The organism is Micromonospora sp. DT233, from assembly GCF_049841815.1.
Classification (GTDB): domain Bacteria; phylum Actinomycetota; class Actinomycetes; order Mycobacteriales; family Micromonosporaceae; genus Micromonospora.
This window is the reverse complement of record NZ_JBNCLB010000004.1, coordinates 228,780-284,335: the sequence shown is the minus strand read 5'-3', so window position 1 is coordinate 284,335 and position 55,556 is coordinate 228,780. Positions and strand designations below refer to the sequence as shown.

Genomic DNA, 55,556 nt, shown 5'->3' with positions numbered 1-55,556 from the left:
CCGGGCCAGGTCGGCGCAGGCGAGCCGGACGCCGAGGTGGTCGTGGTGGGCTCGGGCACCGGCAACCTTACCGAGAGTGGCGATCAGTTCCTCCAGCCGTGGCTCGTCGGCGGGCTGGCAGAGCACCGGCAGGTCGATCCGGTCGCGCCAGCGCTCGTCGGCCCAGAGCAGCCGGGCCGGCGCGGTGACCGGCAGCCCGAAGGCCCACTCGGCGGGCTGCGCCAGCCGGGCCACCCAGGAGCGGACCTCCCGCACCGCCACCGACACGTGGGTCAGCCGGCCGCCGGATTCGGCCAGGTAGGCGCGGCGGGCGGCGTACGGGGGGTTCATCCAGCGGTCGGTCGCGCAGGGTGCCTCGTCGTCGGTGACGAGCACGTCGAGGTCCACGTCGCTGTGCGCGGTGGCGGCCCGCCGGGCGTGGCTGCCCCGCAGCAGGATGCCGACGACGGGGCGCTCGGCCGCCTGCCGCAGCCGGGCGGTCCAGTGGTCGAGGAAGGCAGTTTCGGGTGACGCAGCGTGACCCACCGCGCCATCGTGCCGTACGCCCGATCGGGGCGCAATGCCCGTTGCCGGACCGGCTGTCCGGTCCGAAGGCTGACGCCCGGTCCGAAGCCTAGTGTCCGGTCTGGAGGCCGCAGCCCGGCCTGTCGTTTCTCGAATGGGGCGATCGGGTGGTTGCGCCCGGCGAGACAATTCACCTAGCGTTGAATTCATTAGTCGTTGACTTCGGAGGTGGGCGATGGCGCAGGAGGCGATCGAGGTCCGTGACCTGGTCGTGGAGCGTGGCCGACGGCGGGTGCTGCACGGGGTGAGCTGCACGGTGCGGCGCGGCGCGGTGACCGGGCTGCTCGGGCCCAGCGGAAGCGGCAAGACCACGCTGATGCGGGCCGTGGTGGGGGTGCAGCGGGTCCGCTCCGGCTCGGTGACCGTGCTCGGCCGCCCCGCCGGCTCGGCGGCGCTGCGCAGCCGGGTCGGCTATCTGACCCAGGCGCCCAGCGTCTACGCCGACCTCACCGTCCGGGAGAACGCCCGGTACTTCGCCGTCCTGCAGGGCCGGGGCCACGCCGACGCCGACCGCGCGGTGGCCGACGTCGGGCTCGCGGAGGCGGCCGGGCAGCTCGTCGGCAACCTCTCCGGCGGCCAGCGCAGCCGGGCGTCGCTGGCCTGCGCCCTGGTCGGCGAGCCGGAGCTGATCGTCCTCGACGAGCCGACCGTCGGGCAGGACCCGGTGCTGCGCGCCGACCTGTGGGCCCGGTTCCACGCCCTCGCCTCGGCCGGGGTGACCCTGCTGGTCTCCAGCCACGTGATGGACGAGGCCGCCCGCTGCGACCGGCTGCTGCTGATCCGCGAGGGGCGGCTGGTCGCCGACGACACCCCCGACGCGGTCCGCGCCGCCGCCGGGGTCGACGACCTCGACGAGGCGTTCCTGCGCCTGATCCGGGCCGAGGGCACCGCCGCCGGGCCGGGCCGCCCCGCCGACGCCGACGGAGGTGCGGCGTGAACCCGCGCATCCTGGCCGCCACCACCGGGCGCATCCTGCGCCAACTGCGGCACGACCGGCGCACCGTCGCCCTGCTGGTGGCGGTGCCGACGCTGCTGCTCACCCTCGTCTACTTCATGTACGCCGACCAGCCCGCCCCGCCCGGCGCACCGACCATGTTCGACCGGGTGGCGCTGGTGCTGCTCGGCGTCTTCCCCTTCGTCATCATGTTCCTGGTGACCAGCATCGCGATGCTGCGCGAGCGCACCTCCGGCACCCTGGAACGGCTGCTCACCACCCCGCTGCGCCGGCTGGACCTGCTCTTCGGCTACGGCATCGCGTTCGGCGTCGCCGCCGCCGGGCAGGCCACCCTCGCCGCCGCCGTGGCGTACCGGGTCTTCGGGCTGGACACCGCCGGCAGCGCCGCCCTGGTCATCGTCATCGCGGTGGTCGACGCGGTGCTCGGGGTGGCCCTCGGCCTGCTCTGCAGCGCGTTCGCCCGCACCGAGTTCCAGGCCGTACAGTTCATGCCGGTCGTGGTGATCCCCCAGCTCCTGCTCTGCGGGCTCTTCGTCGCCCGCGCCGAGATGGCCGGCTGGCTCCAGGCGTTCAGCGACGTCCTCCCCCTGTCGTACGCGGTGGAGGCCTTGCAGGAGGTCGGCGCGCACGCCGAGCCGACCGCCACGATGTGGCGGGACCTCGGGGTGGTGGCCGGCGCGGCGGTGCTGGCGCTGGTGCTCGCCGCGGCCACCCTGCGCCGGCGCAGCGGCTGAGCCGAGCGGGGACGGCCGAGCCCGGCGGGCCTCCGAGCCAGCCGGGACGGCCGAGCCTGCTGGAACGGCCGAGCCCGGCGGAACGGCCGGGCCCGGCGGAACGGCCGAGCCCGGTGGGACGGCCGAGCCGGGCGGGGTGGGACGGCGCGACGACGGCAGGAGCGGGGGGCGACGATGGCGCGGCGGACCGGCCGGCGACCCGGTAACCCGGACACCCGGGAGGCGATCCTCGACGCGGCCCGGTCCGGGTTCGCGGAGCGGGGCTTCGACGCGACCTCGATCCGGTCGATCGCCGCGGCCGCCGGGGTGGACCCGGCGCTGGTGCACCACTACTTCGTCAGCAAGGACCAGCTCTTCCTGGCCGCGATGGGCGCCCCGCTCGACCCCGGCGAGCTGCTCCCGGCGATGCTCGGCGAGGACCCCGACGCCGTCGGCGAGCGGCTGGTCCGCACGTTCCTGGGCATCTGGGACTCCCCGACGACGGGCATCGCCGCCGTGGCCCTGGTGCGCTCCGCGGTGAGCAACGAGTGGACCGCCCGGATGCTGCGCGACTTCCTGGTCACCCAGGTGCTGCGGCGGGTCATGGACCACCTCGACGTCGACCCGGCCGAGCGGGCGCTGCGCGGGTCCCTGGTGGCCGCCCAGCTGGTCGGGCTGGCCATGATGCGGCACGTGATCCGGCTGGAGCCGGCCGCCTCCGCACCGGCGGAGACCCTGGTCGCCGCGATCGGCCCGACGATCCAGCGGTACCTGCGCGACGACCTGCCGTAGCGCGCGGGCGGGCCCGGACAGGCCGGGGTCAGGCCGCGCGCCGGGTCAGGCCGGCCCGGCGCGGTGGCGGGACTCGGGGTGGCGGGACTCGGGGTGGCGGCAGAGCACCGGGTGCAGCAGCCGGGCCAGCTCACCGGGGCCGGCCAGCGGGGCCGGGAAGGCGAGCCGGGCCCGCCGCCGGGTGCCGGGCCCGCCGAAGGAGACCACCAGCCCGTACCGGTCGACGCGTACCACCCGGGGCGGGTCGGTGCGGGCGCACTCTGCGAGGCCGAGCTGTCGCCGGACGTACGCCGTCATCTCCCGGCCGTGGTGCCCGGCGAACTCGGTCAGCAGCTCCCCCTCCACCGGGTGCAGCGGATCCGGCTCGGCCTCGGCGTACGCCAGCGGGTCGATCCGGAGCATCCCCTCGGGGCGTTCCAGCCGGGCCTCGGCCACCTCGAAGCGGTGCAGCCGGAACCGGGTGCCGACGTCGAGCAGGTCGCCCGTGGGCTCCACCTCGGCGAAGTCCAGCGCGGCGCGGCGGGCGGCGTCGCCGTGCAGCGCCACCGCCCAGCCGGAGACCCAGGCCCGGCCCAGCGACGGCGCGCCGGCCGCCGGGGGCAGGTCCAGCACGTCGAGCGCCACGGCCACGTCGGTGCCCGGGTCGCGGGGCAGCACCGCGGCGAGGTCGCTGTGCACCGGCACGAGCAGCAGCACCCGGCCCTCGGCGTCGGTGACGTGCCGGACGTGGAACGGGCCGGATCGATGGGCGAGATACGCCAGGCCCGGCAGCCGGCCGGCGACCAGGGTCCGGACGGTCTCGGCGGGACTGGGGCACCGGGCCGGGCTGGGGCGCATGACCCACCTCCGAAGGTTAGGCTTACCTAAGAAGCACCCTAGATCACCGTCCGCCCCGCCGTCCAGCAGACCCGCCACCGCCCGGCCGGCGGCCTCTCCGCCCCGGGCCGGCGCCCCGGGCCCGCTCAGGGCCGGCGCCCCGGGCCCGCTCAGCGGGTCTTCCGGCCAGGGTCAGCGGGTCTGCTCCCGCCAGGAGGCGTAGAGCAGCCCGTAGACCGAGTCGGGGTCGCGGACCAACTCGTCGTGCGGACCGCGCTGCACGACCCGACCCCGGTCCACCACGATCACCTCGTCGGCGGACTGGGCGGTGGAGAGCCGGTGGGCGATCGCCAGCGTGGTCCGGCCCCGGGTCACCGCGTCCAGGGTGCGTTGCAGGCGCACCTCGGTGGCCGGATCGACCGCGCTGGTCGCCTCGTCCAGCACCAGCAGGTCCGGGTCCGCGACGTACGCCCGCGCCAGCGCCACGAGCTGCCGCTCCCCCACGCTCAGCGCCTCGCCGCGCTCGCCGACCGCCGTGTGCAGCCCGGCCGGCAGCCCGTCGAGCCAGTCCGCCAGCCCCAGCTCGGTGAAGGCGGCCGTCAGCTCGGCGTCGGTCAGCTCCGGCCGGGCGAAGCGGACGTTCTCCGCCACCGTGGCGTCGAAGAGGAAGCCGTCCTGCGGGACCATCACCACCCGCGAGCGCAGCGAGGCGAACCGGACCGCACGCAACGACACCCCGGAGAGCAGCACCTCCCCGTCGGTCGGGTCCATCAGCCGGGTGAGCAGCTTGGCGAAGGTGGTCTTGCCGCTGCCGGTCTCCCCCACCACCGCCACCCGGCTCTTCGCCGCGATCTCCAGGCTCACGTCGTGCAGCACCGGCGGCCCACCCGGGTACGCGAAGCCGACCCCCGCGAAGCGGATGTCCAGCGGACCCGCCGGCAGGTCCCGCCCCTGCTCGCCCGGGTCGGCCACATCCGGGGCGACGTCGAGCACGTCGAGCACCCGACGCCAGCCGGCGATCGCGTTCTGCGCCTCGTTGAGCACCTCGGTGGCGATCTGCACCGGCTGGATGAAGAGCGTCACCAGGAACAGGAACGCCGTGAGCTGACCGATCGACAGGGTGCCGTCCACCCCCAGGGTGATGCCGAGGACGACCACCGCGGCCAGCGCCAGCCCCGCCCCCAACTCCCCCACCGAGCTGCCCAGCACGCTGATCCGGATCGCCCGCTGCTGGGCCTGCCGCTGCCCCTCGATCGCCGTGTCCAGCCGGCGGGCGGTGCGCCCCGAGATGCCGTACGCCCGGATCACCGACGCCCCCACGACGCTCTCCGCGATCGTGCCCAGCAGGGTGCCCATCCGCTGCCGGACCAGCCCGTACGCGCCGGCCAGGCGGCGCTGCAGCAGCCGGATCGCCAGCACCGCCGGGGCGAACGCGACGATCACCACCAGGGTCAACTGCCAGGAGTACGCCAACATCACCGCCGTGGTCACCACGAGCTGACCGAGGTTGACGATCAGGATGACCCCGCCCCACTGCAGGAACTGGGTGATCTGGTCGACGTCGCTGGTCACCCGGGAGACCAGGGAGCCGCGCCGCTCGGACTGCTGGTGCAGCATCGACAGGTCGTGCACGTGCCGGAAGGCCCGGGTCCGCACGTTGGCCAGGGCGGTCTCGCTGACCGTGAACAGTCGCCGCATCATCAGGTAACCGCAGGTCGTGGTCACCACCAGCACCGCGACCGTGGTGGCGACGACCACCCAGACCACGTCCAGGTCCAGGCCGCCGACGATGCCCCGGTCGATGCCCTGCTGCACCGCCACCGGCACGGCCACCCGGCCGACCATGTAGACCAGCGCCAGGACGATCGTGCCCAGCAGGCCCGTGCGCAGCTCCGGGGAGAGGGCCAGGCCCCGCCGCAGGGTCTGCCAGGTGCTCTCGGTCGGCTCCGCCGCCCGCCGCTCGTCCTCCACCGTGGTGGCGCTCACCGGGCCTGCCTTCCGTTCACGACTGCGGGGCTCGCAAGCTCACTCCTCGCGCTCACCGGGCCTGCCTTCCGTTCACGACTGCGGGGCTCGCAAGCTCACTCCTCGCGCTCACCGGTCCACCTCGATCTCCAGGCCGGAGGCCAACGGCGTGACCTCGTCGGGGGTGCGCTGCCGCTTCGGGTCGGTCTCGGCGTGTTCGTAGGCGGTGACCAGGTCGGCGTAGCCGCCGACGGTGGCCAGCAGCTCGGTGTGGGTGCCCCGGGCGACGACCCGCCCCTGCTCCAGGTAGATCACCTCGTCGGCCAGCGCGATGGTCGCCCGCCGGTAGGCCACCACCAGGATCGAGGCGGCCGGCCCGCCGGCGGCCGGCGTGCGCAGCGCGGCGAGGATCGCCGCCTCCACCCGGGGGTCCACCGCGCTGGTGGCGTCGTCGAGGACCAGCAGCCGGGGCCGCCCGGCCAGCGCCCGGGCCAGGGTGAGCCGCTGGCGCTGCCCGCCGGAGAGCGAGGTGCCCCGCTCGCCGACCATGGTGTCCAGGCCGTCGGGGAGCGCGGCGACGAAGCCGTCCGCCTCGGCCAGCCGCAGCGCCGCCCAGACGTCCTCGTCGCCGATGCCGGGCCGGTCGAGGGTGACGTTGGCCCGGACCGTGTCGTCGAAGACGAACGGCACCTGGGCCACCAGCGCGGCGGTGCCGGCCAGCGACTCGGCGGTCAGTTGGCGCACGTCCACCCCGTCGAGCTCGACGGCACCGGAGAGCGGGTCGACCAGTCGCACCGCCAGCGCGGCGATCGTGGACTTTCCGGAGCCGGTCGGCCCGACCAGGGCGACGGTCCGGCCGGCCGGCACGGTGAAGGAGACCTCGCCGAGCACCTGCACGCCGGGCAGGTGCGCCTCGGCCGGCTCGTACGCGAAGCTGACCCCGGCGAAGGCCAGGGTGGCCGGGGTGGGATCGGCCGGGTCGAGCGTGTGGTCCCCGTACGGCATCTCGCCGGTGGCGTCGAGCACCCGGCGCACCCGGTCCCAGCCGGCGACGCTGCGCGGCAGCTCGGCGAGGACCCAGCCGATGGCCCGCACCGGGAACGCCAGGACGGTGAAGAGGAAGGCCACGCTGACCAGCTCGGTGACGGTGATCGCGCCCGCCCGCAACCGGAACGCGCCGACCACCAGCACGGCGAGGGTGCCGAGGCTGGGCAGGGTCTCCAGCAGCGGGTCGAAGACACCGCGCAGCCGGCCCACGGAGATCAGCGCGTCGCGCAGCTCGCCGGCCCGCCCGGAGAAGCGCGCCGTCTCCTGTGCCTCGCGGCCCATGGTCTTGACCACCAGCGCGCCGTCGAAGCTCTCGTGGGCGATCCCGCTGACCTCGGCGCGCAGCCGCTGGGCGCGGGCCTGGCGGGGAGCCATCCGGCGGGAGTAGACGACGTTGAGGGAGAACAGCGCCGGGAAGACGGTCAGCCCGACCAGGGCCAGCGCCCAGTCGGTGGCGAAGAGCGAGGCGATCGCGCCGACCAGCATCACGAGCGTGCCGACCGCGAACGGCAGCGGGGCGATCGGGTACCAGGCCGCCTCGACGTCGGAGTTGGCGTTGGAGAGCAGGGTGCCGGTGGCGTTGCGCTGGTGCCAGGCCAACGGCAGCTCAAGGTAGCGGCGGGTGACCCGGCGGCGGTACGCGGCCTGGAGCCGGTACTGCATGAAACCGGCGCCCAGGCGGCGGCCGAAGATGCCGACCACCCGCAGCACGCTGATGCCGAGGAGCACCCCGGCGGCGAGGGCCAACGCGCCCACCCCGACCGAGCCCTGCTCGATCGCCGGCACCACCACGTCGCCGACCACGGCACCCACGACGTAGGCGCTGGCGATCACCAGCAGGCCGAACAGCACGCTGCCCGCCACCGCGACGGTGAAGATCCGCGGCTGCTCCCGAATGGCCCTGCCGAGCACGGACAGCCCTCTGCGGAGCACGTCCCGACTTGTCCTGCTGGTCACGCTCTCCCCCGCCGTAAGCCCCGATTATCCCCTCATCCTTACCCCCTCGGGTCCCCTGCCGGGGCCACCGACCGGGTATGTCGGCGGTCACGTCCCGCCGCCCTCGCCCGCGCCCTCGGCCGAGGGCGGCGCGGCGGCCTACCATCGAATGATGCCGCGCTACGCCCGGTCGGAGCGCCAGTCGCTCGCCGACCTCATGCTGGAGCTGGGTCCGGACGCCCCCACCGTCAACGAGGGCTGGTCCGTCCGGGACCTCGCCGCCCACCTCGTCGTGCGGGAGCGGCGGCCGGACGCCGCCGGCGGGATCCTGCTGCCGCCGCTGCGCGGGTACGCCGAGCGGGTCCGCCGACGCGTCGCCGCGCAACCCTTCGCGGAGCTGGTCGGGCAGGTGCGCCGCCCGCCGGTGTGGAGCCCGGTGAGCAACCCGCTGGCCGACGAGCTGACCAACACCATGGAGTTCTACATCCACCACGAGGACGTGCGCCGGGCGCAGGCCGGTTGGCAGCCCCGCGACCTGCCGGCCGGGCTGAACACCCTGCTGTGGCGGCGGGCCTCGGTGCTGGGTCGGCTGGCGTTGCGCCGGTTCCCGGCCGATCTGCTGGTGCAGGCCCCCGGCTACGGCGAGCTGTCGGCGGGGCGGGGCGGGGAACGGATCAGGGTGGTCGCCGCGCCGGGCGAGCTGGTGCTCTTCCTGACCGGCCGGCAGCGGGTGGCACGGGTCCAGGTGGACGGGCCGGCGGCGGTGGCGCAGCGGCTGCGCGCCGCCCGCCTGGGCATCTGACCAGGGCTTGCACGACCGGCCACAGTGGAGCGTCGAGGTGCTGCCGGCCGACTCATGACAGTCGATCGCCGGTGGCGTACTGTCGTGCGTCGTCGTTAAGTCACCGGGCGACCACACCCCGGGGAGGGCGACATGCGCGGCTTCGCGGTCACGGCGCTGGAAGAACCACCGTTCCCGCAGTGCCGGCACGTCGACACCGACGCCGCCGCCGAGCAGAGCCTGCGCTGGGCGCGGGAGTTGGGCCTGATCACCGACGAGCGGCGGCTGCGGCAGGCCGCCGCCGCCGAGCTGGCCGGGCGGGCCTGCCCGGACGTGGCCGCCGACCGGCTGCGGCTGCTCTCCGACCTGCTCACCTGGCTCTTCGTGGTCGATGACGCGTGCGACGAGGACGGCCTCGGCGACGGGCCCGCCCGGCTCGCCCCGGCCGTGGTCGACCTGCTCGACGTGCTGGACCGGCACGGGGCGCCGGGCGGCGGGGGCGACAGCCCGCTCTGCGCCGCCCTGGACGACCTCTGCCGGCGCACCCGCGCCCAGGGCTCGCCGGAGCTGCTGCTGCGCTTCGTGGGCCAGGTGCGCGACTACCTGCTGGCCCTGCTCTGGGAGGCGGCGAACCGGGAACACCACCGGGTCCCCGGCGTCGCGGAGTACATCCAGCTGCGCCGGCACACCGGGGCGGTGCACCCCGCCTTCACCCTGACCGACCTGGCCTACGACGCCCCGGCGAGCGCGTCGCGCCGGGTCGAGCCGGCACTGATCGGCGTCGAGACCCTGGCCGTGGACCTGGTCTGCTGGTGCAACGACCTCTTCTCGTACGACAAGGAGAACCGGTCGGGGCCGGACGCGCACAACCTGGTCAGCGCCATCGCGGCCGAGGCCGGTCACGACGAGCCGACCGCGCTGCGGGCCGCCGCCGATCGGTTCAACCGGACCCTGAGCGTGTACGCCGAGCAGGAGGCGGCCCTGCTCGCCGGGGACGACCCGACGGTGCTGCCCTTCCTGGCCGCGCGGCGCAACTGGGTGCGGGCCACCTACGACTGGTCGCTGCGCGCCGCCCGCTTCTGCTGAGCGCCAGCGGGGCCGCCGCTGAGCACGGGGCGCGCCGCTGCTGAGCGCTCCCGCCCACCGGGGCTAGCCGATGCCCCGGTCAAGGCAATACCCTTCGGTAACCGCAGACCGACGTGACCACTGTCACGCCTCCACCCTTTGAAGGCGGCTACAGCGATGGCTCTCGATGTACCGTACCGTTCCCTGCCCGACATGTTCCTCAAGCGCGTGGCGGCGTCCCCCGACCGTCAGGCCTTCGCCCACCCCGCCCCCGACGACTCCGGTCCGGTCTGGCTGACGTGGGAGCAGGTCGGGCACCGGGCCAAGGCGGTCGCGGCCGGGCTGCACGAGCTCGGCGTCGGCCAGGAGGACCCGGTGGCGATCCTGGCGAACACCAGGATCGAGTGGGTCATCGTCGACTTCGGCATCATGTGCGCCGGCGGCGCCACCACCACCGTCTATCCGACCACCGAGCCGGAGGACGCGACGTACATCATCGCCGACTCCGGCTCGGTGGTGCTCTTCGCGGAGAACCCGACCCAGGCCGCGAAGGTCGCCGGCGCGTCTCTGCCGGCGCTGACCCACGTGGTGCTCCTCGACGGCCAGGCCGACCCCGACGCGGCCGTGCCCCAGCTCACCCTCGCCGAGTTGGAGCAGCGGGGCGCGCGCCTGCTGGCCACCGAGCCGGGGCTCGTCGAGCGGCTGGTGGAGGGCATCGGCCCCGAGCACCTGGCCACCCTGATCTACACCTCGGGCACCACCGGCCGACCCAAGGGCGTCGAGCTGCTGCACGGCGGCTGGTGCTGGGAGGGCGTGGCGCAGGCCGAGGCGGGGTTGCTGCGCGACGACGACCTGCAATACCTGTGGCTGCCGCTGTCGCACTCGTTCGGCAAGACCCTGCTCTGCGGCGCCACCCACGTCGGCCTGCCGACCTACGTCGACGGGCGGGTGGACCGGCTGGTCGACCTGCTCGGCGTCATCCGGCCGACGCTGATGTGCGGGGCGCCCCGGGTCTTCGAGAAGGTCTACAACAAGACCGTCACCACCGCCCGGGGCGGCGGCGGCGCGAAGGCGAAGATCTTCGGCTGGGGGGTCCGGGTCGGGCAGGAGAAGACCGCTCTGGAGCAGGCCGGCCGGCCGGTCCCGGCGGCGCTGCGGCTGAAGTACGCGGTGGCCGAGAAGCTGGTCTTCAGCAAGCTCCAGGCCCGCCTCGGCGGGCGGATCCGGGTGCTGGTCTCCGGCGCGGCCCCGCTGAGCAAGGAGATCGCCACCTTCTTCGCCGCCGCCAACCTGCCCATCTCCGAGGGGTACGGCCTCACCGAGACCAGCGCCGGCAACTTCGTCAACCCGCCGGACGGGCTGCGCATCGGCACCGTGGGCCGCCCGTTGGGCGACCTGGAGTGCCGCATCGACACCGACGGGGAGATCCTGCTGCGCGGCCGGCCGGTGATGCGCGGCTACCACAACCTGCCCGAGGAGACCGCCGCCGCGTTCACCGACGACGGGTTCTTCCGCACCGGTGACATCGGCACCCTCGACGACGACGGCTACCTGCGCATCACCGACCGCAAGAAGGACCTGGTCAAGACCTCCGGCGGCAAGTACGTCGCGCCGTCGCACATCGAGGGCATGTTCAAGGCGCTCTGCCCGTACACCTCGCAGGCGATCGTGGTCGGCCAGGCCCGCAACTACTGCACGATGCTGGTCAGCCTCGACCCCGACGCCCTGGCGGGCTGGGCGGCCGGCGGCCCGCTGGAGGGCCGCCCGTACGCCGAGATCGTCGCCTCCGACGAGGTCCGGGCCATGGTCGAGGGGTACGTCGCCGAGCTCAACGCGAAGCTCAACCGCTGGGAGACGATCAAGAAGGTCGCCGTGCTGCCCCGGGACCTGACCATCGAGGACGGCGAGATGACGCCGTCGCTGAAGATCAAACGCCGCAGCGTGGAGAGCAACTTCGCGGCCGAGATCGAGAAGATGTACGCGGGCACCCTCGCCGAGCTGTAGACCGGGCGAGCCACCGGCGGCCGTGTCCCACCGTCCCGGGACACGGCCGTCGCCGTTCGCGATCCGCGAGCGGGCGGGGTGGGGCTGCGGCGATGCGGGCGTGGTGGGGCTGCGGCGATGACCGCCGGGCGGGCCTCAGGCGATGACCGCCGGCTCCCGCCACTGCGCCCGGCCGGCCCGGTTCAGGTCGTACCGCACGGCGGCGAGCCGCGCCACGGCCTCGATCAGGTCCGCGACGGGGAGGGTGAACGGCAGCCGCAGGAACCGCTCCAGCGTCCCGTCCAGGCCGAACCGGGGGCCCGGGGCCAGCCGCACGCCGACCTCCTCGGCGGCGCGGGCCAGCGCGCTGGAGATCGGCCCGTCCAGCTCCGCCCAGAGCGTCACCCCGCCGCGCGGCAGGGTGAAGCGCCACTCCGGCAGCCGCTGGGCGAGCGCGTCGGCCAGGGCGTCGCGGCGGGCGGCGAGCTGCGCCCGCCGGGCGGTCACGATGGCCGGGGCCTCGGCCAGCAGGTGGACGGCGACCAGCTGGTCCAGCACCGGGCTGGCCATGTCCACCCCGACGCGGGCGGCGGCCAGCCGCTGCACCTGCGGGGCCGAGGCGCGGACCCAGCCGATGCGCAGCCCGCCCCAGTACGCCTTGCTCATCCCGCCGATGGAGATGACCCGGGAGTGCCGGTCGAAGGTGGCCACCGGCGGTGGCAGCGCGGTACCGTCCAGCGGCAGATCCACGAACGACTCGTCGACGACCAGGTCGGTGCCGGCGGCGTGGGCCGCGCCGACCACCCGCTCGCGCAGCTCGGCGGGCATCAGGTGCCCGGTCGGGTTCTGGAAGTCCGGGATCAGGTACGCCAGCTTCGGCCGCCCCTGCCGCAGGCTGCCCAGCAGCAGGTCGGCGTCCCACCCGGCGCCGTCGAGGGCCAGCCCGTGGGTGGCGATCCGGGCCCGCCGGGCGGCCAGCGCGGCCAGCGCGTTCGGGTACGTCGGCGACTCGACCAGCACGCCGCCGCCGGGGGCCAGCGCCAGCCGCAGCACCAGGTCCAGCGCGTGCTGGGTGCCGCTGGTGACCATGATCTGCTCCGGTGAGGTGGGCAGGCCCCGCCGGGTGTACCCGTCGGCGACGGCCTCGCGCAGCTCGATGATCCCGGTCGGGTGGTAGCCGGCCCCGCCCAGGTAGCGCGGCAGGTCCTCGGCGGCGGCGCGGGCGGCGGGCAGCAACTCCGTCGGCGCGGCCAGCGCCGCCACCCCGAGGTCGATCATGTCCCGGTCGTCCTGCGGGGTCCAGAGCCCGGTGCTGGCCACCCGGTGGGTGCCGGGGAGCATGGTCCAACTTCCCGCCCCCCGGCGGCTGGCCAGGTGGCCGCTCTCGCGCAACTCCCGGTAGGCGGCGGAGACGGTGGTCCGGCTGATCCGCAGCGCGTCCGCGAGCTCCCGTTCGGCGGGCAGGCGTACCCCCAGCGGGAGGCGGCTGTCGGCCAGCAGGCCCCGGACGGCGGCGGCCAGCGCCGCGTAGTCGGGGTTGCGGCGGCGGCCCGGCAGGGCGTGCCACTGGCCGAGCAACCGGGCCAATTGCGGACCGCGAACCTGGCTGGTCATGCCACCTCCCGAGATTGGCTACTGCGCACCGCCCGATTGGACCCTAGGGTGGCACGCATGGCAGTGCTGGGCAATCTCCGACACCGTCCGGTCCGACGACTCACCCAGCTCTACGCCGGGCTGGTCCTCTACGGCGTCAGCATGAGTTTCATGATCCGTTCCGGGCTCGGCCTCGACCCGTGGGACGTGTTCCACCAGGGCGTGGCCCGGCGCACCGGCCTGTCGTTCGGCACGGTCACCATCGGCGTCGGCGTGCTGGTGCTGCTGCTGTGGTTGCCGCTGCGGCAACGACCGGGGCTGGGCACGGTGAGCAACGTGCTGGTGATCGGCCCGGTGGTCGACGTCACCAACGCCCTGCTGCCCGACAGCCTCGCGCTGCCCGTGCGGGTGGCGCTGCTGGCCGCCGGCATCGTCGGCAACGGCGCCGCCACCGCCCTCTACCTCGGCGCGCGGCTCGGCCCCGGCCCCCGCGACGGCCTGATGACCGGGTACGTGGCCCGCCGCCCCGGGCGGTCGGTCCGGCTGGTGCGCACCGTCATCGAGGTCGTCGTGCTGGCCGCCGGCTGGCTGCTCGGCGGCACCGTCGGCGTCGGCACGGTGCTCTACGCCCTGACCATCGGGCCGCTGACCCAGCTCTTCATGTCCGTCTGCACCGTCGACCCGCCGGCCGCTGCGGCAGGCCAACCGGCCGCGCCGACCGCCGGGACACCCACGCCGGCTTTCGACCCCGCCACGCCGGCCGCACCCGTTTCCGAGCCCGCCACGCCGACCACCCGGCCGGCCGATTCGGCGGCGGGTGTGGCCCGGCCGTCCACCTATCGGACTTCATCGGCGACTGTGGACGGTCGACAGGCGGGTTGAGCTGCGGCGACGTCAACGAGGCAAAACTGGGTGTTTCCTCCGGGGTCGGCGCGCGGCATCATTCGTGCATGGGGGAGAACGCGTGGCACTGGTCGGACGCCTGGATCTTCGTCGCCTTGGTGATCGCCAACGGCGCGGGGCGGCACCGCCGGGCGGCGTCGACCCGGCGGCCGGAGGGCGTCCGGCTCGCTGACATGCTCTCCACGGCCGACCACCTCAACCACGCCATACCCGAGCGACCGGCGGTCGAGACCGCGGTCCGGCGGCTCGTCGGCACCGGCCTGATCAGCGTCTCCGACGGTTGGTTCCGGCTCACTCCCGACGGCGAACGGCTGTGGCGCACCCGCCCAAGCGCGGGCCTGGCCACCGCCGTGGACACGGTGCAGGGCGTGCTCGGCCGCCGATACACCCCGGGCGACGCAGACTGGACGCTGACTGAGGAGGAGCACGCCGCCGCCGTGCAGGAATACCTGGTCGGCTCGATCCCGGCACCGCGCCGCTCCCCGCAGAGCCGCCCCGGTCGCGGCTGACCCACCCGGGCCCACCCGGGCCCACCCGGGCCCGCCCGGGCCCACCCGGACCGCCCCGGCGACGACCAACGCCCGGCCGACGCGGGTTCGACCCCGCCCCGGTGCCCCTCCCGCGCGCCCCTCTCCCCCGCCCGTCGTTCTCCCCCGCGCTCCCCTCCTCCAGGCCCCTCCGGCCCCAAGATCCGAGCATCTTCCGGGAAGATGCTGCCTCAAATCGGATTGACCCAACATTTTCCCGGAAGATGCTCGGATCTTGAGGCTTGGAGGGAACGGCGGGGCTTGAAGGGAGCGGCGGGGCCTCGATGGAACGGCAGGGCCGGAGGGAATGGCGGGCAGCCGGCGTTGTGACCGGCCGGCAGAGTGACCGGCCGGGCAGCAGGGCGGCCGGGCAGCAGGGCGGCAGGGCTGTAGGGCGGCCGGGCAGCAGGGCGGCAGGGCTGTAGGGCTGTAGGGCGGCCGGGCAGCCGGGCAGCCGGGCAGCAGGGCAGCAGGGCAGCGCGGGGGGGGTCAGCGGACCGGGTGACCCGCTCCGCGCAGGGCGTCCTTGACCTCGCCGACGCTGAGCTCACCGAAGTGGAAGACGCTGGCCGCGAGCACCGCGTCCGCCCCGGCGGCGATCGCCGGCGGGAAGTGGGCGACCCCGCCCGCGCCGCCGCTGGCCACCACCGGCACGTCGACGACCCGGCGGACCGCGCCGATCAGCTCCAGGTCGAACCCGGCCTTCGTGCCGTCGGCGTCCATCGAGTTGAGCAGGATCTCCCCCGCGCCCAGCTCCGCGCCGCGCCGCGCCCACTGCACGGCGTCGGTGCCGGTGCCCCGGCGACCGCCGTGGGTGGTCACCTCGAAGCCGCTGGCGGTGGTGCCGGCCGGCGCGCGCCGCACGTCGAGGGAGAGCACCAGCACCTGCCGGCCGAACCGGTCGGCGATCTCCGCGATCAGCTCGGGCCGGGCGATCGCCGCCGTGTTCACCCCGACCTTGTCCGCGCCGGCGCGCAGCAGGGTGTCGACGTCGGCGACCTGCCGGACGCCGCCGCCCACGGTCAGCGGGATGAAGACCGACTCGGCGGTGCGGCGCACCACGTCGAGCATGGTGCCCCGGTCGCTGGAGGAGGCGGTCACGTCGAGGAAGGTCAGCTCGTCGGCGCCCGCTCGGTCGTACGCCGCCGCCAGCTCCACCGGGTCCCCGGCGTCGCGCAGGTCGACGAAGTTGACCCCCTTGACGACCCGCCCGGCGTCCACGTCCAGACACGGGATGACCCGTACCGCCACCGTCATGCCAGGAAGCCTATCCCGTTGCCTCTCAGTGCGCTCTGGCGAGCGCGCGGTTGGCAGTCTCGCCTTGGGGTGAGACGGTCCCGGTCTGACCCGCTGGCGCGGTGCCGGGTTGACGCTTCAGTGCCACCAGCCCCGCGAGCGGGGTCTTGCGGTCGGCTCCACGTCCCGCCGCCGGGCCACTCCCGGCGGTTGTTGCCTCGACCGCGAGTGCGGCCAGGTTGCGGGCGGCGTGGAGGTCTTCGACCACGACCGTTCCGTATTCGCGGGCCAGCCCGGTGCAGCAGTCAACCGCTGACCGGCGGCGTGCGGCCGGGCGACGCGGGCGTGGGCGAGCCCCCGGCGGACGTGACTTCTCCACCGGGGGCGTCGGCGCGGGTCCCTACAGTCGGACGAGCATCTTGCCGAGGTTGTCGCCGCGCAGCAGGCCGAGGAAGGCCTCCGGGGCCTGCTCGATGCCGTCGACGATCGTCTCGTCGTACGACAGCTTGTCGTCGCGCAGCCAGCCGGCGGCCTCCTGGACGAACTGCTCACGCAGGTGGCTGTGGTCGTTGACCAGGAAGCCTCGCAGGGTGAGCCGCTTGCCGATCACCAGCGCCAGGTTGCGCGGACCGGCCGGCGGCTCGGTGTCGTTGTACTGGGCGATCATCCCGCAGACGGCGACCCGGCCGTGCAGGCGCAACGCGGAGATCGCCGCCTCCAGGTGGTCGCCGCCGACGTTGTCGAAGTAGACGTCGATGCCGTCGGGCGCGGCGGCCTTCAGCGACTCGTGCACCGGGCCGTCGTGGTAGTCGAACGCGGCGTCGAAGCCGAGCGCCCGCAGCCGCTCGACCTTCGCCGCCGAGCCGGCGCTGCCGACCACGTGGGCGGCGCCCCTGAGCTTGGCGATCTGGCCGACCAGGCTCCCCACCGCCCCGGCGGCGGCGGAGACGAAGACCCGCTCGCCGGGGCGCAGCGCGGCCACGTCGAGCAGCCCCGCGTACGCGGTCAGGCCGGGCATCCCGAGCACGCCGAGGTAGGCGCTCGCCGGGGCCAGGGACGGATCGACCTTCTCGGCCCGGCGGGCGTCGACCAGGGCGTACTCCCGCCAGCCCAGGCCGTGCACGACGGTGTCGCCGGGGGTGAATCCGGCGGCCTCGCCGGCCACCACCTCGCCGACGGCGGCACCGTCGAGCGGGGCGTCCAGGGCGAACGGCGGTATGTACGACTTGGCGTCGTTCATCCGACCCCGCATGTACGGGTCGACGGACATGAACTGGTTGCGGACCAACAGCTGCCCGGGGCCGGGGGTGGGCACCTCGGTGGTGACCAGGCGGAAGGTGTCGGCGGTGGGCCAGCCCTGCGGGCGCGCGGCCAGGTGGATCTCGCGGTTGACGGTCACGGTGTCACCTTTCGATCGCGGGGTCTTCCGACTGCTGCGGCGCGCGGGGTCAGGCGGCCAGGGCCTCGCGGACGGCCACGGCGACCTCGATGTTGCCCCGGGTGGCGTTGGAGTAGGGGCAGACCTGGTGGGCCTTGGCGACGATCTGCTCGGCGGCCTCGCGGGGCGCGGCCGGCAGGTCCACCGTGAGGGCGACGGTGAGGCCGAAGCCACCGGCGTCGTTCGGGCCGATGCCCACCTCGGCGTCGACGACCGAGCCGGTCACGTCGACCTTGGCCTGGCGGGCCACCATGCGCAGCGCGGAGTGGAAGCAGGCGGCGTAGCCGGCGGCGAAGAGCTGCTCCGGGTTGGCGGCGTTGCCCGCCCCGCCCAGCTCCTTGGGGGCGGCGAGGTCCAGCTCGAGGGTGCCGTCGGAGGTGCTGACGCGACCCTCGCGGCCGTCACCGGTGGCGCGGGCGTTGGCGGTGTAGAGAACCTTCATGGTGGTCACTGCTCCTTGCGTCGGTGGATCGTCTCGGTGACCCGGGTCAGGGTGTCGCGCAGCCCGACCAGCTCGGCCTCGGTGAGGCCGGTGGCGAGGGCGACCCGCAGCGGCACGTCGCCCATCCGCTCCCGCAGGGCCCGGCCGGTGTCGGTCAGGCCGACCTCGACCCGCCGCTCGTCGCGGGCCGAGCGGGCGCGGACCACGAGGCCCGCCGCCGCCAGCCGCTTGAGCAGCGGCGAGAGCGTGCCGGAGTCCAGCCGAAGCGCCGCGCCCAGCTCGGAGACCGTGGGGGCCTCGTCGTGGTGCTCGCCGTCGCGCTCGTCGTCGCGTTCCCAGAGCACCAGCAGCACCAGGTACTGCGGGTAGGTCAGGCCGAACTCGTCGAGGATGGGCCGGTAGACGTCGGTCAGGGCGCGCGACGCCGCGTAGAGCGCGAAGCACACCTGCCGGCGTAACACCAGATCATCGGTCACCCGAGAACCGTAGCCCACAATCAAGTTGTGCACAACCGATTGGGGCCGGCGGGGCCCGCCCGCCCCGCCCCCGGACCAGGGGCGGGGAGGACGGTCAGCGGTCGCCGAGGTACGCCTCCAGCTCGATCTCGACCAGGTGCTCCGGGTCCAGCAGCGCGGCCACCACCACCAGCGTCGCCACCGGCCGGACCGCGCCGAAGACCGAGTTGTGTGCCCGGCCCACCTCGTCGGCGTACGCGCGGTCGGTCACGTACATCCGGGTCCGCACCACGTCGGCGCGCTCGGCACCCACCTCGGCCAGGGCGTCCAGGCCGATCCGCAGCGCCTGGGCGGTCTGCGCGGCGGCGTCCCCGACGTGCGCCACCCGCCCGTCGACCGTGGCGGTGCAGCCGGCCGTGATCGCCAGGTCGCCGGCCCGGACCACCCGGGAGTAGCCGTAGAGCTGCTCCCACGGGCCGCCCGAGCCGAGCCGGGTGACCGTCACGCGGCGGCGAGCGCGTCGAGGGCCTGCCGCACGGTGAACGCCCCCGCGTAGAGCGCCTTGCCGGCGATCACGCCCTCCACCCCCACCGGCTCCAGGGCGGCCAGCGCCCGCAGGTCGTCCAGCGTCGACACGCCGCCGGAGGCGATCACCGGGGCCTTGGTGCGGGAGCAGACCTCCCGCAGCAGCTCCAGGTTCGGCCCGCGCATCGTGCCGTCCTTGGTGATGTCGGTCACCACGTACCGGGCCGCCCCGGCGGCGTCGAGGCGGGCCAGCACCTCGTACAGGTCGCCGCCGTCGCGGGTCCAGCCCCGGGCCGAGAGGGTACGACCCCGCACGTCCAGCCCGATCGCCACCCGGTCGCCGTACTCGCCGCAGACCCGGTCGCACCACTGCGGGTCCTCCAGCGCGGCCGTGCCGATGTTCACCCGCGCCGCTCCGGTGCCCAGGGCGGCCCGCAGCGACGCGTCGTCGCGTACCCCGCCGGAGAGCTCCACCCGCACGTCGAGGCGGCCCACCACCTCGGCCAGCAGGGCGGCGTTGGAGCCCCGGCCGAACGCGGCGTCGAGGTCGACCAGGTGGATCCACTCCGCGCCGTCGCGCTGCCAGGCCAGCGCCGCCTCCAGCGGGTCGCCGTACGCGGTCTCGCTACCGGCGGCGCCCTGCACGAGCCGGACGGCCTGGCCGTCGGCGACGTCCACGGCGGGCAACAGGGTAAGGCTCAACGATCTTCTCCTCGAACTCACGGACAACGCACTCAGAGCCGGCGGCCCAGGGCGATCACCACGGCCGCCGGCAGGCTCAGCAGCAACACCACGACCAGCAGCACGCGCAGCGCCGGGTCGTCGACGAAGGCCCAGATGGCGAACAGCGCCACCGCGACCAGCCCGACGACCGCGGCCCGCTCGGCCCGGCTGTACCGGGCCAGCCGCCCCGAACGGCGGCGCGGCAGGCGGGGCGTCAGCCGGCGTACCAGCGCGCGGCGGCGCTCCCGGCGGGCCACCTGGCGGCGGCGCACCGCCCGCTGCCGCGCCAGCTCGGCCTCCCGGGCCTCCCGGCGGCGGGCCCGTTCCTTGCTCACCGCGCGCCCCGCCCCGGCCGCGTCGCCGGGCGCACGGCGGACCGGGCCCGGCGGCCCGGCGACGTCGGGCGCACGGCGGACCGGGCCCGGACGCGGCGGCCCGGCCTGTTCGTGCGCTCAGCCACCGGCGCTCACAGCGTCGCCAGCCAGTTGCGCAGCAGCGCCGCGCCGGTGTCGGCGGACTTCTCCGGGTGGAACTGGGCGGCCGAGAGCGCCCCCCGCTCCACGGCCGCCACGAAGTCCCCCTCGTGGTGCGCCGTGGTCACCGTCGCCCCCGCCGCGACCAGCTCCGCCGGATCGGCCACCCCGTAGGAGTGGACGAAGTAGAACCGGCTCTCGGCCGGCAGGCCCGCGAAGAGCGTCGACGACGCCGGGGCGGCCACGGTGTTCCAGCCCATGTGCGGCAGCCGGGCGGCGGGCAGCCGCGTCACCCCGCCGGGCAGCAGCCCGAGCCCCTTGGTCACCACCCCGTGCTCGTCGCCGTGGGCGAAGAGCACCTGCATGCCCACGCAGATGCCCAGCACCGGCCGGCCGGCGGCGACCCGGTCGGCGATCACCGGGCCGGCGCCAAGCGCCTCGATCCCGGCCATGCAGGCGGCGAACGCGCCGACGCCCGGGACGACCAGCCCGTCGGCCTCGGCGGCGGCGGCCAGGTCCCCGGTGACGGTGACCTGCGCGCCGGCCCGTTGCAGGGCGCGCTCGGCCGAGCGCAGGTTGCCCGAGCCGTGGTCGAGCACGACCACCCGCGCGCTCACGAGCCCTGCCCCGGCAACAACCAGAGCACCCCGCCGGCGGTGGCCACCGCCGCCAGCAGCGCGGTGATCACCACCGCGCTGCGCGGCGCGCCCTGGCGGTACAGCGACCAGGTCCCGCCCACCAGCACCCCGGCGAGGATCAGCAACAGCGTCGGCAGGATCGCGTCCATCAGAGCGCGCCCTTCGTGCTGGGGATCGCGCCCGCCGCCCGGGGGTCGATGGCGGTGGCCTCGCGCAGGGCGCGGGAGACCGCCTTGAACTGCGCCTCGACCACGTGGTGGGCGTCCGGGTGGCCGCCGGGGCGGGCCGCCCGCAGCACGTCCACGTGCAGGGTGATCCGGGCCGCTTGGCCGAAGGACTCCCAGATGTGCCGGGTCATCGAGGTCGGATAGACCGGGCCGATGTACGGGGCCAGCGCCGGCTCGTCGTGCACCACGTACGGCCGGCCGGAGAGGTCGACGGCGGCCCGGACCAGCACCTCGTCCATCGGCACGGTCGCCGAGCCGTACCGCCGGATGCCGGCCTTCTCCCCCAGCGCCTGGTCGAACGCGGCGCCCAGGGCGAGCGCGGTGTCCTCCATCGTGTGGTGGGCGTCGATCTCCAGGTCGCCGACGGTGCGCACGGTCAGGTCGAAGCCGCCGTGCCGGGCGATCTGGTGCAGCATGTGGTCGTAGAAGCCGACGCCGGTGGCGATCTCGGCCGCCCCGGTGCCGTCCAGGTCGATCTCGACCAGGACCTTGGTCTCCTTGGTGATGCGTTCCACCCGGGCGGTCCGGCTCATCGCTTGCCTTTCGGTCGCGGCTGCGGGGCTCGCAGGCTCACTCGTCACGCGCCCACCCGCACGGTCTGCATCGCGGTGAGGAACGCGTCGGTCTCGGCGGGGGTGCCGGCGGTGACCCGCAGCCAGCCGGGCAGGCCGACGTCGCGGACCAGCACGCCGGCGTCGAGCAGGGCACGCCAGGCCGCCGCCTGGTCGTCGACGGAGAAGAGCACGAAGTTGGCGTCGCTGTCGGCCACCCGGTGCCCCCGGGCGCGCAACTCCGCGACGATCCGGTCCCGCTGCGCCATGATCTGCGAGACCGTGGCCAGCAGGGCGTCGCGGTGCGCCAGCGCCGCCCGGGCGGCGGCCTGGGTCAGCGCGGAGAGGTGGTACGGCAGCCGCACGAGCTGCACCGCCGCCACCACCGCCGGGTCCGCCGCCAGGTAGCCCAGGCGGCCGCCGGCGAAGCCGAACGCCTTGCTCATCGTCCGGGTCACCACCAGCCGGGGGTGGCCGGGCAGCACCGCCAGGGCGCTGACCGTGCCGGGGCGGGCGAACTCCGCGTACGCCTCGTCGACCACCACCATGCCCGGCGCCTCGTCGAGCACCGCGGCGACCACCGCCGGGTCCAGCGCGGTGCCGGTCGGGTTGTTCGGCGAGCAGAGGAAGACCACGTCGGGGCGGTGCTCACGGACCTGCGCCACCGCCTCGTCGGCGGTCAGCCCGAAGTCGACGCCGCGCCGCGCCGGCACCCAGCCGGTGCCGGTGCCCAGCGCCAGCAGCGGATGCATCGAGTACGCCGGGGCGAACCCCAGCGCGGTGCGCCCCGGGCCGCCGAAGGCCTGCAACAGCTGCTGCTGGATCTCGTTGGAGCCGTTGGCCGCCCAGACCTGCTCGGCGGTGAGCCCGTGGCCGAGGTAGGCCGCCAGGTCGGCGCGGAGCGCCACGGCGTCGCGGTCCGGGTAGCGGTTCAGGTCGCGCAGCTGCGCCGCCAGCGCCGCCCCGATCGCCTCGATCACCGGCTCGGGCACCGGGTACGAGTTCTCGTTGGTGTTCAGCCGCACCGGCACGTCGAGCTGCGGCGCGCCGTACGGCGCGCGCCCGCGCAGGTCGTCGCGGATCGGCAGGTCGTCGAGGGTGCTCACGCGGTGCCGCCCGGGAAGCGCACGCCGACGGCCTGGCCGTGGGCCGGCAGGTCCTCCACCTCGGCCAGGGTGAGCACGTGCGGGGCCACCTCGCGCAGCGCCTGCTCGGTGTATTCCACCAGGTGCACGCCGCGCAGGAAGGACTGCACCGACAGCCCCGAGGAGTGCCGGGCGCAGCCGCCGGTGGGCAGCACGTGGTTGGAGCCGGCGCAGTAGTCGCCCAGCGACACCGGCGACCAGGCCCCGACGAAGATCGCCCCGGCGTTGCGCACCCGCAGCGCCCACTCGCGGGCGTTCTCGGTCTGGATCTCCAGGTGCTCGGCGGCGTACGCGTCGACCACCCGCAGCCCGGCGCTCAGGTCGTCGACGAGGACCACCCCGCTCTGCTCGCCGGTCAGCGCCGTGGTGACCCGCTCGGCGTGCTTGGTGGCCGGCACCTGCCGGGCCAGCTCCCGCTCGACGGCCTCGACCAGCGCCTCCGACGGGGTGACCAGGACGCTGGCTGCGAGGGGGTCGTGCTCGGCCTGGCTGATCAGGTCGGCGGCGACGTGCGCCGGGTCGGCGCTGTCGTCGGCGAGGATCGCGATCTCGGTGGGGCCGGCCTCGGCGTCGATGCCGACCGTCCCGCGCAGCAGCCGCTTCGCGGCGGTCACGTAGACGTTGCCCGGCCCGGTGATCATGTCGACCGGGTCGCAGCGCTCGACGCCGGTCGGGTCGACCGTCGCGCCGTAGGCCAGCATCGCCACCGCCTGCGCGCCGCCGGCGGCGTACACCTCGTCGACGCCGAGCAGCGCGCAGGCCGCCAGGACCCGGGCGTCGGGCAGGCCGCCGTTGGCCCGCTGCGGCGGGCTGGCCACGACCAGCGAGCGGACCCCGGCGGCCTGGGCGGGCACCACGTTCATCACCACGGTCGACGGGTACATCGCCAGGCCGCCGGGGACGTAGAGGCCCACCCGGTCGACCGGCACCCAGCGCTCGGTGACCGTGCCGCCGGGCACCACCTGGGTGGTGTGGTCGGTGCGGCGCTGGTCGGCGTGGACCCGGCGGGCCCGGGTGATCGACTCCAGCAGCGCGGCCCGGACCTGCGGGTCGAGCGCCGCCTCGGCGGCGGCGATCGCCTCGGCCGGCACCCGCAGCCGCTCGGGGCAGACTCCGTCGAAGCGCTCGCTGGCCTGGCGGATCGCCGGGTACCCATGCTCCCGGACCGCCTCCACGATGGGGCGGATCCGCTCGACGGCCACGGAGACGTCGAGTTGGGCACGGGGCAGCAGGCGGCGGGGATCACGGTCGCCGCCGCGCAGGTCGATCCGATTCAGCACGCCTGCGAGTCTAGGCCGACGGCCGGGCCGGGGCCCGCGCCGCCCGCAGGCCGGGACGTGAGCCGAGCCACGCCGGCGCGGCGCGGGCGGGCTAGGCTCGACGACGTGACTGCACGGTTACCGATCTTCCCCCTCGGGACGGTGCTCTTTCCCGGCCTGGTGCTGCCGCTGCACATCTTCGAGGAACGCTACCGGGCCCTGGTGCGTCACCTGGTGGCCCTGCCCGACGGCGTGCCCCGCGAGTTCGGGGTGGTGGCGATCCGCTCCGGCTGGGAGGTGGCCCCCGCGCCGGGCCGGCCGGCCCTCGGCGACGGCAAGGTCACGCTCCACGAGGTGGGCTGCACCGCCGAGCTGCGCCAGGTGACCGAGCTGGACGACGGCGGCTTCGACATCGTCACGGTGGGGCGGCGGCGCTTCCGCGTCACCGACGTCGGCGAGCGGGCCGAGCCGTACCTCACCGCCGAGGTGCGGTGGCTGCCGGAGCCGGGCGGCCCGGACGAGGCCGCCGCCCAGCTCGCGGCCCGGGTGATCGCGGTGTTCCGGCAATATCTGGGGCTGGTCCGCGCCGACCCGGAGCAGATCTCCGAGCAGCTTCCGGAGGACCCGACGGTCCTGTCCCACCTGGTCGCCGCGACGGCCATGCTGACCACCGACGACCGGCAGCGGCTGCTGGCCGTCGACGACACCGCCGCCCGGCTCCGCGCCGAGCTGCGGCTGCTCAACCGCGAGGTGGTTCTGCTGCGCCAGGTGCGGGCGGTTCCGGTGCCGCTGTCGGAGCTGGCGACCCCGCCGGCCCCGAACTGACCCCCGGCCCGGCGGGGTGCGGCCACGCGCCCGGCGGCACACCCTCACCGGCCAGGACCGGCGGCCCGGCGGGGGTCCAGCCCGGGTGGGGCTCCGGCTGGGGCTCCGGGCGCAGCGACGGCCAGCGGGACCAGCCGGCCAGCAGGGTGTACGTCACGGCCACGGCGAACGCCGGCAGCAGCAGGTTGCCGTACGGCACGGGGAGCACCTCGAGGAGCCGGTGCACGCCCCCGGCCCGCAGGTCGGCGGGCTTGGTGAACGCCTGCCCGTCCGGCGCCTCGACCAGCAGCCGCTGGAACGTCGACAGGCCGACCCGGCGGCCGACCTGCCAGGCCACCGGCGCGGCCCCCAACCCGCCGAGCACCCCGGCGAGCAGCCCGACCGGGCCCCGGCGGCGGCGCAGCAGCACCCACAGGGCCAGCGCGGCGAGCACACCGAAGCCGAGCCCGAGCAGGCTGAACCAGCCGTCCGCGGCGATCGGCTGCTCCGGCTGCGGCTCGGCGTAGACGGCCCCCGCCGGGGTCTTCACCACCGGGGTCCCCGGGGCGAGCGCCGCCCAGAGCAGCCCCAGCGGGACGCCCGCGACGCTCACCGCCACCGCCACGGCCAGCACCAGGGCGACCAGTCGGCCCGGCCGGCGCTGGGGGCGGGCCACGGCGCCGGGGTCGGGACGGTCGACGGCCCCGGCATCATCGGGACGGTCGACGGCCCCCGGATCGGGGCGGGTCGACGCGTCGGCCGGGGGTGCGGGGCGGTCGGGATCGGAGGTCTCCGGGCTCACCTCGTGATCCTCTCAGGCGGACGCCCGTACCGGGGCGTCGGTGCCACCGGCGGGCATCTCAGGCGCCGAAGGGTGCCAGCATCGTCGACGCCGCGATCAGCCAGGCCTGCCGGGTCTCGGGCTGGAGCTGGTCGTACTCGATCGAGGAGCCGGTCTCCAGCGCCGGGTCGTACGGCACCACGGCCACCGCCCGGGTACGGGTGGCGAAGTGCCGTTCCAGGTCGTCCTGCAGCGGGGAGCGGCCCGGGGTCGGGCAGGAGATCAGCGTGACCGCGTTGTCGGCCAGCTCGCCCATGCCCACCTCGTGCAGCAGGTCGAGCATCCAGTCCGCGCTGAACGCGGCGTCCTCCCGGGGCACGGTGGTGACCACGAGCTGGTCGGCGGCCTGCATCACCGTCCGCCAGTTGGGGCTCTCCACGTTGTTGCCGGTGTCCACGCAGACCACGTCGTGGGTGCGGCGCAGCAGCTCCAGCACCCGCTTGACGGTGAACTGGTCCAGCCGCTGGGCGAACCGGGGGCTCTCCTCGCCGGCCAGCACGTCGTACGAGCCGTCGGAGGCGTGCCGCAGGTAGTCGTCCAGGCTGGCCAGCAGGTCGGCGCCCTCCCGGATCTCGATGTGGGCCAGGTCGCTGATCAGGTGCCGGATGGTCCGGGCGTGCCGGGCGCTGCCGGCGCGCAGTCCGAGGGTGCCGCGCAGTTCGTTGTCGTCCCAGGCGAGCACGCCCCGGCCCCGCACGCTGCCGACGGTGGCGGCGGCCAGCACGGTCGCGGTGGTCTTGTGCACCCCGCCCTTGGGGTTGGCGAAGGCGAGCACCCGGGGGCCGCCCAGCTCGCCGCGGAGCACCCCGGCGGCCCGCTCCACCTCGCTCTCCGCGCCCTGCCGCCGCCACTCGACGCGGGCCGGGTAGCCCCGGTCGACCACCGCGGGCGGCCCGGCCGGCGCCTGGTAGACCGGCTCCACCTGGTACGCGGGCTCGGCCTGATATCCCGGACCCGGCTCGTACGCCGGCTCCGGCGGCGGCTGGTACGCCGGCTCCGGCGGTGGCTGATACGCCGGCTCGGGCGGCGGCTGATAGGCCGGCTCCGGCGGTGGCTGGTACGCCGGCTCGGGCCGGTACCCGCCGCCGTCGAGCAGCGCGTACCGCGACTCGGCCGGCGGGTCGGACCGGTAGCCGTCCTCCAGCGCGGCGTACCGGGACTGCACCGGCGGGGCCAGGTCGGAGCGGCGCACCGGCTCCAACTCGGCCCGGCCCGGCTCGGCCCGCCAGGCCGGCTGCGCCGGGTAGGACGCCCCGGGCTGGTAGGTCGGCTCGACCGGGTGGGTCGGCTCGGGCGGGTAGGCGGGCTCCGGCGGGTGGGCCGGCGCGGCCGGGTACACCGTCGCGGAGTGGTACGTCGGCGCGGCCGGGTACGTGGGGGCGGGCGGGTACGCCGGCGGGGTCTGGTGGGTCGACTCGGGCGGGTACGCCGAGCCGGACCGGTACGTCGGCTCCGCCGGGTAGGTCGGCTCGGGCTGGTAGCCGGGCTCCACCGGGTACCCCGGGTCGACGCGGTAGGCCGGGTCCACCCGGTAGCTCGCCCCGGCCCGGTAGCCGCCGGGCGGCGACCCGGCCGGGTAGCCGGGGTCCGCGCCGTAGGGTGCCTCGGCGGACCCGATCGCCGCCCGCCCGGCGTAGCCGTTGGCGGACGCGCGGCGGGGCAGCGTCTCCGGGGCACCCGGTGCCGCCTCCTCCGCGCGGTGGTCGGCCTCGGCCTGCTCCGCGGTGCGACCGCCGTGCCGGGCCCGGTCGAGCAGCGCCCGCCATCGCGGTGCTGGCTCGGCGGGCCGACCCCAGCCGGACTCCGTGCCGTCCAAGGCTCGCCCTCCCAGCGCCATCGATCTCCGCCTGACAGGCTACGAACGAAACCCTATTCGGACCACACCGGTCCGCGCACATCCTGGTCGGTCTTTGTCACCGGGACACCTCCCGTGGTGGGCCGCCATCCGCCTCCCGGTGGCCCGCCACGCCGGGCCGGGCGGGCGGCCACGCCGCCGGGTTCGCGCTCGGTGGGGGCCGTGACCACCATGGGTGCCGTCGCCGGGGCCGGCCCGGAGGCCGCAGCCTGCGGCGCCGACGTGTCGACCGTCACTGTCGGCGTCGGCGTCGGGGTCGCGCCGACCCCCGCCGGTGCCGCTTCCGACGTATCGGCCATTTCCGGCGAGGTGGTCGCGCCCGGGCCCGGCCCCGGCCCCGTGTCGGCCGGCGGGCGGGCCACGTCGCGCTGCTCGGGCAGCGGCGGGGTGAGCACCGTGCGGTCCAACCGGCGCAGCTCGGGGGCCGGATCGACGGCCCGCGCCCGGGGCCGATCGGCCAGCGCCCGCAGCGCCTGCGGCATGCCCCGCACCAGCGCGGCGTACGCGCAGGCGCAGCCCGCCCGGTACCCCGCCGCCTCCCCCGCCGCGACCTGCGCGCCCGTCAGGTACCCCCGGCGCAGCTCGGGGTCGGTCGCGTCGGCGGCCCGGGTGCGCTGGTCGGCGGCCTCGCGGTCCTTGCGGTCGGCGACGCCGGCCATGGCGGCGGTCACGTCCCCGGGCAGCCACTGCGCCGGCAGCCGGACGATCTCGGTCTGCCGGCCCGGCAACGGCACCCGGGCCACCACCTCCGCCACGGCGACGCCGTCGAGCAGCGCGGCCAGCCCGTCCGGGGCGACGTACGCCGAGAACGACACCAGCGCGTACGTCTCGGCGGCCGGCAGCGCGGCCAGCTCGGCGGCGGCGGCCCGCAGGTAGCCGGGGATCGGGTCGCCGGTGGCGATGCCGACCCGGGTGACCTCACCCACCGTGCGGTCGACCGGCGGGGCGTCCCGGCGGCTGCCCCAGCCGGCGGCCAGCAGCACCGCCGCCGCCGCCAGCAGGGCGGCCGGGACGAGCCACCCGGGTCGACGGCCGACCCGCCCACCCTCGGCGGGCGGCGGGCCGTCGGACGGCGGCGGTCCGGCAGCGCGCACCGGGCGGACTCCCTCCTCGCAGGGGGCCTGGGAGGGGCGTCGGGTCAGTCGCGCAGGACCCGCAGCGCCCCTTCCAGGTCGTCGGGGTACTCGCTGACGAACGTCACCTGGTCGCCGGTGCGCGGGTGCGCGAAGCTCAGCGAGCGGGCGTGCAGCCACTGCCGGCCCAGCCCGAGCCGGGCCGAGAGCGTCGGGTCCGCGCCGTAGGTGACATCGCCCACGCAGGGGTGGCGCAGGGCGGAGAAGTGCACCCGGATCTGGTGGGTCCGGCCGGTCTCCAGCCGCACGTCCAGCAGGCTCGCCGACCGGAACGCCTCGATGGTGTCGTAGTGGGTGATGCTGGGCTTGCCGCCCGAGACCACCGCCCAGCGGTAGTCGTGGTTCGGGTGCCGGTCGATCGGGGCGTCGATGGTGCCGCGCGACGGGTCCGGGTGCCCCTGCACCACGGCGTGGTAGCGCTTCTCCACCTCGCGGTACTTGAAGGCCCACTTCAGCGCGGTGTACGCCTGCTCGCTCTTGGCCACCGCCATGATCCCGGTGGTGCCGACGTCGAGGCGGTGCACCACGCCCTGCCGCTCGGCCGCGCCGCTGGTGGAGATGCGGTGCCCGATGGCGGCGAGGCCGCCGATCACGGTCGGGCCCGTCCAGCCGGGGCTGGGGTGGGCGGCCACGCCCACCGGCTTGTCGACCACCACGATGTCGTCGTCGGCGTAGACCACCCGCAGGCCGGGCACCGCCTGCGGCACCGCGCTCGGCGGGGCGACCGGGGCGGGCAGGGTGACCTCCAGCCACGAGCCGGCCTTCACCTTGTGCGAGTTGGGCCGCGCCGCGCCGTCGACCAGCGCGTCGCCGGCGTCGACCAGGGCCGCGGCGGCCGTGCGGGAGAGCCCGAAGAGCCGGGACACCGCCTGGTCGAGGCGCATGCCGTCCAGCCCGTCGGGCACCGGCAGGGAACGCTGGTCGCCGCCCGCGGCGAACCCGGCGCTCATGCCCGCTCCCGCTGCGCGGCCGGGGCCTGCTCGTCGGTGGCCTTCGCCTTGCCGAGGCGGGAGCCGTCGCGCTGGCGGCCGGTGAGCTCCAGCACCACGGCCAGCACCACGCCGCAGACCAGGGCGCTGTCGGCCAGGTTGAACACCGGCCAGACCTGACCGTACGGGTCGAAGAGGCTGATCATGTCGACCACGTGGCCGACGAAGTGACCGGGGGCGCGGAAGATCCGGTCGGTCAGGTTGCCCAGCGCCCCGCCGAGCACCAGGCCCAGGCAGATCGCCCAGGGCACCGAGCGCAGCCGGACCGCCATCGTGCAGATCCACCCGATCACCACGAGGGTGATCAGCGGGAAGATCCAGGTGTGGTCGGCGCCGATGCTCCACGCCGCGCCGCTGTTGCGGGTCAGGCTGAGGTAGACCGCCCCACCGAGCAGCCGCACCGGCTCCCGGTCGCTGAGGGCGAGCAGGGCCAGGTGCTTGGTGAGCAGGTCGGCCAGGAACGCCACCAGGGCGACCCCGACGAGGATCACGACCGCCCGGTGCCGGGGCCGCGCCCCGCCCGACTCGGCGGTGCCCGGCCCGGTCCCGGCGGGCGGCGGTGTTGCCGTCATCTGCTCCCCATCGACGCTCTCGGCGGTGATCGCTCACCGTCTGATCGGCCGGGGAGCGCCGATCAGCGCCGCTCCTCCAGCTGCTTGCACTTCACGCAGAGGGTCGCCGCCGGGAAGGCGGCGAGCCGCTCCACCGGAATCGGGTCGGCGCACCGCTCGCACCAGCCGTAGCCGCCCTCGTCGAGCCGCTCCAACGCCCGCTCGACCTGCGTGATCCGTTCCCGGATGCTGTTGGCGAGTGAGATCTCCTGCTCCCGCTCCAGCGTCTTCGTGCCGGTGTCGGCCTGGTCGTCCCCGGCCGAGTCCGTCAGTCGGCCGCGCTGCAGCTCGGTGATCTCGCTCAGCGTCTGATCGTACTCGGCGCGCAACTCGTCACGCCGGGCCGCCAGGGCCGCCCGGATCTTCTCGGTCTCGGCGGCGCTGCGGGTGGCCTTGGCCACCGGCTTGCGACCGGCGGTCCTGGTGTCGGCTGGCTTCGCCATCGTCGCTCCCTCGCGCCGCCGCGGCACTGCCACGGCCCTGGACAGGGGTCACCGGCCCGGCGACCCCAGGTACAAAACGGGCGCGCGGCAAAGCTGCGCCGCGCACTCCGGAGATTGGCAAGAATACGGAACGTACAGGCGTCCGACAACGTGCCGCACCGTCGCCCCGTCATTCCGCCCCGAAAGCCCTCAAATGGGCAAAGGGAACGCTAGCAGGTCAGCTCGCATGATCCTCGCCGTACTCGCCAAACCACCGGGCCAGGCGGCCCCGCCGGCTGACCGCGCGCAGCCGCCGCTCGGCGGCGTCGCGCACCCCGGCCGTGGCGACGATCAGCAGGTTGTCGCCGGCCTTCAGCCGGGTGTCCGGCGCGGGCACGAAGCCCGTCCCGTCGCGCAGCACCAGGGTCACCGAGGCGCCCACCGGCAGCCGCAGCTCGTCCACGTGCACCCCGGCCAGCCGCGACTGCTCGGGCACCTGCACCTGGAGCAGATCCGCGCGCATCCGTTCCAGCGGCGCGATCTCCACCCGGATCTCCGCCGGCTCCGCCGGGGCGGTCACCCCCAACCAGCGGGCGGCCGGGGCGAGGGTGCCCGCCTGGAGCAGGGTGAAGATGATCACCAGTACGAACACCACGTCGAAGAGCCGCTCCGCCCCCGGCACCCGCTCCGACAGCGGGATGGTCGCCAGCACGACCGGCACCGCCCCCCGCAGCCCCGCCCAGGACAGGAAGCCCTGCTCGCGCAGGCCGAACCGGAACGGCGCGGCCGAGACCGCCACCGACAGCGGGCGAGCCGCCAGCACCAGCGCCAGCCCGGCGACGATCGCCGGCAGCAGCGCCGCGTCCAGCCGCCCCGGCGAGGCCAGCAGCCCGAGCAGCACGAAGAGCCCGATCTGGGCCAACCACGCCAACCCGTCGGCGAAGCCCAGGATGGCCTGCCGGTGCGGCAGCCGGGCGTTGCCCAACAGCACCCCCGCCACGTAGACGGCCAGGAAGCCGGAGGCGTGCAGCACCGCGCCGGCCGCGTACGCGAGGACGGTGAAGCCGACCACCGCGATGGGGTACAGCCCCGCCGACGGCAGCGCCGCCCGGCGCAGCGCCGCCTTGCCGGCCAGCCCGGCGGCCACCCCGATCGTGGCGCCGACGCCCAACTCGTAGCAGAGCAGCAGTACCTCGTACCACCAGGCGTGGCCGGCCTCGTTGGCCGAGCGGGACAGCAGCACCACCAGCAGCACCACCGGGGCGTCGTTGATGCCGGACTCGGCCTCCAGGGTGGCGACCAGCCGGGGCGGCAGGCGCAGTCGGCGCAGGGTGGCGAAGACCGCGGCGGCGTCGGTCGAGGAGAGCACCGCGCCGTAGAGCATCGCCAGCCGCCAGTCCAGCCCGAGCAGCAGGTGCACCGCCAGGCCGACCACCAGGATGCTCACCACCACCCCGACGGTGGCCAGCACCGAGACCATGCCGAGCACGGGCCGCAGGGTGCTCCACCGGGCGGTCAGCCCGCCCTCGGCGATGATCACGACCAGGGCGCAGAAGCCGAGGGTACGGGTCAGCTCGGCGTCGTCGAAGCGAATGCCCAGCCCGGACTCGCCGATCGCCACGCCGAGCGCGAGGTAGACCAGGAGGCTGGGCACGCCGAGCCGGGTGGAGAAGCGGACCGCGCCGACCGCCACCAGCAACACCGCGGCGCCGAGCAGCAGGCTGAGGTCGAACCCGGGAGTCATGCGGGCCCGATGTGGGCAGCCCTCATCGGGCGGATCCGTCGCGCAGCAGGCGTAGCGCCTCGGCCAGCGCCGGCGTCGGACGGTCGATGACGAAGAGCTTGTCGCGGCTGGCCGCCCCGGCCCGCAGCGCCACCGCCGCCGGCCGCACGCCGAGCGCGTCGGCCAGCGCCCGCCGGGCCGCCTCGGTGGCCCGGCCGTCGACGGGTGGGGCGGTCACGGCGATCACCAGCGCGGGCCCGTGCGGGCCGTCGTGCCGGCCGCCGACGCGCACCCGGGCGGTGCCCGGTTTCACCCGTACGGCGACGGTGAGCGAGTCGTCCATCGGGTCAGAGCGGGTTGGCGTCGGCCAGCAGGGCGGTGTCCGGGGCGCATCGCGCGCACGGGGTGAAGCCCAGCCGCACGGCCTCGGCCACCGGCAGCGGCTCGGCGTCGCGGCCGAACAGGTGCGGGCAGTCGGCCAGGTGGTAGCGGGGTCGCCCGTCGACGACCTGGACCTCCGCGTCGAGCCCGGCGACCAGCGCCGCGTCCGCCGGGGACACCCGCAGGACGGGCGGCTCGTCGGCCGGCCCGGCGGCATCCTGCGCCCCGTCCGGGTCGATCGGGTCGACATACGGGTCGACGTACGGATCGGCGCGGTCGGGCCGGTCGGCCGGATCGGCGAGACCGACCGGGGTGCCCCGGTCGACGTACGGATCGGGAGAGTCGGAGTACGGATCGGGAGAGTCGGAGTACGGATCGGGAAAGTCGGGGTACGGATCCGCGAGGCCGCGGTACGGATCGGCGGCCGGGTCCGGTGAGCCCTCGTCGACCCGCAGGTCGTGTCGGCCCGGCCCGACGACCGACGGCCCGGGCGGTTGCCGCCACCCGGGCTCGTCGGTGTCGATCGTCGGTGGAACGTGTTGGACCGGGATGTCCGGCCCGGCCGCGACGGTGGCCCCGAAGTGCGGGTCGTCGCCGGCCGGTCGCCGACGCACCCGCGTCGGGTCCGGGTCGGACCGCTCGGCTGCCGCCCGGGTGGCGGCCGCCTGGCGGGCACCCACCACCAGCGCGACGGCGGCCAGCAGGCTGGCCGCGATGGACGCGGTCAGCAGCACGCTGGAGCCGCCGGTCAGACCGATCACCAGAAGCACGACGGCGACGAGGATGAGCAGCAGGCTTGCGAGTATCACGGCTCACCCCCGCCGCGTCGGATTCAGGTTGGCACGGTCGGCGACCACTCTTTTGACGGTCGCCGGACCGGGATCAGCGGCCCGACTCCAGCGCGCCGGAGCGACCGCCACCGTAGGAGCCGGCGAGGCCGGCAGCGGCCGCGAGGCCGTTGCTGCCACCGACGGCCCGGCTGCCCTCGCGGGTCATTTCGGCCTCCAGCCCCTGGCCCTTACCGTCGAGGTCACGCAGCTGGCTCTCCAGGTACGCCTTGAGCCGGGTGCGGTACTCCCGCTCGAACTGCTTGAGCTCCTCGATGTGCTTCTGCAACGCGGTGCGCTTGGCGTCCAGGCCGCCCATGGCCTCCTGGTGCCGCTGGCGGGCGTCGCGCTCCAGGGCGTCGGCCTTGACCCGCGCCTCGCGGGTGACCTCCTCGGCCTTGGAGCGGGCCTCGGTGAGCAGCTGGTCTGCCTCGCGACGGGCGTCGGAGACGTGGTCGTCGGCGGTGCGCTGGGCCATCATCAGCACCCGCAGCGCCTGCTGCTCGCCGTCGCCGGCCGGGGCCGGGCCGCCCTGGACGCGGACCTGCTCCAACTCGGCCTGCATCGCGCGGGCGGCCTGCTCGGCCGCCGCCTTGTCGCGCTGCACCCGGTCGAGCTGGGCCTTGACGTCGTTGAGCTCTGCGGCGAGCCGGGCGTCGCCGCCGGGACCGGCGGGGGCACCGCCACGGCCACCGCGCTCCACCTGGGCGCGCAGCTCGTTGTTCTCCTCGATCAGACGGGCGAGCTCGCGCTCGACCTCGTCCAGGAAGGCGTCAACCTCCTCCTCGTCATACCCCCGCTTGCCGATCGGCGGCTTTTTGAAGGCGACGTTGTGGACGTCGGCCGGGGTCAGCGGCATCGAAACTCCTCGGGTCAGTTGCGGCCGCGTAGCGGGCTGGGCCTGCGGGTGTTCACCCGAGGATCAACCGCTTCAACACGAACTCCATTAGCACGAACAGGATAACCAGGAGCACAAGGGAGGCCAGGTCGATGCTCACGGTACCAATTCGCAGCGGAGGGATCACACGCCTCAACGCCTTGAGAGGCGGATCAGTGACGCTCCACACGGATTCCAGTCCTGCCGTCGCTCCCCGTCCGGGTTGCCAACGCCGCCCGTACGCCAGGACCGCGCTGAGGACAAACCGGGACAGAAGAAGGATCAGAAAGACATACAGAATCAGGTACAGGACTTGCAGCAGGATCGACAACACAGCAGGCGACGTCCCTCTGTCGGGCGGGTTAACTCAGGCTGAAGAACCCGCCCTCGGCGATCTTGGCCTTGTCCTCCGCGGTGACCTGGACATTGGCTGGTGAGAGCAGGAACACCCGGTTGGTCACGCGCTCGATCGTACCGCGCAGGCCAAACGCCAGCCCGGCGGCGAAATCAACCAGTCGGCGGGCGTCGGCCTCGTCCATCTCGGTCAGGTTGATGATCACCGGGACACCGTCGCGGAAGTGCTCCCCGATGGTGCGGGCCTCACGGTACGTGGTCGGGTGCAGCGTGGTGATCTGGTACCGCTGCTCCTCCTCGACCGGCGCGACCCGCTCCCGAGCCGTGGACTGCGGGGCCAGGGCCAGGTTGTCCCGGGTGTGGTACGACAGCGGGCCCGAACCGTCGCCGCCGGAGTTGCGGGTGATCGACCGCACGCTGGAGCGGTCGGGGCGCTCCCGTTCGGCCCGCTCGCCCCGCTCCGGGCGATCGGGGTCGCCCCGGTCGGAATCCCCCGACCGGCCGGCGGCGCGGTCGGTCAGCCGACCCCGCTCCCCCACCCGGGGTCGAGGCGTCGGCGGCTCGTCCGCGTCGTCGTCATCGTCGTCGGCGAACTCCTCCGCGTACCGGCCCTGCCGGTACCGCGACTCGCGGTAGCTGCCCTTGTCGTAGCCACCGTCGTCGTAGACCCGCTCGTCGTCCTCCTCGACGAGACCGAGCCAGACCCCCGCCTTGCGCAGTGCACCCATCCCGCGCCCTTCCGTCCGCCGTGCGGCACGCGCCCCCGTGCCGTGTCGCTTCCCGCGGGTGGACAACTGCCCACCGGACCGGAGCGGCAATCCCCCGGCCCGCGATTCGCGTCGCGGGCCGCGCCCCCTAGCGTCGGGACCGCCGCACCTGAAACAACACTGATGTAATTTGCTTCTCTTGTCGTCAGGCTACCGCAGCGTGGAACGCATTCCGAGCAACGCGCTGCCGACGCGGACAAGTGTCGCGCCGTACCCGATGGCGATTTCCAGGTCCCCGCTCATCCCGGCGGAGAGCGCGACCGCCTCGGGATGCGCCGCCCGGAACTCGCCGGCCACCTCCGCCAGCCGGGCGAACGCCCGCTCCGGCTCCCAGCCCAGCGGGGCCACCGCCATCAACCCGGCCAGCCGCAGCCCGGCCGCGCCGGCCACCGCCTCGGCCACCGGGTGCAGCCCGGCGTCGGCGTCGGCGACACCGGGCAGCGCGCCGCCGCGCACCGGGTCGCCGTCGATGCTGACCTGGATCAGCACGTCCAGGGGACGGTCCCGGCCGGCCACGGCGGCGTCGCCCAGCGCCCGGGCCAGCCGGACGCTGTCGACCGACTGCACCACGTCGGCGTACCGGACGACCGAGCGGCACTTGTTGCGCTGCAACCGCCCGACGAAGTGCCACCGCGCGCTCGCGCCCGCGGCGGCCACCTCGGCGGCCTTGCCGGCGGCCTCCTGGTCCCGGTTCTCCCCCACGTCGGTGACCCCGAGCCCGGTCAGGGCCAGCACGTCGGAGGCCGGGTAGGTCTTGGTGACGGCGACCAGGGCGACCTCGGCGGGGTCCCGGCCGGCGGCCGCGCAGGCGTCGGCGATCCGGGACCGGACCCGGGTCAGCCCGGCCGCCAGCTCGGCCCGGCGCTGCGGGCCCACGATCGGCGACGGGTCGGACATCGCGGCGATCAGGAGCCGTTCTTCAGGAAGTCCGGCACGTCCACGTCGTCGAAGAGCAGCCGGCGCGACGACTGGGACGGCGCGGGCATGGCCGCCGGCGGCGTGGTCGGCGCGGCGGGCTGGGCCGGCTGGTTGCGGTTGGCCTTCGGGCTCGACTCGGCGGCCTTGTACGCCGGCGTGCCGCTGTCGAAGCCGGCCGCGATGACGGTGACCCGCACCTCGTCGCCGAGGGCGTCGTCGATGACCGCGCCGAAGATGATGTTGGCGTCCGGGTGCGCCGCGTCGGTGACGAGTTGGGCCGCGTCGTTGATCTCGAACAGACCGAGGTCGGAACCGCCGGCGATGGAGAGCAGCACGCCGCGCGCGCCGTCCATGCTCTGCTCGAGCAGCGGGCTGGAGATGGCCGCCTCGGCCGCCTCCACCGCGCGGTTCTCGCCCCGGGCGCTGCCGATGCCCATCAGGGCGCTGCCCGCGCCGCTCATCACGCTCTTGACGTCGGCGAAGTCCAGGTTGATCAGACCCGGGGTGGTGATCAGGTCGGTGATGCCCTGGACACCGGAGAGGAGCACCTGGTCGGCGGTGCGGAACGCGTCCATCATGCTGATGTTGCGGTCGCCGAGCGCCAGCAGCCGGTCGTTCGGAATGACGATCAGCGTGTCGCACTGGTTGCGTAGTTCGTCTATTCCCGCCTCGGCCTGCACCTGGCGGCGCTTGCCCTCGAACGAGAACGGCCGGGTCACCACGCCGATGGTCAGCGCGCCGAGCTTGCGGGCGATGTTCGCCACCACCGGCGCGCCGCCGGTGCCGGTGCCGCCGCCCTCGCCGCAGGTCACGAAGACCATGTCGGCGCCCTTGAGCACCTCCTCGATCTCGTCGCGATGGTCCTCGGCGGCGTTCTTGCCGACGTCCGGGTTGGCGCCCGCGCCGAGCCCCCGGGTCAGCTCGCGGCCGACGTCCAGTTTGACGTCGGCGTCGCTCATCAGCAGCGCCTGCGCGTCGGTGTTGATCGCGATGAACTCGACGCCCTTGAGCCCAACCTCGATCATCCGGTTGACGGCGTTGACGCCGCCACCCCCGATGCCGACGACCTTGATGACCGCCAGGTAGTTGTGCGGAGGTGTCATCTCCGGTCCTTTCCCTTCGAGATTGGCATGGGCCGACCCCACACGGCTTTGCCAGACCAGCACCGGCAATCAGCTTGCCCCGGAAGAGGTCGAAGCTGAACCCTCACCCTCTACTAGAGGCTTACGGTTATGTCAACTACTGATCCTCTTCGGGGCAACGTAAGCGGCCCCACGCCCGGAGCCAAGGACCCGCCCGGCGTGTCGCCGCCGGAGAGGGAGATGCCTCACTCCCGGACGCTCCCACCGGCCGCCCCTCCGACGAACGGCTGACCGGCCGGTCACTTGAAGGTGACCACCTCCGGGGCGCTGACGTCGATCGTGTCGGCCTTCCGACCGAGCAGGGCGGTGGCCACCCGGGCCTTGTCCCCGGCCCGGGTCGCGTCCCCCCAGATCACCGTCCGCCCCTCGCGCAGCCGCAGGCTGATCCGGGCCAGCCCCGCCACGTTCACCTCCACCAACTGAGCGCGCAGCTCGGGGGTCAGGGCGGCCAGCACCTCCAACCCGGCCCGGGTGCCCGGATCGTCCGGGCCGGGACGACCCACCCGGACCACCGGCAGCCCCTGGGGCTGCTCCGGCAGGGAGCGGAAGGCCACCCCGAAGCGGTCGACCACGGCGAACGCCTCCCCCTGCGGCACCACCGCGGCGGGCGTGCGCTCCACCACCCGCACCACCAGCGTGCCCGGCCAGTCGCGGGTCACCGTCGCCCGCTCCACCGGGGCCAGCCCGGCGACCCGCCGGGCGGCGCCGGCCAGGTCCACCGTGGCCAGCGGGTGGTCGTCGGGCACCCCGGCGGCCTCCCGCACCTGCACCGCGCTGACCAGGTCGGCACCCTCCACCCGCACCTCACGCACCCCGAACAGGCCGGTGCCGAGCACCGTCCAGGCGACCAGCCCGGCCAGGGCCAGCACGCCGGCGCCCACCGCCCAGGGCAGCGCCGCGCGCATCCGGCGCTGCCGGGCCCGGGCCATGAAGCGCCGGGTCGACGGCGGCACCGCGTCGGTGCCGGCCCGCACGAGGTGCCAGCGCCGCGCCGGCCCGCGCCGGCCGCCGCCGGACTCCGCGCCGGCGGTACGGCCGCGCGCCGGCCCGGGGCTCATCCGAGCGTGGCCGCCGGGCCGCCCGGCTCGACCCCGGAGGGCGCACCGGTACGGGCCGCCAGGGCGGCCACCAGCTCGTCGCCGAGCAGCGAGATCGGCGGGGCGCCCATGGTCACCACGACGTCGCCGGGGCGGGCCCGGCGGACCACCTCGGCCGGCGCTTCGTCCCAGGAGTCCACGAAGACCTTCCGGTCGGCCGGCAGCGGCACCGCCTCGATCAGCGCCGCCGAGCCCTCCCCCGGGGCGCGCAGCTCACCGGGGCCGAAGACCTCCAGCAGCACCAGCTCGTCGGCGAGGCCCAGCGCCGCGGCGATCTCCGCCTGGGAGTCGCGGGTGCGGTAGAGCCGGTACGGCTGGAACACCACGATCAGCCGACCGTCGCCGGCCACCTCGCGCAGCGTCTGCAACGCCAGGGTCATCGAGGTCGGGTGGTAGGCGTACTCGTCGTAGAGCAGCACGCCGTCGACGACGCCCTTGCGCTCGAAGCGCCGCCGCACCCCGGGGAACGTCCCGAGCGCGGTCTCCGCCGCCTCGACCGGCAACCCCAGCAGGTACGCGGTGAGCACCGCCGAGGCGCTGTTGAGCCCCATGTGCCGCCCCGGAACCGGCAGCCGGATCTCGCCCAGCGAGCGGCCGTCGATCTCGGCGAGGTAGCGCACCCCCTGCGCGGAGGAGACGATGTCGCGCAGCCGCAGGTCGGCGTCGGCCGCCTCGCCGTACGTGTGCACCCGGCGGCCCTCGGCCCGCAGCGTCTCGGCCAGCCGCCGCCCGCCCGGGTCGTCGGCGCAGGTGACGATGAAGCCCTCGGGGTCGGTGAGCCGGGCGAATTCGGCGAACGCCGCCTCCAGGGTCGCCAGGTCCCCGTACGTGTTCAGGTGGTCGGCCTCGACGTTGGTGATCAGCGAGACGTACGGGCGGTAGATGAGGAACGAGCGGTCGCTCTCGTCTGCCTCGACCACGAAGTGCTCGCCGGTGCCGTGGTGCGCCCCCGAGCCGACCTCGGAGATCTCCCCGCCGATGACGAAGGACGGATCCACGCCGGCCTGCTGCAGCACCATCGTCACCATCGAGGTGGTGGTGGTCTTGCCGTGGGTGCCCGCCACCGCCACCGTGCGCCGGCCCGTCATCGCCGCGGCCAGGGCCTCCGAGCGATGCAGCACCCGCAGCCCGCGCCGGCGGGCCTCCACCATCTCCAGGTGGTCCTGCGGAATCGCCGAGGAGTAGACCACGGTGTCCACGCCGTCGAGGTTGGCCGCCTCGTGCCGGGAGTGGACGGTGCCGCCCAGCGCCCGCAGCCCGGCCAGCGACGGCCAGTCCCGCAGCTCGCTGCCGGAGACCGGCAACCCCCGGGTGAGGAAGAGCCGGGCCAGCCCGCTCATCCCGACCCCGCCGACCCCGATCAGGTGGATCCGGCCCAGGTCCTCGGCCGTCAGCGTGCCGGCCGGGGTGAACTGCGCGGTGTTCATGACAGGTGCCTTCCGGTCGCGACGGCCGCCCCACTCACCGTGCCGCCTCTGTTCGTGACTGCGGGGCTCGCAAGCTCACTCCTCGCACTCACCGTGCCGCCTCTGTTCGTGACTGCGGGGCTCGCAAGCTCACTCCTCGCACTCACCGTGCCACCGCCTCGTAGACGAAGTTCAGCAGCGCCTGGTCGCCGTCGCGGCGGCCGTACGCGGCAGCGGCGGCGCCCATGGTGGCGAGCCGGTGCGGGTCGCGGATCAGCGGGATGATGGTCCGCTCCACCCAGGCCGGGGTCAGCTCGGCGTCGTCGACGAGCAGCCCGCCGCCGGCCTCCACCACGGGCAGCGCGTTGCGCTTCTGCTCCTGGTTGCTGTGCGGGTACGGCACGTAGACCGTGGGCAGGCCGATCGCGGCGACCTCCGCGCAGGTCATCGCCCCGCCCCGGCCGAGCATCAGGTCGGCGGCGGCGTAGCCGATCTCCATCTGGGACAGGTACGGCAGCGTCACGTACGGCACCGGCAGGTCGGTGGGGACCGGCACCGGCTCGTTGCGGGCGCCCATCACGTGCAGCACCTGCACGCCGTGGCGGGCCAGTTCCTTGGCCGCCCCGGCGACGGCGAGGTTGATCGACCGGGCACCCTGCGAGCCGCCGGCGACGAAGAGCACCGGCAGGTCGGGGCGGAGCCCGAAGTGGGCGCGGGCGGCGGCGGCGTTGGTCGACCGGTCCAGCCCGGCGATGCCCCGGCGCAGCGGCACCCCGACGACGCGGGCGTCCCGCAGCACCTCGGACTGCGCCGGCTGGTGCGGGAACCCCACCGCGACGTTCTTGGTGAACTTCATGCCGAGCCGGTTGGCCACCCCCGGCGGCACGTTCACCTCGTGGATGACGATGGGCAGCTCGCGCCGCCAGGCGGCGAGGTAGCCGGGCACCGAGACGTACCCACCGAAGCCGACGACCACGTCGGCGCCGACCTCGTCGATCACGCCGCCCGCCGCGCGGGCCGCCTTCCACATCCGGTCCGGGGTGCGCACCAGGCTCATGTTGACCGACCGGGGCAGCTGGTAGGCCGGGATCTGGCGCAGGTCGTAGCCGGCCGGCGGGATCAGCTCGTTCTCCAGGCCCTTGGGGGTGCCGAGGCAGGTGATCCGGACGCCCGGGTCGTGTCGGCGCAGGCAGTCGGCGAAGGCGAGCAGCGGGTAGATGTGCCCACCCGTGCCTCCTCCGCAGAGCACCACCGAACGCAGCGGACCCATCAGCGTCTCCTCTCGTTCGCCGTCCCGCTGCGGGCCCGGTTCGCCCGGGCGCCACGGGATGCGGCCTGGTCGTCCTCGCGCCGCGCCCGGGACCGGGGTACGGACCCACGGTCCGCCGGTGGCGGCGTCGGAGCCCGACGCCGGCCGGGAAGCGGCGGCAACGGGGCCCAGAGTAGTCGGACCCATCGGGCGGGCGGACGGGCATGCAGGGCTCGGGCCGCGTCGGGCTCGGCGCGGGCGAACGAGGCCAGCATCCCGATCGCCGCCAGGGTCACCACCAGGGCGCTTCCGCCGTCGGAGATGAACGGCAGCGGCACGCCGGTCATCGGCATCAGGCCGATCACACCGCCGATGTTGATGACCGCCTGGCTGATCAGCCAGGTGGTGGCCCCGGCGGCGGCGAGCCGGCGGAACGGGTCCTCCACCCGGCGGGCGATGCGCAGGCCGGTGTAGCCGAGCACCGCGAAGAGGGTGAGCAGCACCGCGCAGCCGATCACGCCGAGCTCCTCGGCGGTCACGGCGAAGATGAAGTCGTTCTGCGCCTCGGGCAGCCAGCCGAACTTGTAGCTGCCCTTGCCCAGCCCGACGCCGAACCAGCCGCCGTGCTCGATGGCGTTGCGCGCCTGGATCGTCTGGTAGCACCAGCCCTCGAAGCACTTGGCCGGGTCGGGCGGGTTGACGAAGATGGTCAGCCGGGCCAGCCGGTAGTTCTCCTGCCCCTTCGCCCCCGACCCGGCGCCCAGCGAGGCGGCGGCGACCAGCAGGCCGATGCCGACCAGCCCGATCACCGAGAGCACGGCGAAGACCTTGGCGCGCACCCCGGCCGCCCAGAGCAGGCCCACCACCAGCGCGAGCAGGCAGAGCATGGTGCCGACGTCGTTGTAGCCGACGAGCACGAAGAGCAGCGCCACCACCGGGAACAGCGGGGTGGCCAGCTCCTTCCACCAGCCCAGCCGGGCGCCCTTGCGCGCCAGCACGTCGGCGCCCCAGAGCACCAGCGCGAACTTCGCCAGCTCGGAGGGCTGCAACTGGATGCCGCCGACGAAGAGCCAGAGCAGGTTGGCCTCCACCGGGCCGACCCGCTCGATGCCGAAGAACGAGTCGAGGGCCAGCAGCAGGTTGAGCACCAGCAGCAGCCCCACCGCCGTGCCGAGCGCGATCCGGGCGAGCGCCCGGTACGTGCTCGCCGGCAGCCGCTGGCACACCCAGAAGCCCACCACCCCGATCACCGCGAAGATCGCCTGCTGGGTGGCGTCGGCGAAGGCGTTGCCCTCCTCGGCGAAGTTCTTCACGCTGGCGGCCGAGAAGACCATGGTCAGGCCGATCACCAGCAGCAGGCCGGAGCTGGAGATCAGCAGGTAGTACGAGGCCAGCGGCCGGGCCAGCAGCCCGCGCAGCGCGGCCAGCCCGCCGGTGGCCTCCAGCCCCAGGCCCGGCGGCGCAGCCGGCGGGTCGGCGCCCCGCCCCGCCCCGGCGGCCCGGCGCGGCGCGGTGTCGGTCGTTGTCGTCGTTGTCGGTGTCGTGCCTCGGTCCTCCCCCACCCGCTCATCATGGCGAACGTGAGGGCTCCGTTCCCGCCGAACGCCGTGGTCGGCGTGTCGGCCGCGCAGCTGGCGGGGCCCCCTGTCGTCGCGTTTCGCGCGACAGGGGGCCCCGGCTCACCCTGCGCACGACGCGAACGGGCGGCGGCACGAGCGGGCGGCACGGGGGCCGCCGGGTGCGCGGTCAGCCCATCGTGGCCAGGAAGTCGCTGTAGAACAGGCCCAGCGCGATGGCCACCCCGATCCCGGCGATGATCCAGAACCGGACCACGATGTTGACCTCGCTCCAGCCGGCGAGCTCGAAGTGGTGCTGCAGCGGCGACATCCGGAACACCCGCTTGCCGGTGGTGCGGAACGAGATGATCTGGATGACCACCGACATGGTGATGATCACGAAGAGCCCGCCGATGATCGGCAGCAGCAGGATGGTCCGGGTGGACATCGCCATGCCGGCGATCAGGCCGCCCAGCCCCAGCGCCCCGGTGTCGCCCATGAAGATCCGGGCCGGGGAGGTGTTCCACCACAGGAAGCCCACGCACGCCCCGGCCGCCGCCCCGGCGATCAACGCGATCTCCAGGGGGTCCCGCACGGTGTAGCAGTAGTTGTCCGGGTTCGCCGTGTACGCCGGGTCGGCGCACCAGTGCCGGTACTGCCAGAACGCGATCAGCGCGTACGCCGCGAGGACCATCACCGAGGCGCCGGTGGCCAGGCCGTCGAGGCCGTCGGTGAGGTTCACGCCGTTGGTCGCCGCCATCACCACGAAGATGAAGACGATCACCGCGCCGATCTTGGTGAGGTCCAGGGCCGGGATGTCCCGGATGAAGCTCAGCGTGCTGGCGCCCACGGTCTCGGTGTTGGTGGCCGCCCCGGTGGCGTCGGTCATGCTGCTGGGGAAGTAGAGCGCGACGACGCCGAAGAGCGCGCCGACGGCGATCTGCCCGGCCAGCTTGCCCCGCTTGTTGAGCCCGCCGCTGTGCCGCTTGCGGACCTTGAGGAAGTCGTCGATGAAGCCGACCGCGCCGGAGAAGACCATCAGGCCGAGCAGGAACAGCGCGGTGATGGTCGGCTCGACCTGGGCGATCTGCGCGTCCGGCAGGGTGGTCAGGGCCAGGTGCCCGGCGACGTACGCGATGACCGTGGCCAGGATGAAGACCACGCCGCCCATGGTGGGCGTGCCCTTCTTGGTCTGGTGCATGGCCGGGCCCTCGGCCCGGATCGGCTGGCCGGCCTTGAGCCGGGTGAAGACCTTGATCGCGATGGGGGTGCAGAAGAGCGAGACGAGGAAGGCCACCCCGATGGCGATGATCACTGCCCTCATGCGGAGGCCCCCTGACCGGCGGCGTCCGCGCGCAGCGCGTCGGCCACCTCCCAGGTGCGGTACCGGGAGCCCTTCACCAGGACGATGTCGCCCGGTCGTAACTCACTGCGCAGCACCTCGACGGCCGCCGCCTGATCGGTGAGCAGCACCGATGTTCCTCCCCAGTTCTCTACCGCCGTCGCGCCCTCGTGCGTCGGCGCCGCCGGCTCGCCCACCACGAGCAGCCGGTCCACACCCAGCTCGGCCGCGAGCCGGCCGACCTCCAGGTGTCCGTCCCGTTCGTACTCCCCCAGCTCGGCCATGTAGCCGAGCACCGCGAAGGCCCGTCCGCCGCCGCGCATCCCGGCCAGCGCCCGCAGGGCCACCGCCATGGAGCCCGGGTTGGCGTTGTACGAGTCGTCGATCACCGTCACGCCGTCGGGGCGCGCGAAGACGTCCATCCGCCGGGTGGAGACCAGGCCCAGCTCGCCCAGCGCCGTGGCCAGCTCGGCCAGCGGCATGCCCAGCTCCCGGGCCACCGCGGCGGCGGCCAGGGAGTTGGAGACCTGGTGCCGGCCGGTCAGCGGCAGCCGCACGGGCGCGCTCCCCTCCGGCATGACCAGGGTGTACGACGCCCGGCCCCGCCCGTCCAGGCGCACCTGCACGGCCCGGACGTCGGCATGCGCGGCCTCCCCGTAGGTGACCACGCGGGCGGAGGTGCGCGACGCCATCGCGGCGACGAGCGGGTCGTCGGCGTTGAGCACGGCCAGCCCGTCGGCCGGCAACGACTCGACCAGCTCCCCCTTGGCCAGCGCGATGTTCTCCACCGAGCCGAACTCCCCGAGGTGCGCCACGCCGACGTTGAGCACCACCGAGATCGTCGGCGGCGCCACCTCGCAGAGGTAGCGCACGTGCCCGATCCCCCGGGCGCCCTTCTCCAAAACCAGGAAGCGGGTGTCGGGGTCGGCGCGCAGCACCGTCCACGGGTGGCCCAGCTCGTTGTTGAACGACCCGGGCGGCGCCACGGTGGGGCCGAGCCGGGCGGTGAGCTGCCCGATCAGGTCCTTCGTGGTGGTCTTGCCCGACGAGCCGGTCAGCCCGATCACGGTCAGCTCGGGCAGCCGGTCCAGCACCGCCCGGGCCAGCCGGCCCAGCGCGTCGAGGGCGTCGGCGACCAGCACCATCGGCACCCCGGGCACCTCCCGGGTGCCGAGCACCGCCACCGCACCGGCGGCGGCGGCCGCCGCGGCGTAGTCGTGGCCGTCGACTCGTTCCCCGGGGAACGCCACGAAGAGCGCCCCGGCGGCCAGCTTGCGCGAGTCGAACTCGACCGGGCCGGTGACCCGGGTGGCCGGGTCGGCGGCCAGCAGCCGGCCGCCGACCGCCTCGGCCACCTCGGCCAGCGTCAGCGGGATCACCGTCGCCCCGCCAGGTCCCCGAAGCGGGCGCGCAGCGCGTCGGTCAGCTCCGTGCGGTCGTCGAAGGGCAGCACCTCGCCGCCGATCTCCTGGCCGCGTTCGTGACCCTTGCCGAGCACCGCGACCACGTCACCGGCCTCGGCCAGCCGGACCGCCTCGTCGATCGCCGCCCGCCGGCCGGGCACCTCGATGATCCGCGCGGGCGTGGCCGCCGCGAACGCCCCGGCCAGCACCTCCGCCCGGATCGCCGCCGGGTCCTCGGTGCGCGGGTTGTCGTCGGTCACCAGCACCACGTCGGCACCCCGGGCGGCGGCGGCGCCCATCTCCGGGCGCTTGCCCCGGTCCCGGTCGCCGCCCGCGCCGATGACGCAGATCAGCCGCCCGGCGCTCAGTTCACGCAGCGCGGCCAGGGCGGCCACGATCGCGTCGGTCTTGTGCGCGTAGTCGACCACCCCACGCACCGGGCCGGCCGTGGCGACCAGCTCCAGCCGGCCGGGCACCCCGCCGCAGGCGGCCACCCCGGCGGCGGCCGTCCGGGCGTCCACCCCGGCGGCGACCAGCAGGGCGACGGCCAGCAGGGCGTTGGCCACGTTGTGCCGGCCGGGCAGCGCCACCCCGGCCGGCAGCCGCCGCCCGTCGGGGCCGTGGACGGTGAAGCGCTGCGCGTACCCCTCGCCGTCGACGTCCGTGGCGTACCAGGTGGCGGTGGGGTCGCCGGCGGCCGAGTAGCTGACCGTGGCGGGCTTGAAGAGCGGGCGCAGCGCCGGGTCGTCGTGGTTGAGCACCTCGACGTCGCAGCGGCCGTCGAAGAGCTGGGCCTTGGCGGCGAAGTACTCCGCCGAGTCGGCGTGGAAGTCCAGGTGGTCGGAGCCGAAGTTGGTGTAGCCGCCCACGGTGAACCGGACCCCGCCGACCCGGCCCATCGCCAGGGCGTGGCTGGAGACCTCCATGACCAGGGCGGTCACCCCGCGCTCCCGGGCGGCGGCGAGCATGGCGTGCAGGTCGGGGGCCTCCGGGGTGGTCCGGACGCTGTCCACCACCAGGTCGCCCAGCCGGGTCTCCACCGTGCCGATCAGCCCGGTGACGTGGCCGGCGGCGCGCAGCCCCGACTCGACCAGGTAGGCGGTGGAGGTCTTGCCGGCGGTGCCGGTGATGCCGATGACGGTCAGCCCCTCGGTGGGGTCGCCGTAGACGGCGGAGGCGAGGGTGCCGAGGACCGCGCGGGGGTCGGTCACCACCAGCGCCGGCAGGCCCGCCTCGGCCACCGCCGCCGCCCCCGCCGGGTCGGTCAGCGCGGCCACCGCGCCGGCCGCGGCCGCGGCGGCGGCGAACTCCGCGCCGTGCCGGCGGGCGCCGGGCAGCGCGGCGTAGAGGTCGCCGGGGCGGACCTCCTGGCTGGCGTGGGTCACCCCGGTCACGGTGAGGTCGGCGGCCGGATGCGGGGCCGGGGCGGCGATCCGGGCGGCGAGGTCGCCGAGCCGGAGGCCGGTCACGGTACGGGGGCGTGGATTGCCGGGCACGGCGTCAGACCCTACCCGGTCGTCCGGTTCCGACCGCACAGCCGCCCCGGTGGTTCGTCCCCATCCACCGATGATGTCCCCCCGCGCCTGGTCAGCGCGGAAAGACCTCGAACTTGGGGGCCGCGCCGGTCGACGGCGGGACCCGGTAGCGGCTGAGGGTGAAGCCCATGATGTCACGGAAGGCCGGCGCGGCGACCTCCCCGCCGCCACCGCCGGGGCTCCACACGAAGACCGCCACCACGAAACGCGGATCGTCCGCCGGGGCCATGCCGATGAACGAGCCGACCTCGCCGGGCTGCTGCTTGCCGTCGACGAAGCGCAGGCCGGTGCCGGTCTTGCCGGCCACCCGGTAGCCGGGCACCGCCGCGGCGGTGCCGGTGGCGCCCTCCACGGTGGTGACCGCCTCCAGCAGGGTACGCAGCGCCGCCGCGTTGGCCGGGCTGAGCACCGACCGGGTGACCGGGGCCTTGCCCGGCGTACGACTGCCGTCCTTGCCGCTGATCACCTGCTTGATCAGGTGCGGCTGGACGTAGGTGCCGTTGTTGGCGATGGCGGCGTACGCGGCGGCCATCTGCAACGGGGTGGCGTCGACGCTGTGCCCGATCGGCACCGACCCGTACGACGACCCGCTCCACTCCTGCGCGGGCAGCAGCCGCCCGGCGGCCTCGCCGGGCATCCCCTCCCCGGTGGGCTGGCCGAGCCCGAACCGCTTCTGGTAGTCGATCAGCCGCTCCCGGCCGAGCCGCTCGGCGATCTCGATGGTGCCGACGTTCGACGAGTACGCCAGCATCCCGGCGAGGCTCATCCGCTTCCCGTTCGCCGGGTGGGTGTCGGCGAAGACCGTGTCGCCCCGGCGGATGGTGTTGGCCAGCGGCAGCGCGGTGTCCGGGGTGACCACGCCCTCCTGCAGCGCCGCGCCGAAGGTGATCGCCTTGTGGATCGAGCCGGGGTCGACCACGAAGCTGGTCGCGGCGTCCTCCCGGTCGGTCCAGTCGCTCTCACGGGGCTTCGCCGCGTTGTAGGTGGGGTGGCTGGCCTGCGCCAGCACCTCGCCGGTGGGGATGTCGAGCACGATCGCCGCCCCGACGCTGCCCTGGGCCTTCTCCATCTCGCTCTTGAGCACCTGCTGCGCCTTGAACTGCAGGTCCCGGTGGATGGTCAACTCCAGCGAGCTGCCCGGCTTCGGCGGGGTGGTCCGGCTGTAGCCGCCGGGGATCGGGGCGTTCAGCTTGCCCTGGCCGGCCTCGTAGACCTTGCGGCCGTTCTCGCCGCGCAGCAGGTCGTCGTAGCGGGCCTCCAGCCCCTCCAGGCCCAGCATGTCGAGGCTGGTGAAGCCGATCAGGTTGGCGGCCAGGTCACCGCCGGGGACCTCGCGCCGCTCGTCGCGGTCCACGCCGATGCCGGCCAGGTCCAGCGCCACGATTGCCTTGGCGGTGGGGATGTCCACCCCCCGGGCCAGGTATTCGAACTGGGAGAGCTTGCCGTTGTCCAGAGTGCGCGGCCGCATCCGCTCGGCCAGCTCGGAGACGGGCAGCCCGAGCAGGGGCGACAGCTCCCGCGCCGTCGCGGTGACGTCCTTGACCCGGGTGGGGTCGGCGAAGACGTACCGGGCCTCGACGCTGTTGGCCAGCGCAGCGCCGGTGCGGTCGTAGATGGCCCCGCGCGGGGCGGGCAGGTCGACCCCGATCAGCCGGTCGGGGAGCCCGCCGCCGGCGTACGCCGGGGTGTCGACGGCCTGGAGGAAGACCAGCCGGATGCCGATGGTGGCGAAGATCGCCAGGACGAGCATGGTGCCCAGCCGCAGCCGGCGGCGGGGGTCGGCCAGCCGGGGCGGCTTGCGCGGCCGGCGGGCCGCGCGCCGGCCGGTGGGGCGGGCCGGGCGGCGCGGGCCGCTGCGGCGGCGCGGCGTGGGCGGGGCGTCATCGTCGTCGGGCACCGGCCGGGGCTGGACGGTGCGGACCACCCCGGAGCGTCCGCCCGGGGCGGTCTCCCGCCGGCCGGTGCGGCCCCCGCCGGCCCGGCCGCCGTCGAGCACCTGCAACGCGGGCCGGAACGGGTCGCCCGCCCGGGTGCTGCGCGGGGTGCGCCGCTGCTCGATGCCGGAGCCGGTCGGCCGGCCGGCCGCCCCGCGCTCCTCGCGGATGGTGCGCCCCCGAGGCGTGTACGACCGCGCGTCGGAGATGCCACCCACGCCGGGCTCGCCGGAGCGCGGCTCGCCGCGGCCACCGCCGGAGCGCGGCTCGCCGCGGCCACCTGCGGAACGCGACGAACCGCGCCGGGAGCCCGTGGGGTCCCGGCGCGGTTCCTCCGATCTCGGGGGCACCTGCCTCAGCCCCCCGCGCCCTGCTGGCTGGTGACCGAGGGCTGGCCGTTGGCCGGCTGCGGCACACCGATCATGCGGCCGTCCGGCAGCCGGATGTACGCCGGCTGCTCCGACTCGACCATGCCGAGCTTGCGGGCGGTGGCGGTCAGGTTGCCCGGCGCCTTCTTGTCGGCGATCTGCTTCTCGAGCTGCTGCTGGTCCACGTCGAGCTTGGCCTGCTGCTGCTGGAGCTTCTCCAGCCGGAAGGAATTCTCGTTGATCTTGGTGTTGACCAGCAGGATGCCGAGCACCCCGCCGACGACCAGCACCAGGATCAGCGCGGCGAAGGGCGCCCGCGGCACCGAGACGGGCGGCGGCGGGGCGACCCGCAGCCGCGGCGACGGCGTCGGCGTCGGCGTCGGGCGGACCCGCTCGGCCGGCCGCAGCGCGGCGCTGCCGTCGGTCGGGAACTCGCGCGCCCCCCGGGCGCGAGTCTCCACCTGCCGGTCGGCCCGGCCGGCCGGCGTCGTCACACCGGCGCGCGTGGTTCGCTGCGCCGCGGTCCGGCCCCCCGACCGCGGTGCGCGCTGCCCGACGCCGGTGTCCCGGCCGTCGCGCTTGTCAACGTTCATCTTCCCTCCCCCTCTTCGTCCGTCCCTGCGCCGTCTGCCGGCTGCGTGCCCGGTTGGTGCATCGCCCTGACCCGTCGGCGGGACCGTTCGCGGTCGGTCCGCCCCTGCTGCGCCGCTTGCGGATCTACTCGTTCCGCGGCCCGCAGCCGCACCGAGGCGGCGCGCGGGTTCATGGCGACCTCCGCCTCCCCGGGCAGCTCCGCGCCCCGGCTGAGCAGCCGGAACGTCGGGGCCGAACCGGGAAGTTCGACCGGGAGGTCGACCGGGCCCTTGCTGCGGACCCGGTCGGCGAACGCCGCCTTGGCGAGCCTGTCCTCCAGCGAGTGGTAGGACAGGACGACCATGCGGCCGCCCACCGTGAGCTTGTCCAAAGCGGCCGGCAGCGCCGTCTCCAGCACTGCCAGTTCCTTGTTTACCTCGATCCGTAAAGCCTGAAACGTTCTCTTGGCCGGGTGTCCGCCCGTGCGTCGCGCGGCTGCCGGAATGCTCTCCCTGACCAGTTCCGCCAGCCGCGCCGACGAGGTGATCCGGGCCCGCTCCCGCTCCCGCAGGATCGCCGAGGCGACCCGCACGGCGAACTTCTCCTCGCCGTAGACCCGCAGCACCCGGGCCAAATCCGGATGGGCGTAGGTGTTGACCACCTCCTCGGCGGTCACCCCCCGGGTCTGGTCCATCCGCATGTCCAGCGGCGCGTCCTGCGCGTAGGCGAACCCGCGGTCGGGCGCGTCGAGTTGCAGCGAGGAGACCCCGAGGTCGAACAGGACCCCGTCGATCGTCGGGTAACCCAGCCGGGCCAGCACCTCGGGCAGCTCGTCGTAGACGGCGTGCTCCAGGTGGACCCGGTCGGCGAAGCGGACCAGCCGGACCCGCGCGTGGGCGAGGGCCTCGGTGTCCCGGTCCAGCCCGATCAGCACCGTGTGCGGATGCCGCTCGAGCACCGCCTCGGCGTGCCCGGCCAGCCCCAGCGTGGCGTCGACGTGGACCGTGCGCCCACCCCGATCCAGTGCGGGGGCCAGCAGCTCGAGGCACCGCTCGAGCAGCACGGGCACGTGCGTGCCGCGAAGCTCCCCCATGTCGACCCCCACTGGTTGAATCCGTCCGTGTCATTCGCGCCCGCCGTGGTCACGGCGTCTCCGTCGTACCGCCAGATCCCCATCCGCTCCCGCCCCCGGAGGCCGCGGCCCCCCGATGGGATCGTGCGCCTGGCACCGGGGAAGGGGTGCCAGGAACTCGAAAGCGGCTGGAGATCTCGCAGTACGTCGGACGCCGTCACGCCCTACAGGCCGCCGGGCAGCACCCCCTCCTCGATGTCGGCGAAGTCGTCCTCGCTCTCCGAGAGGTAGCTCTCCCAGGCCGCCCGGTCCCAGATCTCCACCCGTGTGCTCGCCCCGATGACCACCAGGTCGCGCTCGAGCGCGGCATATGCCCGCAGGTGGGACGGGATGGTGACCCGGCCCTGCTTGTCCGGCACCTCGTCGTGCGCGCTGGCGAAGAAGACCCGGCTGTAGGCCCGAGCCGCCTTGTGCGTCACCGGCTGCGCCCGCAACTGGTCGGCGATGCGCTGGAACTCGGGCATCGGGAACACGTAGAGACAGCGATCCTGCCCTTTGGTGATCACGACACCCCCCGCCAGCTCATCCCGGAACTTCGCCGGAAGGATCAACCGGCCCTTGTCGTCCAGGCGCGGAGTGTGGGTGCCGAGGAACATCGGCCCAACCCCCTCGCCCTTGCGGCGGCGTTCGCGGCGCCGCCTCCCCCTGGGCCGGTGGGCCCTCCCGGCCTCACCATTGGGCCCCACTCTACTCCACTTCCCTCCACCCGCAACCAGATTCGTCGGCGCGGCGCGTCGTGTCGGACCGCAAAACTGCACGTCAGAGGGGGTGGAGCGGAGTGGAGGGCGCGGGCCGGGCCGCCGGGGCGTCCGCAACCCGACATAGATCGACACCGCAGGTCCGGCCGGGGTCGACCGACGGTCCGACGCACCCGGCCGAACGGTTCACCGTCGGCGGCGATCTGGCGGGTGGAGCGGTCCGGTAACCTCGCTCGGGTGACCGACGCGAAGATGCCCCTGCGGGCGAAGGTGGCCAGCTCCGTGTCGCGGACAGCGGCGGCGCTGTCGCGGGCCGCGGGCCGAGGTGACGGCTCGGTGATCGGCGGCTGGATCGGGCTGAAGATCGATCCCGACCTGCTGGCCCACCTGTCGTCCGGGCGGGCCATCGCGCTCGTCTCCGGCACCAACGGCAAGACCACCACCACCCGACTGGCCGCCGCCGCCGTCGGCGTCCTCGGCCGGGTGGCCACCAACTCCTTCGGGGCGAACATGCCCACCGGCCACACCTCCGCGCTGGCCAAGGCCGGCAGCACCCCGTACGCGGTGCTGGAGGTCGACGAGCACTACCTGGCGCAGGTCCTGGCGGCCACCGAGCCGCACGTGGTGGCGCTGCTCAACCTCTCCCGCGACCAGCTCGACCGGGCCAAGGAAGTCGCCATGATGGCGCAGCTCTGGCGGGCCGCGCTGGTCAACCACCCGGACGTGCGGGTGATCGCCAACGCCGACGACCCGATGGTGGTCTGGGCGGCCACCCCGCCCGGCGACCCGGCGCGCGGCATCCGCCCCCCGCACGTCACCTGGTTCAGCGCCGGCCAGCGCTGGCACGACGACTCCTGGGTCTGCCCCGAGTGCGGGCACACCATCGAGCGCTCCGGCGAGCAGTGGTGGTGCAAGGGCTGCCCGCTGCGCCGCCCGCAGGCGCAGTGGACGGTCGAGGACGACGGCGTGCTCGACCCGACCGGGGCCTGGCACAAGGTGACCCTCCAACTCCCCGGCAAGGTCAACGTGGGCAACGCGGCGACCGCCCTGGCCGTCGCCGCCGAGTTCGGCGTCCGCCCGGTCGACGCGGTCTCCCGGCTGGGCAGCGTCACCTCGGTCGCCGGCCGCTACGCCCAGGTCGACCGGGACGGGCGCAACATCCGGCTGCTGCTGGCGAAGAACCCGGCGAGCTGGCTGGAGGCGTTCGAGATGGCCGACGTGGCCCCGACGCTGCTCTCCATCAACGCCCGCGACCCCGACGGGATGGATACCTCCTGGCTCTTCGACGTCGACTTCGCCCCGCTGCGCGGCCGGCAGGTGCTGATCACCGGCGACCGCGCGTACGACCTGGCGGTCCGCCTCGAGGTCAACGGCGTGCCGTTCCAGCACGTGCGGATGTTCTCCGAGGCGCTGCGGGCGGTCCCACCCGGCCGCCTGGAGGTCATCGCCAACTACACCGCCTTCCAGGACATCCGAGCGGAGCTGGACCGTGTCAACTGAGAGCCTGCGCATCGTCTGGATCTACCCCGACCTGCTCTCCACCTACGGCGACCGGGGCAACCTGCTGATCCTGGCCCGCCGGGCGCAGCAGCGCGGGATGCCCGTGGAGGTGCTGGAGGTCCGCTCCGACCAGCGGCTGCCCGCCACCGCCGACATCTACCTCATCGGCGGCGGCGAGGACGGCCCGCAGGCACTCGGCGCGCAGCGGCTGCGCGCCGACGGCGGGCTGCACCGGGCCGCCGCCCAGGGCTCGGTCGTCTTCGGCGTCTGCGCCGGCTACCAGCTCCTCGGCACCTCCTTCTTCGCCAAGGGCGTCCAGTGCGCCGGGCTGGAGCTGCTCGACCTCTCCTCCGACCGGGGGCCCAGCCGGGCCGTCGGCGAGCTGGCCGGCGACATCGACCCCCGGCTCGGCGTGCCGCCGCTGACCGGCTTCGAGAACCACGGCGGCCGGACCCACCTCGGCCCGGGGGTCGCCCCGCTGGCCCGGGTCACCGCCGGGATCGGCAACGACGGCGCGACCGAGGGGGCGTGGCGGGGCAAGCTGCTCGGCACGTACTCGCACGGCCCCGCCCTGGCCCGCAACCCCGCCCTGGCCGACCTGCTGCTGCGCTGGGCCACCGGCGCGCACCAGCTCCCAGCGCTCGACGACACCTGGGCCGAGCGGCTCCGCGCCGAACGTCGCGCCGCGGTGGCCGCCAGCCGGGCATGATCGCCGCCGCCCGGCGGCTGCTGCGGCAGCCGTCGGCGCGTCGGTTCGCCCTGCTGCTGCTCCTGCTCGCCGCCCTCGGCGCGGCGCTGCTCGTGGTGCCCCTGCCCCGGGCGGAGGAGTTCCCCGGGCTCGCCGACTCCCTCGGCGCGCTCGCCCCCGTGGTCGCCATCGGCGGCGGGGCGCTGCTGCTGGTCGCCCTGGTCCCCCGGACCTTCGTCACGCTCGCCTCCGGTGCGCTCTTCGGCGCGCTGGAGGGCGCGGCGTACGCGCTGGGCGCGGCCCTGCTGGCGGCGGCGCTGGGCTTCACGGTGGGCCGCCTGCTCGGCCGGGAGTTCGTCGCCGAGCGGGTCCGGGGCCGGCTGGCCCGCCTCGACGGCTGGTTCGCCCGGCAGAGCGTGCTCGGCGTGGCCACGGTCCGGCTGCTGCCGATCTCCGGGTACGGGCTGGTCAGCTACGGCTACGGCACCACCGGCGCGCGGCTGCTGCCGTTCCTCGCCGGCAGCGTCCTGGCCTCCGCCCCGACCGCGTTCGGCTACGCGGCGCTGGGCGCGTCGGCCACCTCGCCGGGCGACGTCAACTGGTACGCCGCCGCCCCCGCCAGCCTCGGCCTGATCGCCAGCGCGGTGCTGGTGCACCGCTGGTGGCGCGCCGAGCGCGCCCGGGCGCGAGCCTCGGGCGTCGAGGCGTGAACCCTCCCGAGGAGCGGCTTCCCGGGGGCTTCGTCGCATCGACGGGGACCTGGCCGCGCCCGCCCGGCGGGTCGAGGAGGTCGCCTTCGCCGCCTGGCACTGGGCGCGGCTGGGGCCGGGTGCCGACCCGGCGGAGCTGGGCCGCCGCGCCCGGCTGCTCTGCGACGCCTACGAGGCCGCCGGCACCGAGCCGGTCAGCCTCCCCCACCCCCCGCCCCCACCCCCCACCCCAGCCGTCGATCATGGAGTCATGGTGCCCGGTTCACCGGGTTGGGGCGCTTCATCCCCCACCACAACTCCATGATCGACGACGGACGACGGACGACCGACGACCGACGACGAGGCGAGGGCGGGTCAGAGCACGACCGAGACCATCCGGCCCTTGATCACGATGACCTTGCGGGGGGTCTTGCCGGCCAGGGCGGACTCCACCGCCGCCAGGGCCGCCGCGCGGACCGTCTCCTCCGGCGCCTCGGCGGGCACCTCGACGCGGCCCCGGACCTTGCCGTTGATCTGCACCGGGTACGTCACCGTCTCGGCCACCAGCAGGGCCGGGTCGGCGGTCGGGAAGTCCGCGTACGCCAGCGAGGTGTCGTGGCCCAGCCGACGCCACAGCTCCTCGGCCACGTGCGGGGCGAACGGGGCCAGCATCAGCACCAGCGGCTCCGCCACCTCGCGCGGGGTCGCCGGCAGCCGGGTCAGCCCGTTGGTCAGCTCGATCAGCTTGGCGATCGCGGTGTTGAACCGGATCCCCTCCATGTCGGCGCGGACCCCGTCGATCACCTTGTGCAGCAGCCGCCGGGTGGCGTCGTCGGCCGGCTCGTCGGTGACCCGCAGCGCGCCGGTCTGCTCGTCGACCACGGCCCGCCAGACCCGCTGCAGGAACCGGTACGACCCGACGACCGCCCGGGTCTCCCACGGGCGGGACACCTCCAGCGGGCCCATCGACATCTCGTACACCCGGAAGGT

General features: G+C 74.9%; 52 protein-coding genes and 4 pseudogenes (2 of these 56 cut by a window edge). 12 read left to right on the top strand and 44 right to left on the bottom strand.

All coding sequences use genetic code 11. The features are described from left to right. Nucleotides 1–330: pseudogene (locus tag ACLQ2V_RS12415) on the bottom strand (phosphoribosyl-AMP cyclohydrolase); its annotated part reaches 192 nt to the left of the window's first position; the annotation flags it as partial. A 409-nt stretch (nt 331–739) separates the two neighbouring features. On the opposite strand from ACLQ2V_RS12415, the gene ACLQ2V_RS12410 reads away from it, so the two are divergent. The 3 genes from ACLQ2V_RS12410 (at nt 740) to ACLQ2V_RS12400 (ending at nt 3,024) form a co-directional block, all read left to right on the top strand. Beyond that, nucleotides 740–1,501, top strand: coding sequence for an ABC transporter ATP-binding protein (locus ACLQ2V_RS12410; protein WP_425718579.1), 762 nt, complete (start codon nt 740–742; stop codon nt 1,499–1,501). After that, nucleotides 1,498–2,253 (top strand): ABC transporter permease, encoded by a 756-nt coding sequence (locus ACLQ2V_RS12405; RefSeq protein WP_425718578.1) that lies wholly within the window; start codon nt 1,498–1,500, stop codon nt 2,251–2,253. The genes ACLQ2V_RS12410 and ACLQ2V_RS12405 overlap by 4 nt, the downstream gene beginning before the upstream one ends. A gap of 174 nt (nt 2,254–2,427) precedes the next feature. After that, entirely contained in the window at nt 2,428–3,024 is a 597-nt protein-coding gene (locus ACLQ2V_RS12400) for a TetR family transcriptional regulator (RefSeq protein WP_425718577.1), read from the top strand. Between the two features lie 45 nt (nt 3,025–3,069). Here ACLQ2V_RS12400 and ACLQ2V_RS12395 read toward each other — a convergent pair whose 3' ends face one another. The 3 genes from ACLQ2V_RS12395 to ACLQ2V_RS12385 all read right to left on the bottom strand — a co-directional run bounded on the left by ACLQ2V_RS12395 (nt 3,070) and on the right by ACLQ2V_RS12385 (nt 7,809). Beyond that, the gene (locus tag ACLQ2V_RS12395) at nt 3,070–3,861 is read right to left on the bottom strand and encodes a DUF2470 domain-containing protein (RefSeq protein ID WP_425718576.1); all 792 of its coding nucleotides are present in this window, start codon (nt 3,859–3,861) and stop codon (nt 3,070–3,072) included. A 171-nt stretch (nt 3,862–4,032) separates the two neighbouring features. Then, entirely contained in the window at nt 4,033–5,826 is a 1,794-nt protein-coding gene (locus tag ACLQ2V_RS12390; protein ID WP_425718575.1) for an ABC transporter ATP-binding protein, read from the bottom strand. A gap of 108 nt (nt 5,827–5,934) precedes the next feature. After that, nucleotides 5,935–7,809, bottom strand: coding sequence for an ABC transporter ATP-binding protein (locus tag ACLQ2V_RS12385; RefSeq protein WP_425718574.1), 1,875 nt, complete (start codon nt 7,807–7,809; stop codon nt 5,935–5,937). A gap of 151 nt (nt 7,810–7,960) precedes the next feature. On the opposite strand from ACLQ2V_RS12385, the gene ACLQ2V_RS12380 reads away from it, so the two are divergent. The 3 genes from ACLQ2V_RS12380 to ACLQ2V_RS12370 all read left to right on the top strand — a co-directional run bounded on the left by ACLQ2V_RS12380 (nt 7,961) and on the right by ACLQ2V_RS12370 (nt 11,638). Next, nucleotides 7,961–8,590 (top strand): TIGR03085 family metal-binding protein, encoded by a 630-nt coding sequence (locus ACLQ2V_RS12380; RefSeq protein WP_425718573.1) that lies wholly within the window; start codon nt 7,961–7,963, stop codon nt 8,588–8,590. A gap of 132 nt (nt 8,591–8,722) precedes the next feature. Then, nucleotides 8,723–9,655: a terpene synthase family protein gene (locus ACLQ2V_RS12375; protein WP_425718572.1), complete on the top strand. Its 933-nt coding sequence runs from the start codon at nt 8,723–8,725 to the stop codon at nt 9,653–9,655. 156 nt (nt 9,656–9,811) lie between these two features. Continuing rightward, a complete protein-coding gene (locus tag ACLQ2V_RS12370; protein ID WP_425718571.1) occupies nt 9,812–11,638 on the top strand; it encodes an AMP-dependent synthetase/ligase in 1,827 nt (608 codons plus the stop codon). Nucleotides 11,639–11,773: 135 nt separating this feature from the next. Here ACLQ2V_RS12370 and ACLQ2V_RS12365 read toward each other — a convergent pair whose 3' ends face one another. Next, nucleotides 11,774–13,231 carry a PLP-dependent aminotransferase family protein gene (locus ACLQ2V_RS12365; protein WP_425718570.1) on the bottom strand — a complete coding sequence of 486 codons (1,458 nt, stop codon included), beginning with the start codon at nt 13,229–13,231 and terminating at the stop codon, nt 11,774–11,776. A 57-nt stretch (nt 13,232–13,288) separates the two neighbouring features. Between ACLQ2V_RS12365 and ACLQ2V_RS12360 the strand changes: the two are divergent. Next, nucleotides 13,289–13,951: pseudogene (locus tag ACLQ2V_RS12360) on the top strand (YczE/YyaS/YitT family protein); the annotation flags it as partial. 209 nt (nt 13,952–14,160) lie between these two features. After that, nucleotides 14,161–14,622 carry a hypothetical protein gene (locus ACLQ2V_RS12355; RefSeq protein WP_425718569.1) on the top strand — a complete coding sequence of 154 codons (462 nt, stop codon included), beginning with the start codon at nt 14,161–14,163 and terminating at the stop codon, nt 14,620–14,622. 507 nt (nt 14,623–15,129) lie between these two features. Here the strand turns inward: ACLQ2V_RS12355 and hisF are convergent. From hisF to hisD, 12 genes are all read right to left on the bottom strand, one after another. Then, complete coding sequence (hisF, locus tag ACLQ2V_RS12350; RefSeq protein ID WP_425718568.1) at nt 15,130–15,897, bottom strand: imidazole glycerol phosphate synthase subunit HisF; 768 nt, start codon at nt 15,895–15,897, stop codon at nt 15,130–15,132. Between the two features lie 379 nt (nt 15,898–16,276). Beyond that, nucleotides 16,277–17,275, bottom strand: coding sequence for an NADP-dependent oxidoreductase (locus tag ACLQ2V_RS12345; protein WP_425718567.1), 999 nt, complete (start codon nt 17,273–17,275; stop codon nt 16,277–16,279). A gap of 49 nt (nt 17,276–17,324) precedes the next feature. Beyond that, nucleotides 17,325–17,756 (bottom strand): organic hydroperoxide resistance protein, encoded by a 432-nt coding sequence (locus ACLQ2V_RS12340; RefSeq protein WP_425718566.1) that lies wholly within the window; start codon nt 17,754–17,756, stop codon nt 17,325–17,327. Nucleotides 17,757–17,761: 5 nt separating this feature from the next. Beyond that, nucleotides 17,762–18,232: a MarR family winged helix-turn-helix transcriptional regulator gene (locus ACLQ2V_RS12335; RefSeq protein ID WP_425718565.1), complete on the bottom strand. Its 471-nt coding sequence runs from the start codon at nt 18,230–18,232 to the stop codon at nt 17,762–17,764. A gap of 94 nt (nt 18,233–18,326) precedes the next feature. Continuing rightward, nucleotides 18,327–18,716 carry a RidA family protein gene (locus tag ACLQ2V_RS12330; protein ID WP_425718564.1) on the bottom strand — a complete coding sequence of 130 codons (390 nt, stop codon included), beginning with the start codon at nt 18,714–18,716 and terminating at the stop codon, nt 18,327–18,329. After that, complete coding sequence (priA, locus tag ACLQ2V_RS12325) at nt 18,713–19,438, bottom strand: bifunctional 1-(5-phosphoribosyl)-5-((5-phosphoribosylamino)methylideneamino)imidazole-4-carboxamide isomerase/phosphoribosylanthranilate isomerase PriA (RefSeq protein WP_425718563.1); 726 nt, start codon at nt 19,436–19,438, stop codon at nt 18,713–18,715. The genes ACLQ2V_RS12330 and priA overlap by 4 nt, the downstream gene beginning before the upstream one ends. A gap of 32 nt (nt 19,439–19,470) precedes the next feature. Beyond that, the gene (locus ACLQ2V_RS12320; protein WP_425718562.1) at nt 19,471–19,794 is read right to left on the bottom strand and encodes a hypothetical protein; all 324 of its coding nucleotides are present in this window, start codon (nt 19,792–19,794) and stop codon (nt 19,471–19,473) included. Between the two features lie 131 nt (nt 19,795–19,925). Further along, on the bottom strand, nt 19,926–20,549 hold the full coding sequence (gene hisH, locus ACLQ2V_RS12315) for an imidazole glycerol phosphate synthase subunit HisH (protein ID WP_425718561.1): 624 nt from the start codon (nt 20,547–20,549) through the stop codon (nt 19,926–19,928). After that, complete coding sequence (locus ACLQ2V_RS12310; protein ID WP_425718560.1) at nt 20,546–20,719, bottom strand: hypothetical protein; 174 nt, start codon at nt 20,717–20,719, stop codon at nt 20,546–20,548. Before ACLQ2V_RS12310 ends, hisH begins: the two co-directional genes overlap by 4 nt. Continuing rightward, complete coding sequence (gene hisB / locus ACLQ2V_RS12305) at nt 20,719–21,330, bottom strand: imidazoleglycerol-phosphate dehydratase HisB (RefSeq protein ID WP_425718559.1); 612 nt, start codon at nt 21,328–21,330, stop codon at nt 20,719–20,721. The genes ACLQ2V_RS12310 and hisB overlap by 1 nt, the downstream gene beginning before the upstream one ends. Before the next feature lie 44 nt (nt 21,331–21,374). Further along, on the bottom strand, nt 21,375–22,454 hold the full coding sequence (locus tag ACLQ2V_RS12300; RefSeq protein WP_425718558.1) for a histidinol-phosphate transaminase: 1,080 nt from the start codon (nt 22,452–22,454) through the stop codon (nt 21,375–21,377). Further along, nucleotides 22,451–23,773, bottom strand: coding sequence for a histidinol dehydrogenase (gene hisD / locus ACLQ2V_RS12295; RefSeq protein ID WP_425718557.1), 1,323 nt, complete (start codon nt 23,771–23,773; stop codon nt 22,451–22,453). The genes ACLQ2V_RS12300 and hisD overlap by 4 nt, the downstream gene beginning before the upstream one ends. Nucleotides 23,774–23,878: 105 nt before the next feature. Here hisD and ACLQ2V_RS12290 point away from each other — a divergent pair, with 105 nt between their 5' ends. Beyond that, a complete protein-coding gene (locus ACLQ2V_RS12290) occupies nt 23,879–24,577 on the top strand; it encodes an LON peptidase substrate-binding domain-containing protein (protein ID WP_425718556.1) in 699 nt (232 codons plus the stop codon). On the opposite strand, the gene ACLQ2V_RS12285 is transcribed toward ACLQ2V_RS12290, so the two are convergent. The 26 genes and pseudogenes from ACLQ2V_RS12285 to mraZ form a co-directional block, all read right to left on the bottom strand. Continuing rightward, nucleotides 24,492–25,358, bottom strand: coding sequence for a DUF2567 domain-containing protein (locus ACLQ2V_RS12285; protein WP_425718555.1), 867 nt, complete (start codon nt 25,356–25,358; stop codon nt 24,492–24,494). The genes ACLQ2V_RS12290 and ACLQ2V_RS12285 overlap by 86 nt on opposite strands. A gap of 58 nt (nt 25,359–25,416) precedes the next feature. Further along, nucleotides 25,417–27,234 (bottom strand): AAA family ATPase, encoded by a 1,818-nt coding sequence (locus tag ACLQ2V_RS12280; protein ID WP_425718554.1) that lies wholly within the window; start codon nt 27,232–27,234, stop codon nt 25,417–25,419. A gap of 32 nt (nt 27,235–27,266) precedes the next feature. Next, nucleotides 27,267–28,346, bottom strand: a complete 1,080-nt coding sequence (locus ACLQ2V_RS12275; protein WP_425718553.1) for a hypothetical protein — start codon at nt 28,344–28,346, stop codon at nt 27,267–27,269. Between the two features lie 44 nt (nt 28,347–28,390). After that, complete coding sequence (locus ACLQ2V_RS12270; RefSeq protein WP_425718552.1) at nt 28,391–29,335, bottom strand: RluA family pseudouridine synthase; 945 nt, start codon at nt 29,333–29,335, stop codon at nt 28,391–28,393. Then, nucleotides 29,332–29,946: a signal peptidase II gene (lspA, locus tag ACLQ2V_RS12265; protein ID WP_425718551.1), complete on the bottom strand. Its 615-nt coding sequence runs from the start codon at nt 29,944–29,946 to the stop codon at nt 29,332–29,334. Before lspA ends, ACLQ2V_RS12270 begins: the two co-directional genes overlap by 4 nt. 62 nt (nt 29,947–30,008) lie before the next feature. Further along, the gene (locus ACLQ2V_RS12260) at nt 30,009–30,428 is read right to left on the bottom strand and encodes a TraR/DksA family transcriptional regulator (RefSeq protein WP_425718550.1); all 420 of its coding nucleotides are present in this window, start codon (nt 30,426–30,428) and stop codon (nt 30,009–30,011) included. Nucleotides 30,429–30,645: 217 nt separating this feature from the next. Beyond that, nucleotides 30,646–32,151 carry a potassium/proton antiporter gene (locus ACLQ2V_RS12255; protein WP_425718549.1) on the bottom strand — a complete coding sequence of 502 codons (1,506 nt, stop codon included), beginning with the start codon at nt 32,149–32,151 and terminating at the stop codon, nt 30,646–30,648. Nucleotides 32,152–32,173: 22 nt separating this feature from the next. Further along, nucleotides 32,174–32,473: a DUF167 domain-containing protein gene (locus tag ACLQ2V_RS12250; protein ID WP_425718548.1), complete on the bottom strand. Its 300-nt coding sequence runs from the start codon at nt 32,471–32,473 to the stop codon at nt 32,174–32,176. A 4-nt stretch (nt 32,474–32,477) separates the two neighbouring features. After that, nucleotides 32,478–32,711, bottom strand: a pseudogene (locus ACLQ2V_RS12245) (hypothetical protein); the annotation flags it as partial. A 219-nt stretch (nt 32,712–32,930) separates the two neighbouring features. Then, a pseudogene (locus ACLQ2V_RS12240) lies at nt 32,931–33,320 on the bottom strand (hypothetical protein); the annotation flags it as partial. Nucleotides 33,321–33,393: 73 nt separating this feature from the next. Further along, nucleotides 33,394–34,197 carry a DivIVA domain-containing protein gene (locus tag ACLQ2V_RS12235; protein ID WP_425718547.1) on the bottom strand — a complete coding sequence of 268 codons (804 nt, stop codon included), beginning with the start codon at nt 34,195–34,197 and terminating at the stop codon, nt 33,394–33,396. A gap of 52 nt (nt 34,198–34,249) precedes the next feature. After that, the gene (locus ACLQ2V_RS12230) at nt 34,250–34,549 is read right to left on the bottom strand and encodes a YggT family protein (RefSeq protein WP_425718546.1); all 300 of its coding nucleotides are present in this window, start codon (nt 34,547–34,549) and stop codon (nt 34,250–34,252) included. Between the two features lie 28 nt (nt 34,550–34,577). After that, the gene (locus ACLQ2V_RS12225; protein ID WP_425718545.1) at nt 34,578–35,297 is read right to left on the bottom strand and encodes a cell division protein SepF; all 720 of its coding nucleotides are present in this window, start codon (nt 35,295–35,297) and stop codon (nt 34,578–34,580) included. 189 nt (nt 35,298–35,486) lie between these two features. Then, a complete protein-coding gene (locus tag ACLQ2V_RS12220; protein ID WP_425718544.1) occupies nt 35,487–36,233 on the bottom strand; it encodes a YggS family pyridoxal phosphate-dependent enzyme in 747 nt (248 codons plus the stop codon). A gap of 8 nt (nt 36,234–36,241) precedes the next feature. After that, entirely contained in the window at nt 36,242–37,357 is a 1,116-nt protein-coding gene (gene ftsZ / locus ACLQ2V_RS12215) for a cell division protein FtsZ (protein ID WP_425718543.1), read from the bottom strand. A 278-nt stretch (nt 37,358–37,635) separates the two neighbouring features. Continuing rightward, on the bottom strand, nt 37,636–38,454 hold the full coding sequence (locus ACLQ2V_RS12210; protein ID WP_425718542.1) for a cell division protein FtsQ/DivIB: 819 nt from the start codon (nt 38,452–38,454) through the stop codon (nt 37,636–37,638). Beyond that, on the bottom strand, nt 38,451–39,920 hold the full coding sequence (murC, locus tag ACLQ2V_RS12205) for a UDP-N-acetylmuramate--L-alanine ligase (RefSeq protein ID WP_425718541.1): 1,470 nt from the start codon (nt 39,918–39,920) through the stop codon (nt 38,451–38,453). The genes ACLQ2V_RS12210 and murC overlap by 4 nt, the downstream gene beginning before the upstream one ends. A 142-nt stretch (nt 39,921–40,062) precedes the next feature. Beyond that, nucleotides 40,063–41,169, bottom strand: coding sequence for an undecaprenyldiphospho-muramoylpentapeptide beta-N-acetylglucosaminyltransferase (murG, locus tag ACLQ2V_RS12200; RefSeq protein WP_425718540.1), 1,107 nt, complete (start codon nt 41,167–41,169; stop codon nt 40,063–40,065). Continuing rightward, a complete protein-coding gene (locus tag ACLQ2V_RS12195; protein ID WP_425718828.1) occupies nt 41,169–42,575 on the bottom strand; it encodes an FtsW/RodA/SpoVE family cell cycle protein in 1,407 nt (468 codons plus the stop codon). The genes murG and ACLQ2V_RS12195 overlap by 1 nt, the downstream gene beginning before the upstream one ends. A 319-nt stretch (nt 42,576–42,894) precedes the next feature. Then, nucleotides 42,895–44,028, bottom strand: coding sequence for a phospho-N-acetylmuramoyl-pentapeptide-transferase (mraY, locus tag ACLQ2V_RS12190; protein ID WP_425718539.1), 1,134 nt, complete (start codon nt 44,026–44,028; stop codon nt 42,895–42,897). Beyond that, complete coding sequence (locus ACLQ2V_RS12185; RefSeq protein WP_425718538.1) at nt 44,025–45,425, bottom strand: UDP-N-acetylmuramoyl-tripeptide--D-alanyl-D-alanine ligase; 1,401 nt, start codon at nt 45,423–45,425, stop codon at nt 44,025–44,027. Before ACLQ2V_RS12185 ends, mraY begins: the two co-directional genes overlap by 4 nt. Continuing rightward, nucleotides 45,422–46,984 (bottom strand): UDP-N-acetylmuramoyl-L-alanyl-D-glutamate--2,6-diaminopimelate ligase, encoded by a 1,563-nt coding sequence (locus ACLQ2V_RS12180; RefSeq protein WP_425718537.1) that lies wholly within the window; start codon nt 46,982–46,984, stop codon nt 45,422–45,424. The genes ACLQ2V_RS12185 and ACLQ2V_RS12180 overlap by 4 nt, the downstream gene beginning before the upstream one ends. Nucleotides 46,985–47,036: 52 nt before the next feature. After that, nucleotides 47,037–49,268 carry a peptidoglycan D,D-transpeptidase FtsI family protein gene (locus tag ACLQ2V_RS12175; RefSeq protein ID WP_425718536.1) on the bottom strand — a complete coding sequence of 744 codons (2,232 nt, stop codon included), beginning with the start codon at nt 49,266–49,268 and terminating at the stop codon, nt 47,037–47,039. 5 nt (nt 49,269–49,273) lie between these two features. Then, nucleotides 49,274–49,879, bottom strand: a complete 606-nt coding sequence (locus ACLQ2V_RS12170; protein WP_425718535.1) for a hypothetical protein — start codon at nt 49,877–49,879, stop codon at nt 49,274–49,276. Further along, nucleotides 49,876–50,952 (bottom strand): 16S rRNA (cytosine(1402)-N(4))-methyltransferase RsmH, encoded by a 1,077-nt coding sequence (rsmH, locus tag ACLQ2V_RS12165; protein WP_425718534.1) that lies wholly within the window; start codon nt 50,950–50,952, stop codon nt 49,876–49,878. Before rsmH ends, ACLQ2V_RS12170 begins: the two co-directional genes overlap by 4 nt. Before the next feature lie 203 nt (nt 50,953–51,155). Beyond that, nucleotides 51,156–51,587, bottom strand: a complete 432-nt coding sequence (gene mraZ, locus ACLQ2V_RS12160; protein ID WP_425718533.1) for a division/cell wall cluster transcriptional repressor MraZ — start codon at nt 51,585–51,587, stop codon at nt 51,156–51,158. A gap of 354 nt (nt 51,588–51,941) precedes the next feature. Here mraZ and ACLQ2V_RS12155 point away from each other — a divergent pair, with 354 nt between their 5' ends. Genes ACLQ2V_RS12155 through ACLQ2V_RS12145 form a run of 3 tightly spaced genes read left to right on the top strand, consistent with a single transcriptional unit; the run spans nt 51,942 to nt 54,587 of the window. Next, on the top strand, nt 51,942–53,189 hold the full coding sequence (locus ACLQ2V_RS12155; protein WP_425718827.1) for a MurT ligase domain-containing protein: 1,248 nt from the start codon (nt 51,942–51,944) through the stop codon (nt 53,187–53,189). After that, nucleotides 53,179–53,898: a type 1 glutamine amidotransferase gene (locus ACLQ2V_RS12150; RefSeq protein ID WP_425718532.1), complete on the top strand. Its 720-nt coding sequence runs from the start codon at nt 53,179–53,181 to the stop codon at nt 53,896–53,898. The genes ACLQ2V_RS12155 and ACLQ2V_RS12150 overlap by 11 nt, the downstream gene beginning before the upstream one ends. Continuing rightward, nucleotides 53,895–54,587: a TVP38/TMEM64 family protein gene (locus ACLQ2V_RS12145; RefSeq protein WP_425718531.1), complete on the top strand. Its 693-nt coding sequence runs from the start codon at nt 53,895–53,897 to the stop codon at nt 54,585–54,587. The genes ACLQ2V_RS12150 and ACLQ2V_RS12145 overlap by 4 nt, the downstream gene beginning before the upstream one ends. A 354-nt stretch (nt 54,588–54,941) precedes the next feature. Here ACLQ2V_RS12145 and leuS read toward each other — a convergent pair whose 3' ends face one another. Next, nucleotides 54,942–55,556: the final stretch of a leucine--tRNA ligase gene (leuS, locus tag ACLQ2V_RS12140; RefSeq protein ID WP_425718530.1), read on the bottom strand. 2,223 nt of this gene lie beyond the right edge of the window; 615 of the gene's 2,838 nt are visible here — the last part of the coding sequence; the start codon falls outside the window, past its right edge; its stop codon occupies nt 54,942–54,944.

Excerpts from the sequence above, each read along its gene's own strand:
- ACLQ2V_RS12410 (WP_425718579.1), top strand. The coding sequence starts at position 740 with ATGGCGCAGGAGGCGATCGAGGTCCGTGACCTGGTCGTGGAGCGTGGC.
- ACLQ2V_RS12400 (WP_425718577.1), top strand. The coding sequence starts at position 2,428 with ATGGCGCGGCGGACCGGCCGGCGACCCGGTAACCCGGACACCCGGGAG.
- ACLQ2V_RS12395 (WP_425718576.1), bottom strand. The coding sequence starts at position 3,861 with ATGCGCCCCAGCCCGGCCCGGTGCCCCAGTCCCGCCGAGACCGTCCGG.
- ACLQ2V_RS12380 (WP_425718573.1), top strand. The coding sequence starts at position 7,961 with ATGCCGCGCTACGCCCGGTCGGAGCGCCAGTCGCTCGCCGACCTCATG.
- ACLQ2V_RS12375 (WP_425718572.1), top strand. The coding sequence starts at position 8,723 with ATGCGCGGCTTCGCGGTCACGGCGCTGGAAGAACCACCGTTCCCGCAG.
- ACLQ2V_RS12370 (WP_425718571.1), top strand. The coding sequence starts at position 9,812 with ATGGCTCTCGATGTACCGTACCGTTCCCTGCCCGACATGTTCCTCAAG.
- ACLQ2V_RS12365 (WP_425718570.1), bottom strand. The coding sequence starts at position 13,231 with ATGACCAGCCAGGTTCGCGGTCCGCAATTGGCCCGGTTGCTCGGCCAG.
- ACLQ2V_RS12355 (WP_425718569.1), top strand. The coding sequence starts at position 14,161 with ATGGGGGAGAACGCGTGGCACTGGTCGGACGCCTGGATCTTCGTCGCC.
- hisF (WP_425718568.1), bottom strand. The coding sequence starts at position 15,897 with ATGACGGTGGCGGTACGGGTCATCCCGTGTCTGGACGTGGACGCCGGG.
- ACLQ2V_RS12340 (WP_425718566.1), bottom strand. The coding sequence starts at position 17,756 with ATGAAGGTTCTCTACACCGCCAACGCCCGCGCCACCGGTGACGGCCGC.
- ACLQ2V_RS12310 (WP_425718560.1), bottom strand. The coding sequence starts at position 20,719 with ATGGACGCGATCCTGCCGACGCTGTTGCTGATCCTCGCCGGGGTGCTG.
- hisB (WP_425718559.1), bottom strand. The coding sequence starts at position 21,330 with ATGAGCCGGACCGCCCGGGTGGAACGCATCACCAAGGAGACCAAGGTC.
- ACLQ2V_RS12280 (WP_425718554.1), bottom strand. The coding sequence starts at position 27,234 with ATGGCGCTGGGAGGGCGAGCCTTGGACGGCACGGAGTCCGGCTGGGGT.
- ACLQ2V_RS12270 (WP_425718552.1), bottom strand. The coding sequence starts at position 29,335 with ATGAGCGCCGGGTTCGCCGCGGGCGGCGACCAGCGTTCCCTGCCGGTG.
- lspA (WP_425718551.1), bottom strand. The coding sequence starts at position 29,946 with ATGACGGCAACACCGCCGCCCGCCGGGACCGGGCCGGGCACCGCCGAG.
- ACLQ2V_RS12260 (WP_425718550.1), bottom strand. The coding sequence starts at position 30,428 with ATGGCGAAGCCAGCCGACACCAGGACCGCCGGTCGCAAGCCGGTGGCC.
- ACLQ2V_RS12255 (WP_425718549.1), bottom strand. The coding sequence starts at position 32,151 with ATGACTCCCGGGTTCGACCTCAGCCTGCTGCTCGGCGCCGCGGTGTTG.
- ACLQ2V_RS12250 (WP_425718548.1), bottom strand. The coding sequence starts at position 32,473 with ATGGACGACTCGCTCACCGTCGCCGTACGGGTGAAACCGGGCACCGCC.
- ACLQ2V_RS12235 (WP_425718547.1), bottom strand. The coding sequence starts at position 34,197 with ATGCCGCTGACCCCGGCCGACGTCCACAACGTCGCCTTCAAAAAGCCG.
- ACLQ2V_RS12225 (WP_425718545.1), bottom strand. The coding sequence starts at position 35,297 with ATGGGTGCACTGCGCAAGGCGGGGGTCTGGCTCGGTCTCGTCGAGGAG.
- ACLQ2V_RS12220 (WP_425718544.1), bottom strand. The coding sequence starts at position 36,233 with ATGTCCGACCCGTCGCCGATCGTGGGCCCGCAGCGCCGGGCCGAGCTG.
- ftsZ (WP_425718543.1), bottom strand. The coding sequence starts at position 37,357 with ATGACACCTCCGCACAACTACCTGGCGGTCATCAAGGTCGTCGGCATC.
- ACLQ2V_RS12210 (WP_425718542.1), bottom strand. The coding sequence starts at position 38,454 with ATGAGCCCCGGGCCGGCGCGCGGCCGTACCGCCGGCGCGGAGTCCGGC.
- murC (WP_425718541.1), bottom strand. The coding sequence starts at position 39,920 with ATGAACACCGCGCAGTTCACCCCGGCCGGCACGCTGACGGCCGAGGAC.
- murG (WP_425718540.1), bottom strand. The coding sequence starts at position 41,169 with ATGGGTCCGCTGCGTTCGGTGGTGCTCTGCGGAGGAGGCACGGGTGGG.
- mraY (WP_425718539.1), bottom strand. The coding sequence starts at position 44,028 with ATGAGGGCAGTGATCATCGCCATCGGGGTGGCCTTCCTCGTCTCGCTC.
- ACLQ2V_RS12170 (WP_425718535.1), bottom strand. The coding sequence starts at position 49,879 with ATGAACGTTGACAAGCGCGACGGCCGGGACACCGGCGTCGGGCAGCGC.
- rsmH (WP_425718534.1), bottom strand. The coding sequence starts at position 50,952 with ATGGGGGAGCTTCGCGGCACGCACGTGCCCGTGCTGCTCGAGCGGTGC.
- mraZ (WP_425718533.1), bottom strand. The coding sequence starts at position 51,587 with ATGTTCCTCGGCACCCACACTCCGCGCCTGGACGACAAGGGCCGGTTG.
- ACLQ2V_RS12155 (WP_425718827.1), top strand. The coding sequence starts at position 51,942 with ATGCCCCTGCGGGCGAAGGTGGCCAGCTCCGTGTCGCGGACAGCGGCG.
- ACLQ2V_RS12145 (WP_425718531.1), top strand. The coding sequence starts at position 53,895 with ATGATCGCCGCCGCCCGGCGGCTGCTGCGGCAGCCGTCGGCGCGTCGG.